At 40.2% G+C, this 43,704-nt stretch carries 31 protein-coding genes; 14 read left to right on the top strand and 17 right to left on the bottom strand.

What is annotated here, in order from left to right; all coding sequences use genetic code 11:
- Positions 1-356: 356 nt before the first annotated feature.
- A complete protein-coding gene (locus GNE10_RS03720; RefSeq protein ID WP_185563706.1) occupies positions 357-1,409 on the top strand; it encodes a TIGR02281 family clan AA aspartic protease in 1,053 nt (350 codons plus the stop codon).
- Here the strand turns inward: GNE10_RS03720 and trpD are convergent.
- Both trpD and GNE10_RS03710 read right to left on the bottom strand, forming a co-directional pair.
- On the bottom strand, positions 1,339-2,541 hold the full coding sequence (gene trpD / locus GNE10_RS03715) for an anthranilate phosphoribosyltransferase (protein ID WP_185563705.1): 1,203 nt from the start codon (positions 2,539-2,541) through the stop codon (positions 1,339-1,341). The genes GNE10_RS03720 and trpD overlap by 71 nt on opposite strands.
- Before the next feature lie 220 nt (positions 2,542-2,761).
- Entirely contained in the window at positions 2,762-3,601 is an 840-nt protein-coding gene (locus tag GNE10_RS03710; RefSeq protein ID WP_185563704.1) for a DNA adenine methylase, read from the bottom strand.
- A gap of 167 nt (positions 3,602-3,768) precedes the next feature.
- On the opposite strand from GNE10_RS03710, the gene GNE10_RS03705 reads away from it, so the two are divergent.
- Positions 3,769-4,494 (top strand): cytochrome b/b6 domain-containing protein, encoded by a 726-nt coding sequence (locus GNE10_RS03705; RefSeq protein ID WP_185563703.1) that lies wholly within the window; start codon positions 3,769-3,771, stop codon positions 4,492-4,494.
- Positions 4,495-4,659: 165 nt separating this feature from the next.
- Positions 4,660-4,839, top strand: coding sequence for a high light inducible protein (locus GNE10_RS03700; protein ID WP_099066159.1), 180 nt, complete (start codon positions 4,660-4,662; stop codon positions 4,837-4,839).
- A gap of 103 nt (positions 4,840-4,942) precedes the next feature.
- Here the strand turns inward: GNE10_RS03700 and GNE10_RS03695 are convergent, their stop codons facing one another.
- A complete protein-coding gene (locus GNE10_RS03695) occupies positions 4,943-6,193 on the bottom strand; it encodes an RNA-guided endonuclease TnpB family protein (protein ID WP_185563702.1) in 1,251 nt (416 codons plus the stop codon).
- A gap of 873 nt (positions 6,194-7,066) precedes the next feature.
- Here GNE10_RS03695 and ltrA point away from each other — a divergent pair.
- Positions 7,067-8,965 (top strand): group II intron reverse transcriptase/maturase, encoded by a 1,899-nt coding sequence (ltrA, locus tag GNE10_RS03690; RefSeq protein WP_185563701.1) that lies wholly within the window; start codon positions 7,067-7,069, stop codon positions 8,963-8,965.
- 93 nt (positions 8,966-9,058) lie between these two features.
- Here the strand turns inward: ltrA and GNE10_RS03685 are convergent, their stop codons facing one another.
- The 4 genes from GNE10_RS03685 to GNE10_RS03670 form a co-directional block, all read right to left on the bottom strand.
- Positions 9,059-10,147: a hypothetical protein gene (locus GNE10_RS03685; RefSeq protein ID WP_185563700.1), complete on the bottom strand. Its 1,089-nt coding sequence runs from the start codon at positions 10,145-10,147 to the stop codon at positions 9,059-9,061.
- Positions 10,148-10,302: 155 nt separating this feature from the next.
- Positions 10,303-13,275, bottom strand: a complete 2,973-nt coding sequence (locus GNE10_RS03680; RefSeq protein ID WP_185563699.1) for a virulence factor SrfB — start codon at positions 13,273-13,275, stop codon at positions 10,303-10,305.
- A 120-nt stretch (positions 13,276-13,395) separates the two neighbouring features.
- On the bottom strand, positions 13,396-14,253 hold the full coding sequence (locus GNE10_RS03675; RefSeq protein ID WP_185563698.1) for an Rpn family recombination-promoting nuclease/putative transposase: 858 nt from the start codon (positions 14,251-14,253) through the stop codon (positions 13,396-13,398).
- A gap of 137 nt (positions 14,254-14,390) precedes the next feature.
- The gene (locus GNE10_RS03670) at positions 14,391-16,916 is read right to left on the bottom strand and encodes a proteasome protein (protein ID WP_185563697.1); all 2,526 of its coding nucleotides are present in this window, start codon (positions 16,914-16,916) and stop codon (positions 14,391-14,393) included.
- Positions 16,917-17,864: 948 nt separating this feature from the next.
- On the opposite strand from GNE10_RS03670, the gene GNE10_RS03665 reads away from it, so the two are divergent.
- Positions 17,865-20,954 (top strand): GAF domain-containing protein, encoded by a 3,090-nt coding sequence (locus GNE10_RS03665; RefSeq protein WP_221642718.1) that lies wholly within the window; start codon positions 17,865-17,867, stop codon positions 20,952-20,954.
- A gap of 166 nt (positions 20,955-21,120) precedes the next feature.
- Here GNE10_RS03665 and GNE10_RS03660 read toward each other — a convergent pair whose 3' ends face one another.
- The 4 genes from GNE10_RS03660 to GNE10_RS03645 all read right to left on the bottom strand — a co-directional run bounded on the left by GNE10_RS03660 (position 21,121) and on the right by GNE10_RS03645 (position 25,893).
- Entirely contained in the window at positions 21,121-22,905 is a 1,785-nt protein-coding gene (locus GNE10_RS03660; protein ID WP_185563696.1) for a diguanylate cyclase domain-containing protein, read from the bottom strand.
- A 9-nt stretch (positions 22,906-22,914) separates the two neighbouring features.
- Complete coding sequence (locus GNE10_RS03655; RefSeq protein WP_185563695.1) at positions 22,915-23,895, bottom strand: ABC transporter substrate-binding protein; 981 nt, start codon at positions 23,893-23,895, stop codon at positions 22,915-22,917.
- A gap of 324 nt (positions 23,896-24,219) precedes the next feature.
- Complete coding sequence (locus GNE10_RS03650) at positions 24,220-25,002, bottom strand: RDD family protein (RefSeq protein WP_185563694.1); 783 nt, start codon at positions 25,000-25,002, stop codon at positions 24,220-24,222.
- 57 nt (positions 25,003-25,059) lie between these two features.
- Positions 25,060-25,893, bottom strand: a complete 834-nt coding sequence (locus GNE10_RS03645) for a hypothetical protein (protein ID WP_185563693.1) — start codon at positions 25,891-25,893, stop codon at positions 25,060-25,062.
- An 80-nt stretch (positions 25,894-25,973) separates the two neighbouring features.
- On the opposite strand from GNE10_RS03645, the gene GNE10_RS03640 reads away from it, so the two are divergent.
- Genes GNE10_RS03640 through GNE10_RS03630 form a run of 3 tightly spaced genes read left to right on the top strand, consistent with a single transcriptional unit; the run spans position 25,974 to position 27,798 of the window.
- Complete coding sequence (locus GNE10_RS03640) at positions 25,974-26,954, top strand: stage II sporulation protein M (protein WP_185563692.1); 981 nt, start codon at positions 25,974-25,976, stop codon at positions 26,952-26,954.
- A 48-nt stretch (positions 26,955-27,002) separates the two neighbouring features.
- Positions 27,003-27,383 carry a hypothetical protein gene (locus GNE10_RS03635; protein ID WP_185563691.1) on the top strand — a complete coding sequence of 127 codons (381 nt, stop codon included), beginning with the start codon at positions 27,003-27,005 and terminating at the stop codon, positions 27,381-27,383.
- A gap of 1 nt (position 27,384) precedes the next feature.
- Entirely contained in the window at positions 27,385-27,798 is a 414-nt protein-coding gene (locus GNE10_RS03630) for an HNH endonuclease (RefSeq protein ID WP_185563690.1), read from the top strand.
- Between the two features lie 56 nt (positions 27,799-27,854).
- On the opposite strand, the gene GNE10_RS03625 is transcribed toward GNE10_RS03630, so the two are convergent.
- Positions 27,855-28,466: a hypothetical protein gene (locus tag GNE10_RS03625; RefSeq protein WP_185563689.1), complete on the bottom strand. Its 612-nt coding sequence runs from the start codon at positions 28,464-28,466 to the stop codon at positions 27,855-27,857.
- Between the two features lie 403 nt (positions 28,467-28,869).
- Here GNE10_RS03625 and GNE10_RS03620 point away from each other — a divergent pair, with 403 nt between their 5' ends.
- The gene (locus GNE10_RS03620; protein WP_185563688.1) at positions 28,870-31,365 is read left to right on the top strand and encodes a response regulator; all 2,496 of its coding nucleotides are present in this window, start codon (positions 28,870-28,872) and stop codon (positions 31,363-31,365) included.
- 9 nt (positions 31,366-31,374) lie between these two features.
- On the opposite strand, the gene GNE10_RS03615 is transcribed toward GNE10_RS03620, so the two are convergent.
- Complete coding sequence (locus GNE10_RS03615) at positions 31,375-31,572, bottom strand: hypothetical protein (RefSeq protein WP_185563687.1); 198 nt, start codon at positions 31,570-31,572, stop codon at positions 31,375-31,377.
- Between the two features lie 440 nt (positions 31,573-32,012).
- On the opposite strand from GNE10_RS03615, the gene GNE10_RS03610 reads away from it, so the two are divergent.
- From GNE10_RS03610 to GNE10_RS03595, 4 genes are all read left to right on the top strand, one after another.
- On the top strand, positions 32,013-33,293 hold the full coding sequence (locus tag GNE10_RS03610) for an ATP-binding protein (RefSeq protein WP_185563686.1): 1,281 nt from the start codon (positions 32,013-32,015) through the stop codon (positions 33,291-33,293).
- Positions 33,290-33,742: a response regulator gene (locus GNE10_RS03605; protein WP_185563685.1), complete on the top strand. Its 453-nt coding sequence runs from the start codon at positions 33,290-33,292 to the stop codon at positions 33,740-33,742. Before GNE10_RS03610 ends, GNE10_RS03605 begins: the two co-directional genes overlap by 4 nt.
- 577 nt (positions 33,743-34,319) lie before the next feature.
- Positions 34,320-36,305 (top strand): ATP-binding protein, encoded by a 1,986-nt coding sequence (locus GNE10_RS03600; protein ID WP_185563684.1) that lies wholly within the window; start codon positions 34,320-34,322, stop codon positions 36,303-36,305.
- Between the two features lie 2 nt (positions 36,306-36,307).
- The gene (locus tag GNE10_RS03595; RefSeq protein ID WP_185563683.1) at positions 36,308-36,445 is read left to right on the top strand and encodes a hypothetical protein; all 138 of its coding nucleotides are present in this window, start codon (positions 36,308-36,310) and stop codon (positions 36,443-36,445) included.
- On the opposite strand, the gene GNE10_RS03590 is transcribed toward GNE10_RS03595, so the two are convergent.
- Positions 36,438-37,355 carry a DUF1338 domain-containing protein gene (locus GNE10_RS03590; protein ID WP_185563682.1) on the bottom strand — a complete coding sequence of 306 codons (918 nt, stop codon included), beginning with the start codon at positions 37,353-37,355 and terminating at the stop codon, positions 36,438-36,440. The two genes, GNE10_RS03595 and GNE10_RS03590, sit on opposite strands and share 8 nt — an antisense overlap.
- Positions 37,356-37,734: 379 nt before the next feature.
- Here GNE10_RS03590 and GNE10_RS03585 point away from each other — a divergent pair, with 379 nt between their 5' ends.
- Positions 37,735-38,190: a pentapeptide repeat-containing protein gene (locus tag GNE10_RS03585; protein ID WP_099066145.1), complete on the top strand. Its 456-nt coding sequence runs from the start codon at positions 37,735-37,737 to the stop codon at positions 38,188-38,190.
- A gap of 489 nt (positions 38,191-38,679) precedes the next feature.
- Here the strand turns inward: GNE10_RS03585 and GNE10_RS03580 are convergent, their stop codons facing one another.
- The 3 genes from GNE10_RS03580 to GNE10_RS03570 all read right to left on the bottom strand — a co-directional run bounded on the left by GNE10_RS03580 (position 38,680) and on the right by GNE10_RS03570 (position 42,952).
- Positions 38,680-40,773, bottom strand: coding sequence for a TonB-dependent siderophore receptor (locus tag GNE10_RS03580; RefSeq protein ID WP_185563681.1), 2,094 nt, complete (start codon positions 40,771-40,773; stop codon positions 38,680-38,682).
- Between the two features lie 760 nt (positions 40,774-41,533).
- Positions 41,534-42,067, bottom strand: coding sequence for a hypothetical protein (locus GNE10_RS03575; protein WP_185563680.1), 534 nt, complete (start codon positions 42,065-42,067; stop codon positions 41,534-41,536).
- Between the two features lie 12 nt (positions 42,068-42,079).
- A complete protein-coding gene (locus GNE10_RS03570; protein WP_185563679.1) occupies positions 42,080-42,952 on the bottom strand; it encodes a hypothetical protein in 873 nt (290 codons plus the stop codon).
- Positions 42,953-43,704: the final 752 nt, after the last annotated feature.

Raw genomic sequence — 43,704 nt, 5'->3', positions numbered from 1 at the left:
GGATTAGAAAAACTTTTCTCCAGTCCTTAGTTTTTAACTTTTATGTCCCTTACTCTTGAAGACTGCAACCTCTGATTGTCTCATAACTTGAGTAATTAAAAGCTTTAGAATTATTAATGAAAAATTAAATTTTCTATTGTCCACTAGACCTTTTGCAATCAATTGCTTTTTGGACTCTTGTGGTCAAAGGGAACATGTTAAAGGGGAAAGGGAAAATACCAAACATGCACCCCCTTTCCCCTTTCCCTTTTCCCGACTTCTGCAAGAAGTCTACTCTCTATTTCCCCAACCCTGTTGCCTTTGACAAAAATCTTTAAAGAGTGGTTTTGCAAGAGCTTGGGCAGTTAATATTAATTATGCTTCCCACTTTTTTATCCCGCACAACCCTAATTTTTGCATTCAGCGCTCTGGCGGTTTTGAATGTTGCCTGTAGTGAAGACAAACGAAACACTACGGTTGGTGGCAACGAACAACCCGTGGCAATTGGTGATGTGGCATCAGTACAGCCTACCACCACCGAACCAGCAACACCAGAAGCTACTCCTCAACCACAGTCACCACAGCCATCTGAAACTGAACCTAGCGTTTTTGAATTGGCTTTAGATAAAGCTGTCAGTGCTTGGAGTATCAGTCAATCTGCTCAATCTCCAGATGATTGGAATTTAGTGGCGAGTCAATACCAAGATGCTATCGCTCTGATGCGAAAAGTAGAACGACAAACTCCAGAGTTTGGGTTCGCTCAATCCAAAATCACAGAATATCAGCGCCAAATCAAATATGCCAAGCAAAAAGCGACTCCCCGCCCTGCACCAATTAGGGAACCTCAAAAAGTAGTTGTTGTGGTTCCCCAAGCACCAACTACACCAAAGCTTACTTCATCTGTGTCAATTCCGGTACAACAACAATCATTACCACCGGAAATACAAAGAGCTTCATCGGCAGTGGTGATTCCAGAGCAACCGGTATTTACAGCTCCAATTAAAAGGCGAGCTGGTGGTACGCCAATTGTGGAAGTTACTTTTAATGGGCAGCACAAGTTTGAAATGATTGTAGATACAGGAGCCAGTGGCACTGTAATCACCCAAGAAATGGCAAATTCTCTGGGAATAGTGCCAGTGGGAAAAGCGAAGGCAAACACCGCCAGTTCTAGAGCTGTGGAATTTCCTGTGGGTTACGTTGATTCAATGGCACTTGGTGGGGTGAAAGTGAATCGAGTACCTGTGGCGATCGCTGGTACGGAACTGGAAACCGGACTTTTAGGACATGACTTTTTTGGCAATTACGATGTCACAATTAAACGTAATGTGGTAGAGTTCCGCCCGCAATTGCGATCGCAAATCAATTTCCCAGAAATTGAACTAACTCCTCCAACTTCGTCCAAGCCGTCCCGCTTTGCAGAATATCCTTAGCGATTTTAATTCCTTGGGCATGATCGAGGAATGGTATTGTCCCCGCTACTTGCAGTGCCAAGGAAGCATTTAAAGCCACTGCATCCTGTTGCGCCAAAGTTCCCTTGCCTTGGAGGACAGCTTTGAGAATCACCGCATTCTCTTGCACATCCCCACCCCGAAGCATACCTATGGGAGCAGGTGTAACATCCAAATCCAAAGGATTAACAGTAGTTAACTGCACTTCTCCTTCAGATAACACCGCCAAGTCAGTTATATCTCCTAACCCAGCCTCATCGAGTTTTTCTCGCCCGTGCAACACAATGGCCTTTTCCTTGCCCAAATTCTGTAAAGCCTGGGCAACCGTCGCTAAAAGTTTGGGAGTGAATAACCCCACCACTTGCCCGGTTGGACGCAAGGGATTTACTAAAGGCCCCAGTAAATTAAACACTGTGCGTACCCTCAGAGTCCGGCGTAATGAGGCCACTGCTTTCAGTGCTGGATGCCAACCAGGGGCAAACAAGAAAGTAATTCCCACTTCCTGTAAAGCTGCTTGCACTTTTTCACTAGGGGCACTCAAATTTACACCCAAAGCTTCCAATACATCAGCACTGCCAGTGAGACTTGAAGCTGAACGATTGCCGTGTTTGGCAACGGGTACGCCATAAGCAGCGACAACAAAAGCAACGGCTGTGGAAATATTAAAAGTTGACGAACCATCTCCACCAGTGCCGCAGGTGTCTATTACGGAAAAAGACGCGGAGAGTGGGAGACCTGGGGACGCGGGGAAATTATTCTCCCTGTCTCCCTGTCCTCCGAAGTTTGGATCGGAGGAAGCCTCCGCTCCAACTTCTCTCCGTGTCCCCCCGTCCTCCGAAGTTTGGATCGGAGGAAGCCTCCGCTCCAACTTCTCTCCGTGTCCTCCTATAGATTGGGCTTGTAATACTTCAGCCATGCCGGTCAACTCGTCGGCCGAAACGCCTTTAAAGTTCAGTGCTGTTAAAATTGCTCCTGATAACTCTGGAGGAACGGCTTCACTGAGCCAACCTTGCATTAATTCAGCAGCTTGAGTACGCGACAATGATTCGCCATCTATTAGTTGTTGCAGCAGAACATAATAGGATTCTTGTGCAGGAATTGGTGAAGTAGTCATTGCTAGGTTTTTGTGTTGTGGGGTGTAGCTATGTTGCAGGGCATGGGAGCTATCCTACCGGAAAATTAGCTTTCATCAAAGTTACAGCAGAATTCAGAAGTCAGAATTCAAATAGCCTTTTCAGCTAGCTTTGAAGTGTAAATTGTGTACTTCATGCTTCTTGAAATGTGCTGTAAGTTTAAAATTCTATGTTTAACTGTAAAGCCGTATTCATAAGATTCTAATTTTGTAATTTTTTATGCAAATCAAGTTTAAGTTTGTAATTAGTAATAAATAACTCTTTTCCTTTGGCAGCACTACTTTGCTTGTAGTTATTCATGCCATATTGCAATTGCCACTCTGAAATGTTAGCCCATTGAAAATTTTCTCGAATTTGTGGAGAATCGTCGTAAGTGATTAGCCAACGATGATGACATTGTTGCAACAGTTCGGCAAATCTTTGATGTTGAAATGAAGTATGCAAGTTACCGTCTTTTCCATATAGCTTTGATTTGGTAGCACTAAAATATGGTGGATCTAAAAACAAAAATACTTTTTTACCTTCTTTGTTTAATAGGTGATTATAATCTAAATTAGTAATTTCTACATTTTTTGCTAAAATAGGTTCTAATTTTTCCAGCCTTTCTATTGAAGAATTAGTAAAGCGTTTATGAAAAGCTTCTTGGGAAAAACCACCTGATTCAACAGTGCCAGAAAATGTAATTCTATTGAGGACAAAAAAGCGAACTGCTCTGTCAAAATCAGATAAATGATTGACATTTATGGTAGCCAATTCTGTAAAAAGTAATTTACCGTCTGTGTATTTGGCTTTAATATGTCGAATTTCTTTAACTAACTGAGGTAAATGAGATTGGGCAAACTTCCAAAATAAGAAGAGTTCGCGGTTTAAATCGTTAATCCAAATTTTGAGTTTGGGAAATTTTTGTTTTAAATAAATAAATACAGAACCACCACCCACAAAAGGCTCTCGAAATTCATCAAAATCTTCTGGTAAGTATTCAATTATTTGATTTATTGCTTTTGATTTACCACCAGGATAGCGCAGAGGGCTTTTGAGCATAACGGAAAATTATACATAAATTTATTTTACATTTTTCAAATATGTATACAAATAACTACTAGAGAATTATTATTTAAAATTTGTAAGTAGTTTATTTACAAAAGTAACTATAAATCCGAATAATGTCTAAAATTTTTAATACTAACTTCTAACTGAGCCTGACTTTTATGACTCGTTCTGCACCTTATCAACCTTTATGGTTACGAATTCTTCATGGTGTGAGTGCAATTTTAGCGATCGCCGCAATTATTACTGGATTTCTAGTTTACAACACTTACGATGGCCGTTTTGGTAGCATAGCATTTCTTCAACTTCCGGAGAGTCAAGACATTCACGGAACTATTGCATTGTGTTTCTTGCTTGTTCTACCTGCTTTTGCCCTTTATAGCTTTCACGCCGGACAAAAGCGGCTTGTTCAATCTGATTCTTTACAGCAATTAAGTCAAGTTGGCAAGCCCATTTGGTGGGTTAGCTTGCAACGTTTAGCAAACACTCTCATGCTCATCGCTGCTATTTTAGCTGTGAACTCCGGCAGAATGATGAAGGAAGAGTGGCTCCCCAGAAGAGAGTTCGATCGTATTTGGTATTCTCTTCACCTTAGTGCTTGGGTTGTCATGGTTTGCTGTGTAGCAATTCATCTTTTAATGTCTGCTAAGGTGGGTGGCGCGCCGTTGTTATTGTCGATATTTTCCTGGAAGTTGCGACCAGAAGATAGCCCTGGACAATGGTCTAACCGTTTTCGTGGTTGGTTGAGTAGGTCAGCTCATCTCAGTAGATTAGTAAATAATTTTACGCAAAACAATTTTTATCTCAGAATCATTGAGGTCATTGTATTGGCTGGAATTGTTACAGCCTTTGTCTTACCTATATTTTTCTCTGGTGGTGAGTCTTAAGTAATTATTGCTTGCTTGATATTAATTATACCAAAAATTTACGTGACCAAATATCTACTGAATAATTTATTGGCTTTTAGTTTATGTTGCAATTTCGTAAAAATCTGATACATTACTTTACATAACGTTAAAACCGTTACAACATAGAACCTTGGAGTGTTAATTATGTCAAACGCTAACAAGACTACGCCTTCAGTTTCAGAAGATCCTAATGCTTTACGCTGGGGCTTTACTCCTCAGAGTGAAAACTGGAATGGTCGTTTGGCAATGATTGGTTTTTTAGCCGCCATTCTCATTGAAGCGTTCTCCGGTCAAGGGATTTTACATTTCTGGGGCATTTTATAATTAGTCATTAGTCATTAGTCATTAGTCATTAGTCATTAGTCATTAGTCATTAGTCATTAGTCATTAGTCATTTGTTCTTTGTGAATACGGATGAGTGAACTACCTACAGTGACACTTCGTGTACACTGTAGGCTTCCTGTCCAGCAGAAAGCGCAGTAGTAGATTTCTTGCGTCCTCTATTGCTGCGGCTTACATCTGGGCAACAGGCTTTATCCCCCGTTCCAGAGGAGCCAGCGCCGTGGGCGGGTTTCCCGACTTGAGGCGACTGGCATGTCAAAATCCGTAGTCCTTCATCTCGAAGGTTAATGCTTGCATTCACATCCCGATCATGTTTTGTATGGCAGTTTTCACAAGTCCAAAATCTTACATCTAGCGGTAAACTACCAACTTGATTTAGGCATACATGACAGGTTTTTGAACTGGGGAAGAATCTATCAACTTCCTGATATATTTTCCCGTCTATCTCTGCCTTGTATTTCAGCATGGTGCAAAACATTCCCCACCCAACTTGATGGATGGATTTAGCCAAACAATGATTCTGCATCATGCCCTTAACATTAAGATTTTCTACCACAATAACTTGGTTTTCGTTAACTATCCTACGAGATAGCTTGTGCAGAAAATCCTCACGACAGTTGGTGATTTTTCTGTGGACTCTAGCAACTTTTTTCCTAGACTTAATTCGATTCTGAGAGCCTTTCTGTTTTCTAGATAGCTGTTGCTGTTTGAGTTTTAAATTCTTCTCGTGCTTGTTGAGTATTCTAGGATTATCAAACTTTGACCCATCACTTGTAACAGCAAAGTGGGTCAACCCCAAATCAATACCTATTGCTTTGCCATCCGTGTTTGATTCCGGTTTGTCTTTACCATCGTCAAACAGAATTGCTGCAAAGTATTGATTGGAGCAGTTTTTAGATATAGTTACAGTCTTGACTTTACCCTCAATAGGTCTATGAATTATTGCTGATACATCACCTATTTTGGGCAGACTTAAATAATTATCAGCAACTTTGACGTTTTGGGGATATTGTATTGACTGCTTACCATGCTTGGATTTGAATCTAGGGTATTTAGCTCTTTTTTCAAAAAAATTATTGAAGGCTACACCCAAATTTAAACAGACTTGCTGCAAACATTGTGAATATGTCGAAGTTAACCATTCATACTCTTTTTTCAACTGTGGGATTATCTTTTTTACTGCGTAGCCAGATAAGCCCTTGCCAGTTTCCTTGTATGTTTGGTTCATCAAGTTCAAGCAATAATTCCATAGCCAACGACAACAGCCAAAAGCTTGCGCTAGAGACTGCTGTTGATGAGCATCTGGATATAACCTGACTTTGACGACCTTGAGCATTTTAGATTGAAATCAATTCACTATAAAACAGCATAACATAAGATTTGCTCGTTTCCTCCATGTCTTTCTCCCTGTTTCCCCTGCGGGGAAATTTGGTCAAAAGACTGTCGTCAACTCACGCGCAATTCATCCCACGCTGCACGAAGTGAGAGGCGTGGGGCTTCTTGCTGTTAAAGGTGTGCGATTCGTTCAGTCGAAATCCGTCTAAGGAGGGATGACTGGCTTTAGTAGAGTAATCGTCAAAGATTGAGTTCGCACTTTTCTCCTCTACTAATGACAACTCAATATCCATGTAAGTGAGAGCGAGTACCCTAGAAAACTCAAGTCTTACCACCCTGGTGCGGGGTTGAAAGCACAGAAAATACCCGAACGACCGGGTATCCCCCACTGAGGAGACTGACTATCAAATCGGTGAAGCGGGGCTGAAAGCCGATTAATAGGCGGTAATTGCCGAAAGCGCCTTCCGCAAGCAAGAGTCCCAAGGGTAGAGCAAGCGAAGTGTCGCCTGAATCACCGTAAAGCAAGAGCAGGGAATAAGCTAAGTGTTTAAAAGCACATCCCTGCGTTGGAAATATCCAGCAAGGGTAAGGTCTGTCAGGTTTTGCTTAACCGAGACAGCGCACTACCTAGAACCCCGGTGAAAAGACACGCCCTAAAGGCTCAAAACAATGGATGTTGGGAACGAAGTAACCCCCTGGTATGCTCCTGTGAAGTACAGGTAGGTGTCAAGCCATAAACAACGAGAGGGAGGGATGGTTTAAAAAGCAAATGCCCAACCCGAATACACGGGTAATGCCTAAAAAGGGATGGTGTAATTACCGGGATATGCTGACGTAAACCGCAGTGTGGGAAAAGCTAGAGGTAACAGTAGCTATGAATAAGCCTAAATCGGATTCAGAAATGAATATCGAGGGATGGAAAACAATCGATTGGCGAAAAGCCGAAAGGTATGTTTTTAAGTTGCAAAAACGCATCTACGCTGCTTCTTGCCGTGGTGATATCAAGCAATGTCGCAAACTCCAAAAGACGTTAATGAGGTCTTGGTCTAATAGGGTGCTGGCGGTACGACGGGTTACAGTTGAAAACCAAGGGAAAAAGACAGCAGGAGTGGACGGAGTTAAATCACTGTCCCCAAAAGCGCGTCTGGAACTGACAGGACAATTAAAGCTCACTGGTAAATCCAACCCCACTAGAAGGGTTTGGATACCCAAGCCAGGACGAGACGAAAAACGTCCATTAGGAATACCCACTATGTATGACCGCGCACTACAAGCCGTAGTAAAAGCGGTAGTTGAACCAGAATGGGAGGCACACTTTGAGCCTTCAAGCTACGGATTTAGACCAGGAAGGTCATGCCACGATGCGATTTCACACATTAAACTTTCCATTAAAAGCAAGGCTAAATACGTGCTAGACGCGGATATAAGCCGATGTTTTGACCGCATCAACCATGAAGCACTGCTGCAAAAACTTAATATCAGAGGCAAAGTCAGGAAACAAATTAAATCTTGGCTAAAATCTGGAGTCATAGATAAAGGTGCTTTTACTGCCACATCTGAGGGCACACCACAGGGCGGGATAATCTCGCCGCTACTAGCCAATATAGCCCTCCACGGTTTAGAACACTGCTTGAAAAACTTTGCCGAAACCCTTGACATCAAAGACCCTTCCCACGGAAGGCAAATGTCAAGAAGCAACAAAAAGCAAAGTTTAACAATAATTCGATATGCAGACGACTTCGTTGTACTGCATGAGAATAAAGCCGTTGTCCAAAGATGTCGAGAGATAATCTCGGAATGGTTAGCTGGCATTGGCTTAGAATTGAAACCGGAAAAAACGAGACTCGCTCACACTCTGAACCCAGAGTTAAGCGAAGATGGAAAAGCTGGATTTGACTTTTTGGGTCATCACATAAAGCAATTCCCGTCAGGCAAATATAACAGCGCCTACAATGGTCACGGAAAAATCCTCGGTTTCAATACACTCATTACCCCATCTAAGAAAGCGTGTAAGGTTCACCAAGACGAAATAGGACGCATCATCAAAAAATACAGGTTCTTACCGCAATCGGCACTAATCAAGAACCTCAACCCTATAATCAGGGGATGGTCTTCCTATTATTCAAACTCCGATGCTAAAAGCGTCGGAGAATTATCAAGACAAGACCACCTTACATACTTAAAACTCCGAAGATGGGCAGAACGCCGCAGTGGAAAACATTCATACGGTAATAACAAATACTGGACTTCCATTGACGGCGACAATTGGGTATTCGCAACCAGTGAAGGAGGAGCGAACCCCCTTCGGTTGCTCGACCATAGTGAGATTAGTTGCAGTAGCACTGACTATGTGAAAGTTAAAAGCGATAAAAGCCCCTACGATGGCGACCTAATTTACTGGAGTTCAAGACTAGGGACACACCCCGAACTGCCTTATCGTCAGGCTAAGTTGTTAAAACAACAAAAGGGTAAATGTCCGTGGTGCGGCTTAAACTTCCAACAATGGGATGTAATAGAAGAAGACCACATCATCCCCAGAGCGTTAGGCGGCAAGGATGAATATAAAAATCTACAACTATTGCATCGACATTGCCACGACGAAAAAACCCGAATTGATTTACGGGAAATTAGGAATAAAGACCATTCCAAATTCCTTGAGAAACTATCTCATTTTTGGGACAAATTAGACTGGGAATGGGTTGACGATATTCCTAATTTTGTAAGTCATAAGGTTAGGAAGTCTGAAATGACAAAGAGATATCACACTGAGTAGCCGTGTGCGGTGAAAGTCGCAAGTACGGTTTCGGATGGGAGGGGTGGAACAGCAATGTTCCCCTCGACCCTAGCTAATGACTATTGCCAACACCTAGCGTGATGAACGGAATATTACACGGCCTGGTGATTCTTCATGGTTAATTCGGGCATATACCCGCAGACAAGTTAAGACTTCCCCAGGAGTACCGCCAAAATCTAGTTGTAAGTCATCTTTGGATGAAGTACAAATATCTGCGTAAAGTCCGGATAACTGGCGAATCCGGACTTCATTACCAGCGTTAATGGCTTTATCGGCGATTTTCTTGAGAATACGGCGGGATTCGTTTTGTAGCTTTCCCCACCAGGAATAACGTTGTGCGGGTGGTACAAAAACCAAGGAGTGTATTGCTTCATCCATATCAATCCAAGCACGCAAAATAGACAGGGGATCGTTACTTTCTTCGGCTTTTTGGGTGCGTTGACAGCGATCGCTCAAAGCATTAATATATTGACTCTGTTGTTCGGCTTTGGAATTGAGCGAAACTATATCAAAGCTACAAACACTTTTTAAGGCATGATAAAAGTTTGGTTCTATTTCTAGAAATTTCATATATAAAAGTAAGAATCCTGTGGAAAAATCGGATTCATTCTTTTGGAGATTTTGAGATAAACTTAATCCCTGAGTTTGAACAGTACCGCTAAGTCCAGGGTAGATAATTTCATCGCGGATAAAAGGAAGTTGCAAAAGATTAGCATTGTCGGCCATCGCGCCAATTGATTGCGCCATATCTAAAGTACGCTTTTGCCAAGATACAGCTAAATCTTCTGGTATTCGTAATAACTTGCGTTGAATTTCATGCCATAAATCTGAGTCAGTTTGACTTTGTAATGGAGAATTACCCAGATAATAATTAAGTTCTGCATCAGAATTGAAAGCTTCCCTTAAATCATTGAGTTTTAATGGATTTTGGGAAGTTATGATCGCATCTTCCCAACCAATATCTGGGTGTAAAGGTGTAGGTGCAGGTTGCAATAAGTTATGAAGTTCTTGTAGCAACTCATCGCATACCTCAACTCCTGAATCTTGGGGAAATTCTGCACGAGCCTGATTTAAAGTAGTTTCTAGACCGTAGAGAGTAAACCGTAATAATTGGGCTAATTGTGAGTTTTGTATTTCTAATAATTTCCGGAAATGGTGCATTAATATTACCTTTTTTTATCTCACGCAGAGGCGCAAAGAAAAAGAGCTTTTTTCTATCTCATACTAAGACGCAACACGCCAATAAAATTTTTGCGCGGCAGTCGCTTCTCCTGTGGGAGACGCTACGCGCTGCCTTGTCTTTGCGCGAACAAATTCTAATGTATACCGCAAAACGGATCGCGTTCCTTATCAACTTCATTAGGCTGTAATTCTAATTCAGCCAGATAAACGCATCCTTCTTGTTGAAGACATTCTTGATTTGTTGAAGTCCAATAGGGTACTTCACCTGCGTGCATTCGTAAAATCCCTTGGTTATCCAGAGTTACACGATATTGGCAAGGATAATCTGTTGTGGTGTCTGGTTTACTGAGTGCGCCAATTCTAATCCATTTTTTTGTTTGGGTTTCGGCGTCTGTTTGATAAACATAGAAAGTATGCTGGCCAGTTTTAGGAAAAGGAGGTAAGGGATTACTAATTAATCCGATTCCTGGTTGTGTTACACCATCACGCAAATAATGAAATGTTTGGAAGGAACTATTATTATTTCCCACTTCAAATACTAAATGATAGGCATCTGTGCGATCCACAGTTGCAGATTCGATGACATTGACAGCAATATCACCGTCATTTAAGTCTTTATTGGGGCGTTCTACGGCGATATTCCACATCAATTTACCATCAGCAAATAACTCGGAACTTTCTGAAAGTACTGCTGCTAAATCAATGCCAGAAACATCTATTAAGTAATGCGGATTTCCTTGACATAGCAATACATTAAATTCTAGAGTTTGGTCGATTTCAAACTGGACTTTGATTTTTTTCAAAAATTCTGCTTCTTCCATTCCTAATTTATTCATCAGGTTTTTACCGTCGAAGCTACCCCAAAGTCGTAAATCTCCTTCTTCGTAATCTTGGCGGTAGATAATGTTAGTTAATTGTATCCCTTGCCAAGGAGTGCGAACTTTGGCTACAGTTTCCCAAGGTGCTAATTGATAAAGTTCTTGACCAGCTTTAAATATAGTTAATAAATCATTACTTTGAGTTTTGCGTTTGAAGTTGCAAGGCAAATAATAAAACAGGTTTTTGACATCAATTTCTAGCTGATTAGCTCCCTTTCGTAGCAAAGTTTTCGATTCTTCTGGGTCGAATCTCAACCTACGTAATTTTTCCGCGTAGCAAGCACCGGCGGAGGTGGCTAATTTTGTAAATTCCAAAACAAAAGTAATGCGTTCTGGATTCCAAACAAAATAAGGCGATTTACTAAATTCTTGATAAATTTGCCGCTGTACTAAGTCGAGATTGCAGGTTTTTCCAGAGAGAATTAACCAATCAACTTTTTGAGAATTCCAAGAATCTTTGGTGAGATCTTCGGGACGCAAACGGCTTTCCATCAATCCTTTAGCAATCCCGATGGCTTCTTTAATTCCTGAAACTGCGGCTCGTTCAAATTGACGATTGTCCAAGGTGACGCAGATGTTATTTGGGTCTTGGACTGGTAATTTAATGACACTTTGAGCTAAGAGTTCAGAAATTTCTTGTTCAGAAAGGGTGAAGGTTAATAAAGAATCGTCAGTTGGTGGTTTTTGACCGAGTTTCAGTTTTGCTACTTCTGCATAATCCCACAAAAGATAAAATGTTTGTAGGCGTTGTGGTGCTTGTTGCCAACGAGTAGGTAAGACTTTTTCGGCAGTATCAAGAGCATCTTTATAAGCAACGTCCCCCTCTGGATTTTCTTTATCTAAACATTTTAAAAGGCTGCCAGTTTTAAACTTACCTTGTTCTAAGAATCGGTCGTTTAATTCAGAATTAATTAAATCTTCTAGCTTTTCGCTTTCGATGTCGCCAGTGGTGACTGCTGTTAATAAAAAGTCAGCGATCGCCACTTTTAAAAGTCGAAAAATTCGCAGTGTAATTAACTCACCGCCTAACTGTAAATGTCCAGAGGAACCTAATAGTTTGGGAGTCAATTTATAATAACGTCCTCCTAAACCCCTATCTTCATAATCACCAAAAGCCGGGGTTTTATCTTCCAAAGTTAACTCAATTAAAGCCAAGTCTGTGGTTCCGCCGCCGATATCCAAAACGAGAACATTTTGCGACCATTTATTTCCAGTTTGGCGACAACGAGTTTTAAATGATTCAATACCAATATTTAAATTCCCGCCAAATTCTCGCCATAAAAAGAATATCGCCACAGAAACAGCTTCATCATAAGCAGTTTGGACATCATCTATGGCCAATTGTTCAACTAATTCTTTAACTTCCTTGCGAACAACCGGCGGGGCGACTGTTGGATAGGTGACAACTGCTGTTAACAAATCCCCTTCTGAAAATCTACGTCGTGCCCGTTGGCGATAGTCTTCAGTTAACTTTATTAAATGCGCCCAAGCAGATTGAATTAATTCTTTAGCAGTAATTGTTTCTTCCTGACCATCCAAAATTACTGAAAACGATCGCTCTTGGCCAAAATAGCGTTTTGGTGAATGATAAAACCTGCTAATAATTTCCTTTAAAGTACTGCTTGTACCTTGGGCGATGGCTTTTTTTCTATTATCTCTAGCTTCTCTACCCATCCGCAGTTGTAATTCCCCTAAATGGCAGATTTCTGATTCGCTAGGAATCTCTGTTTCCCGCCTATCTATATCCAGCACAACAGGAATCAGATTTTGCGATTCTAAAGTAGGAACGCGGAAGACTTCGTGATAAATTTGATAGAGTTTTTTGCTGACAGCGCGACGGAATCTTTCGCTATTTCCTAAACACAGTTCAATTTGGCGAATCGCTTCTAAAAATCTCTCTTTGTTATCAGATTCAAAAACTTCGCTTAATTTTCGTGGTTCTATTTCTAGGTTTTTACTAATTTCTAAAATAAACTTTTCCCAATCTTCATCACTGACATCTGGTAAAGCTATAGCAGCAGGAGAACTCAGCCATTGCGATAAGCGATCGCGCAATCGCATTTCTTGTTCTTTGGGTAAAATTTCGGTGATGGGTACTTCAATGGGATCGAAAAGTGTAACTGTAGAATTCGACGTACCAAAATCTAATGCAAACCATCCGGGAAATCTTTTTTGTTGTTTCTCGTTTGGCTGTTTATCAGTATAGTTGTGCAATTGAAAAGAGTTCATTATAACAAGTATTTCTGTTTAACTGTGGCTTTTTTATAGAGCGTAGGCGTAGCCCGCCTTAGACATCGCTCTTTCATCCAAAAGCGTAGGCGTAGCCCGCCGTAGGCATCGCTATACTTACTAAGTTGATGTTGAAGATTCTTGCTCGTTTATAAGTCTTACTTGTTCGACGGTTAAACTAAGTAATTTGGCAACTTCTTCCATCGATATACCACGAGCTAAGAGCTGAGGTACAAGTTCAAGTTTTGCTTGTTCTCGTCCTATCTCCACTCCTTGTTCTCGTCCTATTTCTACTCCTTGCTGTAGTCCTTGCTGTAGTCCCTCTTGTTTAGCTTCTTGATAAACTCTAGTTTCTTCTAACTTAACTCCTAACATGGCCTCTACCTCTTCACGACTTAAGTTGGCAAATTTATAAACAGCAATTGTTGTGATTACATCTATTATCTCCTCCTTAGCCAAGACAGTTATCTGTTCTTGTTCCACCCGTTCAATTAAACGTTTCGCTTGTTCCACCATTTGAGTTTCTGAAGCGATAGTTAACTGCATCAAACTGATACCAACTTTTTGCTCATCAGGATTACCTAACTCATCTAAATAAATACGTTGTACTTGAGAACTGTTTATTAATGACCTATGAATAGCGGTTTTTTCCGGTTCCAAGCTGCGAGATTGTAAAATAATTACTCCGTACCAGTCATCATAAAGCGTTGCGTTGCGATACATATACAGCATCGATTCTGAGAAAAAGCGATGGTACAGTAACTCATCTTTTTGAAATTGCACCTCAGCAAAAAAGACAATTTGAGATGTTGCATCAGGTGGAGGTAAAAATACCCCATCAATCCGAAATGTTGGTTCTTTAACTTCAACTGATTCAAAGCGATAGTTAGCAGCTTCGGCTGGTGGCTGTTCTACTAACTCAAAAAGCAACCCTGGAACACGCTTAAAAAGCGTATAAAAAATCGCATCTCGTCTCACAAATACATCCTCATCACCCTACGCGATCGCTTAAGAAGAATTCAGGAGTCAGAATGGGCTACGCCCCGCTGCGCTAACAGAATTCAGAAGGCTTTGCTTCTAAATTGTGGGTTTTTATTGAGTCATCTAAAAACATCCTAATAAGAAACAGCCGCAATGTCTGAAAGAATCTGCAACCAAGTAGGAACTGTAACTTCAGATGGTAAGTCACCAGCTGTTAAGTATCTCAGTAATGCTTCTTTTTTCGAGAGGTTTTGCAAACTGGGAATAATTTGATCCAAAATACCTTCTAATTCGGAATTAATTTGCTGATTGACTTCACTAACATACTGCACAAGATGAAGGCTGACGCTAGCAGTAATTTCATCTCGCAATCGCAGTACTAAAAGTTGGTGATTGCTGGATCTGGCTAAGCCTTGGCTTTTTTCTGGTGCCCAGTCAAAGATTTGACCAACATTGTGTTTTTCGTCTTGACGCGCTAACGGAAAAATGATTTCGGGTGCAACGGTTTTGTCTTTGCTAGTAATTTCAGAAATGATTGCTTCTTTCCATTCGTTGGGGTCGCATCCTAGTAATAGTTTATAAAAAAGTTCGGCTTCTTCCACACCAAATTTTGCTTCAATTTCTTGTTCCATTTCTGGGCGGAGAATTGCTTTCAATTGGTCGCGTTCTGGGGCTACTTGATTTGACAATTGATTTAACAAATCTACCACAGCTTGACGAATGCGATCGCTAGCAAATTCTTCTACTTCTTTAACGGTTTTTTCAAATATTGGATAAAAATCATCGCTCTTGGTCGGTAGAGAAGTATTAAGACGATTTCCTCTATCAAATAATTTTCCTGCTGCACCTTTAGATTCAGCGAGGGCGATACTACCATTGTTTACTTTATTAAACAATAAAGTCCACTGACTCCAATTAAGTATTTTAAAGGTAAGTTCGTCTTTTACAACATCGCTAACAACAAAGCCACGCCGGTCTTTGAGTGGTTCTTTTCCTAAATTTTTTTGAAAATTTCTGTAGATTTTATCTAAAGTTTCCACCACAAACCGCAACTCAATAAAAGCGGGACTGTCTCCTGTGGGGATGCCTTGCTCGTGAATTTCATCTATGATGTCTTTCAAATGATCTTGTTGCTGACTCACAACATCAGCAGCTCTTTTGGTATCTTCATGCAATTGTTTGAGACCATGAGTAGCAACATGATTTTGAATCAATTCCCGTAGTTTTGCTAGGCTACCATCTTGAGCAAAGTAACCTAATTGTCTGCCTAAATAGCTGCGAGTATCAGAGTCTAAAAGCCGTTGGCTTAAGCGTCCCCATTTTTCTTGTAGCCGTTTAGATCTGTCTAAATAATCAGGATAATCCAAGTTAGCTAAAAACTCTGGCGAACCTGCTTTGACTTTACTCGAACGTTTTGCTAAATCAGCTAGTCCTAACAGTGGTGAGAGTAAAACAATGCGGTCTTTTTGAGTTGTAAAAGCCTGTGCGCCATCAATAGTAGTTTGCAGAACTTTAAGTTTTTGGAAAACAATTTCCTCATGCAAATCCCTATCTTCAGTTAGTTGGTCGAGTTCTCGTTCGCCACCTTCACTTTCTAAAGGTAATTGATCGAACCGACCCACACCAACGAGAATTAAATCTTTCAAATCTTGTCCAGGTCGCTGCTGCTGCATCATAGTAAAGATTTTATTAGCGCGATCGCTTCCCGGAGATTTACCATTTAGCAATACTAAAATTGTCTGTACTTCTGCCAATTCTCGCAGTGATAAAAAGGTATCCCTAGCACCAGAATTAGCAGCCCCCAATCCCGGAAAATCAATGAGAATAAATTTAGCAGCACCCGTCACATCCCAAATCTCCCGCGAGATTTTGACATCAATATCTACACGGCGAATTAGGGGAAAGCTGTTTTGTAATAATTTCGTTGGTAGTCTTTGGGGTTGACTCGGTAATCGAATATGTGCCGGTGGTAAATCCTCAAAGCTGAGAGTTTGGATAGCCATTGGCTGTTCTACTAGCTGTAGTCCTTCGCGAGCGGTGGTAGCATCAATTTGGTAGCGACCACTACACAACACTTCGCCATAGGCTTGATAAGCCCGCAAAAATAATACTAATTCCCTCAGTAAATACCGCAATTCTAAATTATTAGAACTGTTCCATGCTTCCTCACACCAGCCAATAATATCTTTGCCAGAATTGAGTCTCGACACTGGTATGGGAGGAAGTCCTGCTGCCGTTGTCCGTTTATTAGCTTCCCCCAGCATAAAGCGCAGACATTCGTGTACCCCTTCATGGGAAAGATATTCTACAGTAAAATTGCTTAATTGCGTAGTTGCAAAGTTATCTTGGGGAATGATGTGCAAAGCTGTGACATTACCTGTAGTCGGGTTTTCACTGACAGGCAAAGCATCTGCATATCCAATCAAACTGCCTAAAAGTAAAGTTTTGCCGCTACTGAATTCCCCCATCACACCAATTTTCACAGGCGAAGTGGCAAGATCCACAGTTTTTTCAGCAGCTTCCCGCAGACGACGGAGACAATCATCAAGGCTAGCCGGAACCCAATCTTCTTGTTTTGAAGGGTATTCGGGTACAGAATCTATCTTCCGGAGGATGAATTCACCGTACTCTTTAAAACTAGCCAGCTTGTCTGGTTCCATAGAGTAGTTTCCGCCTAACATAAATTTCTCTGAGCTTTATAACATATAAAATGCGATCGCCAAGGAGCCATACAACAGACTGTTGACTGTTGACTGTTGACTGGTGACTGGTGACTGGTGACTGGTGACTGGTGACTGGTGAGACAAATTGCAATAATTCTTTCCCCTTTCCCCCTTCCCCTTTCCCCTTTCCCCAAATCGTATTACCCCTGCACTTCTGCTCCATCTCCCTTATCCCCCCATCTCCGTACAAACGCGATTAATCACGTCTCTACCCACCGTCTACTCTTTAGTTTGATATAGAAAATCTTCAAATTGATGAATTTCTGATGAAGACATAATTGCCTCGCGTAGTAGTTGTAAATAATTCGTGAAAAGTCATATCCCCGGCTTCTTTGAGAAGTCGGGGATTTCAACACAGGCAAGTAAAGCTAATTCAGATTTTCAGTGATTAAATTAAATAATCAGTATGAATTTATAGATGATTTTAAATAAAAAGTTTATCAGACAGCAATATTGGCGTCAGTGCCCAGAATTCTCCAATTGAATTGTGTGCGACTGGCGGATAGAGTAGCGATGTGCCGTGTCTGCCTGTGTCTGGATAAACAGCGTTTTTGCACCCACACCTAATTTTTAATTTGGTGGTGCTTCTAGATGGCGGGTGCTACTTTGAACTGATTACCTTCTGACTTCTGAATTCTTTAATTCAGTAATTTTACTGAAGCGGGGAAATTTTGAGTTTGCATAAAAATGATGAAGTCTATCTTAATCAAAACTTCAGCATTTCCCCAATTTATTTACACAAAAAGAGGAATTAACGCACATATAAAAAGAAATAAAGTATTAAGATAATTACCAGGCTATGGCTGAACATATTATACACATTTTTTAACAAATCTAGTTTCAGAGATTTTAATTCAATAATTTAGGCAGAGCAGGCAGGCAAAAGTGTTTCCTAAAAGGGTGCAAAACTACATTAACCAAATCAAGGTTAAAAAAGAAAACATAGAACAAGACGAGAAACTATTTAAGAAACAAAGTCCATTGACAGAAAAGAAGCAGGGAAGAGAATTAACAAAAGCATTAAGACGGCTGGCAACGGAAACTGCAAAACGCCAAACTGTTGAAGCACAGTTGTGTCAAAAAACATCAGAATGGGCAGCGATTTTGCAAGTACTTCCTGATTTTTATTTTCGTGTAGATGCTGATGGAACTATCCTGGATTACCGACCGGGAAAAATGCCAAATCTGGATATTGCACAAAAAGTTGAACGGGGCAAGAGTTTGCGGGAATGCCTACCGATTGCTGTAGGCGATCGCTTTCACCAAGCCATGACTCAAGTACTTGTAACTCAATGTGAAGTGAATTTTGAATACAGCTTACCGCTACCACTGGGAAATTGTAACTTTCAAGCTAGATTATTACCCTTACCAAAACAACAAATTATAGTTCTTGTCCGTGAAAATGAGGACAAAGTACAAGCAGCATTACTCGAAAGAGATAATAAGCTTCGTATTATCGTGGAGAATGCCAATAACATTCTTTTTTCCCTGACACTTGAGGGGATATTTTCCTACGTTTCTCCCAACTGGACTGATATTTTAGGGCATGAAGTTGCTGAAGTAGAAGGTAAATCCTTTAGTCTGTTTGTGCATCCACAAGATGTACCCAAGTGTGCAAATTATTTGCGAAAGGTTGTAACAACAGGCGAAAAACAAGATCCAATGGAATATCGAGTAAAACACAAAAATGGTAGTTGGCGATGGCATACAAGTAGCTCATCTCCTATTAGAGACGCCAATGGTAATGTTTTAAACTTCGTTGGCATTTGCTATGACACCACCGACCGCAGACAAGCAGAAGAAGCACTGGCAGAACGCGCCCGTTTAGCAAATTTCCGTGCCGATGTAGATGCAGCCCTCACCCAAAGTGACACTTTAAATAACATGATGCGCCGCTGCACAGAAGCTTTAGTTCAACATATCGATGCGGCTTTTGCTCGGATTTGGACGCTTAATAAACAGGAAAATGTACTAGAGTTGCAAGTCAGTTCTGGGATGTACACCCATATTCATGGGCCTCATAAACGCGTGCCAGTTGGTGAATTCAAAATTGGTTTGATTGCCCAAGAAGGCAAACCCCACCTCACTAACTCTGTACAGACAGATCCCCACGTGAGTCACAAAGAGTGGGCAAAACGAGAAGGTATGGTGGCTTTTGCGGGCTATCCCCTGATTGTTGAAGGTGAAACTGTAGGGGTAATAGCGATGTTTTGCCGCCAAGCAGTAACAGAATCAACTTTTAAAGCCTTGGAATTTGCCGCCCAAGAGATTGCCATTGGCATCAAACGCAAGCAAACAGAAATTGCCCTCAGAGAAAGCGTCCAGCGAGAAACATTACTCAATCGTCTTTCTAGTCAAATTCGAGCTTCTTTGGATCTAAATTACATTGTAGAAACCGCAGTGCGGGAGATTCGCAATTTATTTCAAATAGACCGTTGCGCCTTCTTTTGGTATCGACAAAACGCTGAAGTCCCCTATTGGGAGAGAGTGTATGAGGCCAAAAGTTCATTTTTACCGTGTCTGCTAAACGACCAAGAAAACAACGTAGAAATCGAACTCATCGCCAGCAAAACTTTGAACAAAGAAATTATCCGCATTGATGATGCTAAAACTGTAGGCTATGGCATTACACGGGAGTTTTTGACCGATTTCGGTTTCACTGCTTTTATGTCGTTGCCCGTACATACCCAATCTGGGGAAATTGGCGCTTTTAGCTGTGGTTATTGTAACGGTTTGCGGCCTTGGCTAGACAACGAAATCGAATTACTCCAAGCAGTAACAGACCAAATAGCGATCGCCATTGACCAAGCTAAACTTTATACTCAAAGCCGCATCGCTGCCCAAACTGCCCAAGATAAAGCCCAGCAACTAGAAGTTGCAATGCGAGAACTGCAACAAACCCAAGCCCAACTCATTCAAACTGAAAAAATGTCTAGTTTGGGACAACTAGTGGCGGGAATTGCCCACGAAAACAATAAACCCGTCAATTTTATCTATGGCAATATTAGCCACGCCAGTGGATATATCCAAGATTTGCTGGATTTAATAGAACTTTATCAACAACACTACTGCCCACCAGCACCAGAAATTCACCAACAAATCCACGCCATTGATTTAGACTTTCTCAAACAAGACTTGCCCAAAGTCCTCAACTCTATCAACATGGGTTCTGAACGCATTCGGCAGATTGTCTTATCTTTACGCAATTTCTCTCGCCTTGATGAAGACGGCATGAAAGCAGTGGATATCCATGAAGGTTTAGATAACACCTTGCTACTTTTGCAAAATCGCTTGAAAGCCAAACCAGGACATCCAGAAATCCAAGTAATTAAAGAATACGGCAACCTGCCACCAGTAGTATGTCACGCTGGACAAATGAATCAGGTGTTTATGAATTTGCTCACAAATGCCATCGATGCCTTAGAAGAGGGAGTGGGGAGTGCAGAGTGGGGAAATGACAAAGATGTAGCTTTAGCTTCTCTTTGGGAGACGCTAGCACGAACCCGCAACGTGGGAGATGAGGAAGTAGAACAAGCAGGGGAGATGAGTTTTTCCCCTCTGCCTCTTGTGCCCAATGACGGCAGTTGCTCCACTTGGGGAGACCCCAAGACCGCACTGCCTCCCCCATGCCCCATGACGCCACTTGCTCCACTTGGGGAGACCCCAAGACCGCACTGCCTCCCCCATGCCCAATGCCCAATACCCCAAATTCACATTCGTACTTCCATCGATCAAAACTCTGTAACTATTCGCATTGCAGACAATGGACTAGGAATGAGTGAAAAAGTACGCAAGCATTTGTTTGATCCGTTTTTTACTACAAAACCTGTAGGTAAAGGCACTGGTATGGGTTTATCAATTAGTTACCAAATCGTCGTCAAAAAACACTCTGGAAAACTTGAGTGTATTTCCGCACCTGGAAAAGGTGCTGAGTTTGCCATCGTGATTCCGCTAAACCAGCAACCATCATCCTAGAGATAATATAAAGTTAATATTTTGTTAACCAAAAGTTAATCTATTAGTTGTTAACTGATATTAATTCACTTTTTGCTGCAACATTTGAACATCCCTCTAATAACCTGAAATTTAAGAGATTAAGTTCAGGAGTTAGGGGGATTATTTACATCAAAGTCCTGTATATCTAAGAAGTACAATAGCGATCGCGCCCATTTTGTTTGGCGTTGTACAGTGCTTTATCGGCTAAAGCGATGAGTGTATCTGGCTTAATGTCGCAAGTGGGTATGATACAACTAATACCCAAACTGATTGTGACGATATTTTTGATATCAGACTGTGCATGGGGAATAGCTTGATGGTGAATTGCTTGTTGAATATTTTCAGCTATTGTGATTGCTGCGGCTAAGTCAGTATTAGGAAGCAGTACCGCAAATTCTTCTCCACCGTAACGCGCTACCAAATCGGCGGGGCGATTGACTGTCTTTTGTACTATTTGCGCTATTCTCAATAAACAATCATCCCCTCCAAGATGACCATAGTAGTCGTTGTAAGATTTAAATTTATCAACATCAAATAAAATGAGTGACAAGGGTTGTTGTTCTTGTGAAAGGCGTTTCCATTCTGCTTGTAGTCGTGTATCAAAGCAGCGACGGTTAGCTACCTGAGTTAAACCATCTACATTTACTAATTGTTCTAATTTGTGATTGGCTTCTTCTGTTTTTTCTCTAGCAATTACTAATTCTGCTGTTCTTTCCAGTACCCGTTGTTCCAAAGTTTCCAAAGATATTTGTAATTGAAGTGCCATATCATTAAAGGATTTTGCCAGGTGACCGATTTCGTCTTTTGAGGTAATTTTGGCACGGATGTCTAAGTTACCTGTGGTAAATTGGGAAACTATATTTGTCAGATAAATTATTGGCATTGTTAGCAGCTGCCCAATAGCAAAAGCGATGATTGTTACTACTGAAGCGATAATTGCAAATAGAAACATTGCATCGCAAATTTGCTTTTCTACAGGTGCTAGGGCAACAGCAAGTATCTGTGTAAATAACACAGACCAAGGTTTATATTTTAAACGAGCAATGGCAATTAAATTAACCTCGTTACCTGTGGCTGACAATGATGCAATTAAATACGACTGTTTATTCTCCAATGCTTCTTTGAGTTTTAATTCATTAGTTGCCAATTCATTCACAGGAGAATTAAGCAAACGTCCTTGGCTTTGTAATTCAGTTACAACATTTAAAGGCAGAGGTACAATAGATTTAAAAATCAGTTCTGGTGCAGTGCTATGTGCCAAATAAATATAATTTTCATCTAAAAGAATCCCAAAGGATTTTGCTCCAGCCCGTTCAGTTTCTTGAGTTACTAGCTGCTGGACAACAGTAGCATTGTATGAAACACGCAATACACCTAATATATTTCCCTTAGCATTGCGAACCGGACTGCTAAAAAACAGGGTTACAAGGTCAGGAATTGTTGGCGATCGCTTCATACTAGAAACAAAAGATAAACCAGTTTCCAGTGGTTTTTGAAAATAATTCTCAACTGATTCATCTTTGCCAATGTTCGATATCTGTGTATCCAATACATTTTTTCCGTTTAAGTCCAGCAAAGCATAGGAGAGAATATTGACCATATCTTTGCGACTGAGACGGATTAATGTTTCTATTGCCAATTGCATTTCGGGGCTGTCATTTCGCTGTTTTGGAGTCAGGCTGAGATAGCGTGCCAAACCTGGTAAAATCGCCTCTACACGCACGGCATTCAGATTTGCATCAATAAAGGCATCTATTCTATTAGCAGTTTCGTGAGCCGCCGCAGATAAGGCTTGTCTGGCGTTGTCAGTTAGTGCTTTTTCAGTTGTCTGTTTGTTGATAAACGCCAATAATAACAACGGAATCAAAGAAACAATGAGAAACGAGGCAATCAACTTTCTACGAATGCTCCCCAAAAAAGTCTGCTGCATAGCTTTAAACTAAGAGGGAGGATTTAAGAAGGAAGAATTGAACAAACTTTTTAACTCAGGAATGCGCGTCACGTTTCCAGAGCGAATAAAAAACTCTACATATATCTTGGCGGTTTTGTAGATGGAGTTAGGATTGCTAAATTCAAACAATTTTTGATTCTCAGCTAAATCAGTTAAGTTTACTCCCTCTAGGGAAATTGTATTGCTAGGAATTTTTAAGACTTTGCTGACGATGGCGTTTCCTTCTTGAACATTTGCTTTCCAATAATCTGCGGCTTGTAACCATCCTTGGACAAATGCACGAATGTCTTCGGGGCGATGGCGGATTGTATCACCGCTAAAGACAATCATATCTAAAATCAAGCCAGGGGTTTGTTTGCTGGTAAATAGGATATGTCCCCCTAATTTCATCACTTCAGAAAGATAGGGTTGCCAAGTATGTCCTGCTTGAATAAGATTATTTTTTAGGCGTTGAGGAATTTCTAAAGCTTCTAACTTAACTAAGTTGACATCTTCGCTCGTTAAGTTAGCATTTTTCAACATCTCAGTCACAAAAACTTCGCTAAAACCGCCTAGATTTGCACCTAGCTTTTTCCCTTTCAAGTCAGCAACGGTTTTAATTTGTGATTGGGCGACTACCACATCTGCTCCTGTTGATTCATCTATAACTATCACGCTTTGGATATCAGGATTTGTGGCACTCAAGACTATTAAACTTCCCAAAGATAACGAAATAGCATCATATTTACCCGCAGTGAAATTTGCTTGTTCCAATTGAGTGTAGGGTTTATAAATTAGTTCTACATCTATTCCTTGGGCTTTGAAAAATCCTTTTTGTTGAGCAATGATGCCTGGATATTCCCCAACAAAAGATGCAAATTGTACTTTCAAAGGAGGGCGTTTTAATTTAGTTGGTGCTAAAGTATGGCAAGCAAATAACAAACAGGCAGTAATGAGAAAAATACTAACGTATCTCAGTATTTTAAACATATGATATTTGGTATCTTAGTAGTGGAATGCATGTATTTTTTAGCTTTGTAACCGGTTATAAAAAAGTATTTGCATATCCATTAAAATAATGAGTGTTATTTTCTTTCACTACCACCTTCCTAATAAATATATGTGTTGATTAAGAAAATCAAAATTCGATTTATTTCATAGCGTATTATACCATGCTACTATTAGATATGGAATGAAATTGATACAAAATTAGGATAATAAGTATTTTGGAGAAATCTGCTAACAGCCTTTACGAAAAGCCTATTCATCCAAAATCCCAACTTTTGATGACCTATATTACTGAGCTTTTAACTTTTAAAATTCCTGCTGTTGATAGACAATATAAATAGCTTCTAAAAATACATCAGGTGTATAATTTTCTGGCAGTTTTTCTAAATTAATAATAGATTTAACTTGCTGGGCTAAGTTTAAAGATAGTGATGCTCTAGCTTTTAATGACATTGCACTACGTCGCTGTAAATATTCACGAATAACTGCAAAATCATCAGGTAATAATTGGGATAAGTTGGCAGTTTGTAGTAATTCGTCGTGGAGTATCTTCGCCTGTTCTGAAATGATTAAGTTCGATGCATTAGCTGGCTGGGCTTGAATCACAATGGTACCAGCAGCCAAATCACCCAAGCGCTTTTCGCGGTTGCCCAACATAATTAAAAAAGCGCCAATAAACAAAGTTTCATCAAAGGGTCGCAACAAGGCACGTAATGTTGCTTGTTGTAGCCCGATGAGTCTACCATCATCTCTAACCACGCGAATTTTAGCGATGCGTTTACCAGGGGTTTGTCCAAACCATAAGGTTTCAAAAAATACGAAATACCCAATGTAAATTGCAAAGCCAATAAAAAAGAAAATTGCTAATAGCCAAAGTCCTATATTCCGAGGATTTGTAACTAAATTTTCCAAAAATTTCAACAGTTGCGTTGAAAAAACAGTCCAAATCAACACAAACAACAGCAAACTTATACCCAAAACTGTATAGTCAATCAGCAATGCTAAAGCTCGATTGCCAATTCCTGCTAAAGTAAATTCCAGTTCTACACTTTCTGGAGTCTGGAATGAGATGCGATTAAAAAAGCGCATATTTGAACTAATGAAAAATTAATAAACTTGAATTCAGGTATTGAGTTAACAAAAAATCTACAAAGGAGGTTTTCGTAATTGCAAACCCAAGCCTTCACGGCGACTACGCAAGTCAAAATATAAAACAGCCTTTAGTGCTTGCCAGAATGGCATGACAAAAACTCCACCTATTAAGCTACCAACCCAAGAAATAACATACACAAGTGAATAGATACCAGTACCAGGCTCAAGTTTTAAAAGGAATAAGCTGGGTATATAGTTGAATACAAATACTATTGGTAGCGTCACCAAAAAAGCAACTAATACTACACCTTGAATGCGAAATACTGAAGCTTTAGTTAACTCCCAACTTCTAGCAACACTTTCGCCACCATTAATATTTTCCTCAACTGCTAGGGGCACTTCAGCAACAATCCAACGGGAATAAAACCATGTTAGTCCTAAAAGCACAATCCCGACTGTGACAATGATTGCCAATGTAGTGACGACTATAACGGCTGAATTACCTAATATCCCTCCTAATACTACTCCTATCAAGCCAGCAAAGATACCACCAACGATCGCCAATCCAAAATAAACGACCAGTAAAGATATCCCTACTTGCAAAGCAACTCGAAAAAATGACCACAGACGTGGATTAACGTGATTGTTGGCGCTTTGGACACTTTCTGGTTGGTAAACCAATTCACCAAAAGCCAAACGTGAAATTAACCCCGAAATGGCAGCATACTTCGCCCAACCATAAATTGGGACTATAATCCACAAGTGAGCAATGGCAGCTAAATTGAGATAAGTCTTGAGATGAGAACGATACAGTCGCACCGCAGCGCTGACAACGTTACCAACACTCAGTGGTTGTATGTGACCGGGAGATCCAAAATTTTCAGACATAATACCAAATTTCCCTTGAAACTACGGATCTGAATTTGAGGCTATCTTAAGCTAAGTTAAAGTCAGTGTTCCCAAAATTCATGAATATTCAACGTTGGATTGCACGACGAGAACCGAATTGGCAGCGTTTAGATGCCCTATTAAAGCAGGTAGAAAAAAAAGGGCTAAAGTCTCTACGGGCAGCCGAAATTAGAGAATTAGCTTCTTTATATCGTTCAGTCGCCGCAGATTTAGCCCGCGCCCGCACCCAAGAAATCAGTAATACTTTGATACAAAGTTTACAATCTTTAACAACTCGTGGTTATACGCAAATTTATCAAGGTTCGCGACGACAGGAGTGGCAGGCGGTTTTAGAATTTTACCGTTGGGGATTACCATCTGTAGTTCAAAAAACATTTGCGTATATCGCAGCAGCAACAGCGCTGTTTTTATTGGGTGGAATAGTAGCTTGGTGGTATTCCTGGCAAAATCCCAGCTTCATGTCCTTAATCGTACCTGAAAACTTGATATCCAAAGTACGAGATGAGCATAAATTGTGGATGGGGTCAATTGTTGGCATTGAACCTCTAGCATCCAGTGGCATTACGATTAATAACTTGGCAGTATCCTTTGGGGCTGTTGCTGGTGGAATTACTGCTGGGATATACACAGCCTATTTGATGGTATTTAATGGTTTATTAATTGGTGCCGTTGGGACTTTAGTTGGTCAAAATAACTTAGCATATCCTTTTTGGGCCTTTGTATTTCCGCATGGTTCCTTAGAACTACCGGCGATATTTTTTGCTGGAGGTGCGGGATTTTTATTAGCAAAAGCAATTTTATTTCCTGGCAAATATCGCCGACCGGACGCACTGAAGTTTTATGGTAATCAGGCAGTGCAGTTAGTATTTGGGATTGTACCAATGTTGATGCTTGCAGGTGCGATCGAAGGCTTTTTTTCACCTAATCCCAACGTACCCGATCCGATTAAATATCTAGCAGGAATGGGATTGTTTGTACTTTTAGTGATGTATTGTAGCCGGAAGAAAAATATAAATGAAAACAAATATTTCACAAAATAATTTTCAATATTGATAAAATGAAATGAGAGTAAGTAAATTACTGAAAAAATGGCAGAACTAACTATTCAAATACCTGATGATTTGGCTCAACGCTTAGAACCATTGCAAAATCGTTTACCCGAATTACTTCGGCGAGTATTGGATATTGAGAATATGCAAATAACTGCTCAGCCAAAAATTAAAACAGAAACTATAGATATTCCAGCAGTTTATCAAGAAGTTTTGGAATTTTTAATTAAGCGTCCAACTCCAGAAGAAATTCTTGCTTTTAAAGTGTCACTCCAAGCCCAAAATCAGCTACAAGCATTATTAGAAAAAAATCGCTCTACAACACTCTCAGTAATTGAATTGGCAGAATTAGATGTGTACGAGCAATTAGAGCATTTGATGATTTTACTTAAGGCGCAAGCTTTAAAAGCGATCGCTTGACATGAGTTCTTATTCAATTTCTAAGGAACTTCGTCAGCTTGTAGTCAAAAAAGCTTCGGGACGTTGTGAATATTGCCTAATTCATCAGGATTTTTCAATTTATACCCATGAAGTAGACCATATTATTGCTCTCAAGCATGGGGGCGAAACTATTATCGAAAACTTGGCACTTTCATGTTTATCATGTAATCGCCATAAAGGTTCTGATTTTGCTACCATAGATTGGATTACACAAGAAATTGTGCCGTTGTTTAACCCTCGTCGTCAGGTTTGGGACGAACATTTCTATCTTGAAGGCGCGAGAATAGAGGGTAAAACTCATATTGGTGAAGGGACTGCAAGGTTACTTCAGTTTAACGTTGCTAATCGTGTGCTTGAACGGCAAGTGTTAATGAGTCAAGAACAGTATCCGTAAGTAAAAGTGTGCAGTCATTAAATCGGTTAATCATCAATTGTTCGTTCACAAAATTCTTAAGCATTAATAATTCCTACAAAAATTTTTACAAGCAGCGATAAATCTTCTGGAACTTGATAGCGTTTTTGGTCTTGAATTACCTGGCGATTTGCGCGATGATAAACTCCAAAACGCCAGTCTTCACCAGTGGTCACTGCTCCGTATAGAAGCTCAGATGTAGATTTAGTCCATTCATCAAGTGCAATTAATTCAATGGCAAGCTGAGTAAATCCTCTAACTAAATCTGATTGTTTCGCTTCAATGACCAATAAATTTTGAGGCGCTGCAATATAATAGTCGAGAGTTCCTTTGAGGTAGTCGTTAACAGCGATGGAATATTCTATATTTAGTCGCTGATTCGTTAAATCGCAAACTTCAAACAAAATTGGGCCAATTAAAGCTTCACGTCTAGCAGTTTCATTAACTAAATCTATATGAGATAAATTACGCTGAAGCTGCTGCTGTAAAAAGCGTAAATCAAACACTTCTGAAGATTCAGGTAGAGCTAAACTTCTCCTTTCCAGAGTACAGTTTAATTCCGTTAAAATATCATCAATAGTAAAGGGTAATTCAAAATATCGGCTAAATGTATAAGATTCACCAGCTTTGAGAATGCGGCGGGAATTCATAAAATAGCTAAGCTAGGTTGATTTTATTTAATTCTATACAAATTAGCTCAGGTGTTCGGGGCAACCCAGTCATATTAGCGGTTAAGGGTTGAGAGTTAACCGTCAACAGTCAATGGACGTGATTAGTGGCTGTGCAATTTATAAGCGTAATAGCTGAGAAATCATCACAATTAAATATCACACATGGAGGTAGGATTGAATTGCGTGAAAAAATCGCCATCAACTGAAAAAGCACGATCCCCTACTTGCTACTCCCCAGTTCCTACCTGAATAGATAATTGCAAAAATCAAATATGATTGCTATATTTTGCTTGATTTTCTAAAATCCCTCCTAAATGTGGAGTACGTTTAGGCTACTTTTAGGCTTATGATTTGAAGGCAATCGGACTTGCAGCCAGAGCAAATGTTACGACTTCTCTTGATTGATGACAATCCGAACGATCGCCTCTTAGCAATTCGGCAATTGGAACGCGAGTTTTCTGACCTCGAAGTAAAACAAGTGGTCACAGCTCAAGACTTGACTCAGGCATTGCAAACTGGTCAATTTAACTTGGTTGTCACCGATTATCAATTGCGTTGGAGTAACGGTATAGAAGTATTACACGCAATTAAAGCTAGTTATCCGAATTGCCCGGTGATTATGTTCACCAACAGCGGTACTCAGGAAATTGCTGTGGAGGCAATGAAATCTGGATTAGATGATTATGTGATCAAATCTCCTCAGCACCAAGTACGCCTAACAGTAGCAGTGCGATCGGCGCTAGAACGAGCTGAAACTCGCCAAAAAGCTGCAAATTTAGAAATTCGCTTTCAAACTCTCCTCAATCGCCTAAACGTTGGCATCTATCGGACAACTTTTGATGGTTCTTTACTCGAATGTAACCCAGCGTTCCTACGTTTGATTGGGTTAGGAAGCTTACCCCAAGAACAAGCAAATCGGTTTATAGAGCTTTATTTCCAGCCAGAAGATTATACTCAGTTAATTAATCAGCTGCGAGAAAATGGCGAAGTGCGCGACAAAGAAATTCAATTGCGACGAGCTAATGGTAGTTTGATTTGGGTGCGTGTGAGTAAAACCTTCACCAAATTTGATGGCAACGGTATCATTGATGGCTTGGTAGAAGATATCAGCGATCGCAAACGAGTAGAATTAGAGCGAGAGCAATTACTCATCAGCGAACAAGCTGCCCGCATGGAAGCTGAAGCTGAAAAGCAAAATTACAGTTTATTATCTGAAGCTAGCCGATTGCTGGTATCTTCCCTCGATTACCGCACAACTCTAGCAAAATTAGCCAACTTAGTGGTTCCTACATTAGCTGATTGCTGTTTAATTGATATTGTTGACGCTAACTTAACAGTCTTTGAAGAACCAATTGTTGCAGCAACCACTCCTCAAATCGAAGCCCTAGCTTTGTTACTCAGACGATTTTATTCCACCTTTGCCAATGCTGATTTTGGTATTAGAAAAGTTTTGCAAACAGGGGAACCAGAATTAGTAACTGATGCAACGGCGAATTCTTTGTCATTCACAATGAAACAGGACGCACAAACCCAACGGTTGATGCGCCAAATGAACATTCAATCCTACATAATTGTGCCACTAGAGGCTCGCGATGCCTACAGTGGTATGGCTTTACGCAAGCTAGGTACAATTACTTTGATTGCTACCCAAGGGAACCATCGCTACACAACAGCTAATTTAAATATGGCTCAAGCCTTGGCTTTGCGAGCAGCTACAGCAATTGAAAATGCTCGACTTTACCACCAAGCAATAGACGCAAATCGTATTAAAGATGAATTTTTAGCTGTTCTATCTCACGAAATCAGAACTCCCCTAAATCCGATTTTGGGCTGGGCAAAACTTTTGCGTACCAGCAAGTTAGATCCACAAAAAACTGCTTTAGCTTTGGAAACCATCGAACGCAACGCTAAATTACAAACTAAACTCATTGAAGACTTGTTAGATATCTCCCGCATCTTGCGAGGTAAACTCAGTCTCAATGTCTGCCCAGTTGATTTGGCAACCATTATTCGAGCCGCAATGGAAACAGTACGGCTATCAGCGGAAGCGAAATTGATTCAAATTCACTCTGCTCTCGATCCGGCCGTTGGTCAAGTATTTGGCGACCCAGGACGCTTGCAACAAATAGTCTGGAATCTCCTCTCCAACGCCATTAAATTTACTCCTGAAGGCGGACAAGTTGAGATTTATTTAGAGCAAATCGATTCTCAAGTGCAAATTAGAGTTAAAGACACAGGCAAAGGAATTAACCCAGATTTTCTGCCCTATGTATTTGAAACCTTCCGTCAAGCTGATAGTGCAACCACCAGAAAATTTGGCGGCTTGGGTTTGGGATTGGCAATTGTCCGTTATCTAGTAGAAATGCACGGTGGTACTGTCTTAGCAAAAAGTTTGGGAGAAGGTCATGGAGCAACCTTTATTGTCAAGTTGCCGATGATACTTACCGATACAGTTGACAGCACTCAAGACAGTGATGTGATTGCCGCCGATATTCCAACTTTTGATGGTTTAAAAATTTTAGTTGTGGATGACGAACCTGATTCTTTAGAGTTAATTAGCTTCGTACTCCAACAGTCTGGAGCCACTGTCACTGCTGTATCATCAGCAATACAAGTATTAGAAATATTACCAAAATGGCAGCCAGATTTACTGGTGAGCGATATCGGAATGCCAGAAATGGATGGCTATATGTTATTAAGACAAATTCGGTTAATGAGTCCAGAACAAGGAGGAAAAATTTTAGCCATCGCCCTCACAGCCTATGCCGGAGAAGGTAACGAACAAAGAGCGATGGCAACTGGTTTTCAAGCCCACATCAGCAAGCCAATAGATCCAGCCCTGTTAATTGAAACTATTGGCAATTTAGTGCAAGGTTGACTGTTGACGTTAACGGTATGTAGTAGCAAGATGCAACAAAGATGCCAGTTGATGCAACAAAGATGCCAGTTGATGCAACAAAGGTGTCAGTTCATGCAACAAAGGTGTCAGTTCATGCAACAAAGGTGTCAGTTCATGCAACAAAGATGCCAGTTGATGCAACAAAGGTGTCAGTTGATGCAACAAAGGTGTCAGTTGATGCAACAAAGGTGCATTTTTTAAAAAACCGTAAAGGACGCATAGACACCTTCAAAGGAGCGTCTCGTAGAGAAGTGGCTTCCCGTAGGGTAGGACGCAAAGAGAAGGAAGAAATGCTTAACCCAAGCGTATTGCTTTCTAAGGTAAGTAAGTCGGTACAATAAAACCAAACTATGTGAAGAAAAATTATAAAGCTAAGGCGTTGCATAAATGCGGTATGAATTAAGATTTTGACGAAGGCTAAAGGTAGATTCTTGGCGCGGCAGTCGCTCATGGGGGAAACTCCCAAGACCCCGCTGCCTTTGCGTGAGGTAAAAATCATCCCTAGATTCAGCAATGCCAAAGCTAAAACCCTCTTCATTCCTGCCCCCTGCTCCCTGCCTTATCCTGAGAATAAATATTCACCACGACCTACTTAGAAGTCCTAAGACCACACCAGCAGGTGTCTAATGCACAATACAAATCGCTCCTGGCAAAAAAGCTATGGCATTGCTGTACTCGCCAGCGGTTTAGCACTGTTATTTTCTCTACTGATATCGCCACTGTTAGAGAACATTACTTTTTCTGTATTTTTTGCAGCTGTGGTGTTGAGTTCCTGGTATGGGACTCGCGGCTCAAGTTTATTGGCAACCTTACTGTGTAGCTTAGCGATCGCTTTGTTTTTCTTAGAACCAATTTATTCACTGAATATTTTAGCCCTCGATGGTTCGATTCGTTTGGGGTTATTTGCGATCGTATCGCTGCTAACTACGGAATTGAATGCAGCTTGGAGACGCACAGAGTTAAAGCTGCGAGAAAGTGAAACTCGCTATCGTGAAATGGCAGAGGCGGTGCAGAACTACGCCAATGAATTAGAGGAACGAGTGGCCGACCGCACAGCCGCCCTATTGGAAGCCAACAAAGAACTGGAAACCTTTGGTTATTCAGTTTCCCATGACTTACGCGCTCCTTTGCGATCGATGCAGGGTTTCGCTCAAGCACTACAGGAAGATTATAGTCATTGCTTGGACAGCGATGCACAAGATTATATTCAAAGGATTGTCGCCTCTGCCGAACGCATGGATGGACTAATTCAAGACTTGCTCGACTACTCGCGCCTGAGTCAGGTAGAAATTAATCTTGGCGTACTTAACTTAACAGACATTCTTACAGAAGCCCTTAACCAACTAGAAGTAGAATTGCGATCGCGACAAGCTCAAGTCAACATAGAGCAACCACTTCCAGAAGTTACAGGCAATTGGACAATTTTAATCCAAGTACTCGTAAACCTGCTGAGTAATGCAATTAAATTCGTCCCCGCTAACAGACAGCCAACAATTCGTATCTGGGCGGAAATCGTCGGGGGAGATGGGAAGGACACGGGGACGCGGGGACACGACGGGGACACGGGGACACGACGGGGACGCGGGGACACGGAGACGCAAAGACACGGGGACACACAGAGAGTATTTGATAATTTCTTTGCGTCGCCGCGTCTCCCACTCCCCGCGTCCTTTGTTCGCCTCTGGATAGAAGATAACGGTATAGGCATTGCACCAGAACATCAGCAGCGAATTTTCAATGTATTTGAAAGATTACATACTCAAGAAAGTTATCCTGGTTCTGGCATTGGTTTAGCCATTGTCCGCAAAGGTGTTGAACGTATGGGGGGACAAGTGGGTGTAGAGTCAATAGAAGGTCAAGGCAGCCGCTTTTGGATTCAACTACAAAAATTTTCCATGAAAACATGAACACAGACCAGCAGACAATCTTACTGGCAGAAGACGACTCCAATCAAGTCCTGTTAATTCGTCGGGCTTTATGCAAAGCCAATCTCATGCAACCCCTACAAGTTGTAAGCAATGGAGAAGCTGCTATTTCTTACCTGTGTGGTGAAGGGGAATATGCTGACCGAGAACGCTACCCTCTGCCGATACTGGTTTTATTAGACCTGAAAATGCCCCGTAAATCTGGGTTTGAGGTTTTAGAGTGGCTCAAGCAACAACCAAAACTCAAACGCCTACCAGTTGTTGTATTGACAACTTCTAAAGAAACAACCGACGTTCATAAAGCTTATGACCTGGGTGTGAATTCGTATTTAGTTAAACCCGTGGCATTCAGTGATTTAACGGCAATGGTAAAGTTACTTGATGCCTATTGGCTAAACTTAAATCAACAGCCGTTGGTTTACCTCAGTTAAACAACTTGATTTTCTTAAACCTGGCAATCCTAGCCTTTCAAAGCATGGGAGTGTCAATAATGGTTGAGCCTCAAAAAGCTATCTTTAAGTAATTCAGAATTCATGAAAAAATTTACCGAGTTGAACTATTGTGTGGTAACAATCAAGGGCAATGCTCATCAGTCATGTCCGGCAAGAAAGCAAAGTTTTTTGCCAACAGCGCAAATCATCTTCAGATGATTAAATACCCTAAAAATCTTTTTTCTAATTCACTAGACTTTTGCTATTAGCCTTGAACTCAAGTTTAAGGCGGGTGATGAAATCAATAATTAAAATATTTCTACCTTATAGTTAACACTAGTTAACACCAACGAGCATTGCGCTTATTTCTCAGGCATGGTCTATTTATTTGAGGATAGCTTTAAGTTGAGATTCCTTAGTAGGGTGTATTCTCGCTGAGAAGACTACACCGAAAGATTTAAAACTTACGCATTACATTCTTAACAGATGCTACAAAAATTGCAAGTTATTAAATCGACTTTCTTTAGTAAGGATTCACCACTTAGAGCTTCTCAAGCATCAATTTTTTTGGCTTCTCATGCACATTCTGATTATTGACGACAATCCAAATGACCGTTTCATGATTATTCGGGAGATGCGGCGGCAATTTCCCGATGTAGAAATAGAGGAAGTGGGTGAACCAGAAAACTTTGAGCAAGCATTGGCAGCAGGTCGCTTCGATTTGACAATCACTGATTATCAACTTCGTTGGAACAATGGTTTGGAAATATTACATCTTTTAAAGAACCGCTACCCCGATCGCCCGGTAATTATGTTTACTAATACAGGCAATCAGGAAATCGCCGTTGAAGCGATGAAAAGCGGACTCGATGATTATATTCTCAAGTCACCCAAGCATTTAGTTCGTTTATCTGCAACGGTAAGATCTGTTTTAGAACGCAATGAAACTCGCCAAAGAGCTAGTTTTTTAGAAAATCGCTTGCAATCTTTACTCAATCAATTAAATGTCGGAGTATTTCGAGCAATACCAGACGGACGCATATTAGAAGTTAATAGTGCATTTCTCAGTCTTTTGAGACTTGATTCTCTAGAAGAAATTCAGTCTAATACTAACTTTAATGAGATTTTTTCTAGATCTGGAGATATTACACCAAACAAAAGACGAGAACGGGAATTAAGGATACGGAGAAAAGATGGTAGCCATATATGGCTATCAGTGAATGAAACTCTTAATATTACTCATGGAGAGGAGGTGATTGATGGGCTGGTGGAAGACATTACCGGGCGGAAACGCTCAGAAGAAGCACTTAAGCGCTATGCAACAAGATTGCAAACTCTCCAAGAGTTAGATCGGTCGATTTTGGGGGCAATTTCTCCTCAAGAAATTGCTGAAGCGGCTCTAGCTGCAACTTATCCCTTACTTCCCTGTCAATTAATAGATATGACGTTGTTTGATTTGGAACAGCAACAAGCTACTGTCTTAGCTGTCCAGTCTAGCGATCGCATTGGCTTTGCTATAGGCGAAACTTTCTCATTGCATGATTTTGGCAACATTGAAAACTTGCAACAAAACCAAGTAATGATGATCGAAAACCTGGCTGAGCATCCAAGACTCTACCGCGTTCAACAACGGCTGTTCGACCAAGGCATTCGCTTAATTATGAATGTACCTGTAATTGCTCAACAACAGCTAATCGGTTCTTTGAACGTGGGAGTAATTCAACCGTGGTCATTAAGCGAGGAAGACGTGGAAATTGCCAGCGAAGTCGCAAATCAGCTGGCGATCGCCATTCAACAATCTCGCCTGCGCGAACAATTGCAGCGCTACACCGAACAACTCGAACAAATAGTTCACAACCGCACACAGCAGCTAGAAGAAGCCAACAGTGCCCTAGAAGCCTTTGCCTATTCCATCTCCCACGACTTACAAGAACCTCTACGTGCTATTCGGGGATTTGCCACTATTCTTTTAGAAGACTACGACACCGTATTAAATTCAGGCGGGCAAGATTTACTCCATCGCATTGCCAGTAACGTCGAGCGTATGGACAACCTGTTGGTAGACCTCTTAGAATACAGCCGTTTGAGTCGCATTGATTTGCCACTGCAACCAATAAACCTCAATTCACTAGTCAAACAAGTGCTGATTCAATTAGAAGTATCCCTACAACAAAACCAAGCACAAGTGACAATTGCTGAACCTCTACTAGAAGTTGTAGGAAACTACCGCACCGTCGAGCAAATTATTACAAACCTACTAACCAACGCCATTAAATTTGTACCTTCTGGAGTTCAACCCCAAGTCAGAATTTGGACAGAACGCCGCGGAGGCTGCGTGCGTTTGTGGGTAGAAGACAACGGCATAGGTATCTCGCCCCAGCATTGGGAGCGGATTTTTGGTGTCTTCGAGCGTCTACACAGCATAGAAGCCTACCCTGGTACAGGAATTGGACTAGCGATCGTCCGTAAAGGCATCGAACGCATGGGAGGACAGGTAGGTATGGAGTCAGAAATCTCCCACGGTAGTAGTTTTTGGATAGAACTGCCGGAGTTTGTGAAATAAAAATGGGGCATTGGGCACTTGTACTGAGCGAAGTCGTTGGCGCAGCCTCTCGCAGAGAAGTATTGGGCGTTGGGCATTGGGCATTGTGCAGTCAACAGTCAACACTCAACAGTCAACACTCAACACTCACTCCTACTTAGATAAACGCGTCATTTCAAACAATTCCTGAGCATTACTTCCTAAAAAAGCATCAAAAAGTACCTGCTTTCCGGGTTCGATTTCCACTAGATAGCGCTGGGCAATCTCATAATAAGCGTAAGTCCAAGGAATCTGAATTTCTAGACCACTGTTATCATCAAACACGGTCACCATTTCGGTTACTGCTTGAGTCGCTGTTTGACGCAAACCACAAGCAATATTTCCCTCTATCTCTGCTTTCATTGGTACGCCCAAGTTAGCCAAACTACTGGCAGTGGTGTCTATGTCTGGATATTTTGCGGTGTTTTGGCCGTTAACGTAGCCTGTGAAATGGTTGACAGCATAACCGTGCAGCAATACCCAAGCCCCATACTGAGTAACCTGATTAACCTCTTCAACCAGAGAACGCCGGGGAGATAGCCAAGGACGGGTAAATATTTGTTGCAGTTGTTTGGCGATGATTTCAACGTTTTCTTCTGTTTCTAGAAGAAAATTAACATCTGAGGTAAGTTGATATTCAAATGAAGATACTGTTTGGTAGATGATTTGAGCAATATTGCTAGGTAATTCGTCAACAATTAACTCGCTGATAAATAGTTTAGGTAAGTTAAATTCCTCTTGCTGTGGATGATGATAATGACGGGCATAGAGATGAGTTTTCGCAAACGTATACTCGCCAGATGCAACATAACCTAAAGCTTGTACAATTTTTTCCAAGTAGCCAATGCCCAGGTTAACTTGACCTTGTGGACTATCTAGTAATAGACGCAAAGACCGAAAGGCAATGTGGTCGTTGGCGACGTTCCCACCCGCAGCGGTAATCATTTGTTGGTAGGTACGGGCGTAATTTACTCTGGCGCTGTATTGTCGCCAAAGTAATTTCCACAGATGAATGACTATTTCAGGTTTCATAAGTTGATGATATAAAACTCATATTTGATTTATGAAAAAATTCAGTATACCTTAGAGAGCCTTCTTTCCTGTTCCCTATTCCCTATTCCCTTCTCCGATGAATTTTGAAAGTATAAATACTTATTTTTTTAGTGCAACTCTGCCGATGTGTGTCAGCTTTGCTAAAGATTTAACACTAATTTAACGGCAGCGGATTTTAACGTTTATTCCAGTAAAATAAGCAAAAATTAAAATAAATCGTATTTTTTGTTTTTCCCTCATCTTTGCTTCTTTAACACAAGAATCTTGCCAGGTCAATCTGTAACGGGAAGAAGTTTGGTGAGATAATAGAACTGTGAGGTAAAGAACGGACGCAACTTGATAATCAAGGGGGAAAATTATGAAACTCCAGCTATTAGCGGCCACAGCCTTAGCAACTCCCCTATTTTTCATTAGCTCGGTCAGAGCTGAGAATCCGCAGGACTTACAAAAGCTCCTTTCTACTGGGGAATGTATCCAATGCGATTTATCGGGAGCCAATCTCAGTGGCGCTCATTTAATTGGTGCTGACTTAAGAGGAGCTAAACTCCAAGGAGCCAACCTTGTAGAAGCCAACCTTGAAGGTGCAGATCTGACTGGTGCTAACTTGGCAGGTGCTAACTTAACATCAGCCTATGTCACCAATGTGAATATGAAGCAAGCCAATCTCAACGGGGTAAATTTCACTCGCGCTACGATTCATGATTCTAATGTGTATAAAGCATCAATGAAAGATCTCAATCTGACTGATGCTGAAATATTTAACACTGGAATCGGTATTGGTGGAGAAGATGCCGAGATTCCCGATTGGGACTAGGGTTAGGGGCAACTCAAGCAGGCAGGTTCAAACAAACACAACATAGGTTTTAGTGGATTTTTCATCAAAGAAACTAGTTGTTTGCAAGTAATTTCACTAAACCAGCACCTAGAAAAAAATTAAGATAAACTTAACCCTCTACCTTGTAGTTAGTTCAGTGCCATCGGGGTAGAGGGATTTTTTTATGATTATTCAAATATTTACAGTTAGTAATTATTGTTTGATATTTGTTTGAATCCCAGGATATTTGGGATGTCACCGCTTATAGAAATCTGTACAAAGCTACCCAACGATATACAATGCTAGACAACTACGTTTGTAATCTTAGTCCAAAGTTCTATAATTAATTGATGAGCCTTAAGCGGGAGGCGATCGCCCCCTCGGAAAGTGATAAAAGAGGGGGTTAGCAGGGATCTTATGTTTCAGGCTTCAATGTGTAAGTTTTAGCCTATTACCTGAGTCGAGTATTAATTTTGCCCAATTAATTATCTACAAACTTGAGCTTAAACCAATACGAAAAGTAAAACCAGGACTATATATGCGATTAACTCGCTCGTATTGTTCCCCTAGTAAATTTTCTAGGTAAACTGTCAGTCCCAAATTGCTAGTTAAAGGTATACGACCGGTGAAATCTAAATTCACAAAAGATGGTGCAAAATCTGTAGTCCTGTCAGTAGGGTTAGTAAAGATAGATCTGCGAGCGCCACTGTTGTAAGTAACATATAAGTTAGCTTGCCAACCTGCGTTTTGATAACCTACACCAGTTTGGAGTACAGAATAAGGAATTAAACCTAACTGCAAACCTCTTTCTGCTCCTGTTTTGATTTGGGCATCTGTATAAGTATAGTTGAGAAAAGTTGACCAGCCAGAAGCAATTTTTAATTGCAATGCAGCTTCTATACCATTGGTATCTACTAATCCAATGTTTTCCCATCTGCCTGCTATTATTCCCAGGCGATCGCTTATACTACTACCAAAATAAGTAAACTGTCCTATCAAATTATCAGAAAATTTGACATCGACTCCCGCAGTCCAAGTGGAACCGGTTTCTGGCTCTAAATTTGGGTTAGGTTCCCAACCATGAACCGTATCATAAACATATAACTGATCCAACCCAGGATTGCGTTGTCCCCCGGCCCAACTGCCACGGAATGCTACTATCGGTGTAACGGCATAACGTAAACCAACGCTAGGATTTAAATAACTTCCAAATTCGCTGTCAAAACTTTGTCTGAGTCCTAAGTCTACTAAAAAGTTTTCGCCAAAATTCCAAGTATTCACAGCAAATAAAGCTGTATTGAACAAACTCCTATTTTCGGTTTCGTTATTAGCAATCCTACTAGGACTTGTACTCAAAACATCACCATTTAAGTCGGTATTTTTTAAATCCAAACCCCAGCGCAATTTATTATTGGCAGTAATTCTCCATTCATGATCTACTCTAGCTGAGAGTTGTTGCGTATCTAAAACTCCTGTACGGTAAAATGCTCCTGTAGGGCCATAGGTGCTGAAATAATCTTGGTTATAGCCGATTGATGTTGTCAAATTAGAGTTTTCTCCGTTACCAAGTCGAGTTTTCCAAGATAAGCCAACATTTAAACCATCGTGGTCTAATCTATCTTGCTGGAGAGGAAAACCGAAATATATTAAGCCGCGACGACTGCTGAGTTTAGTAATATCTAAATTCAAAGAATTTCTTCGATTTAAATCTAAACCAATGCTACCAAAATAAGTACTTGTAGCTGTGTCTGCATTCGATAAATACCCTTGACTATCGCGATTTGCTGCACCTACAGGCACACGATAACGGTTATCTGAAAATAATCTTTCAAAGCTAAAATTGTATTTTACAGAACCAACCGAACCACCATAGCTTACTTGTTGATTATTTAAACTCAGCGAACCAAATTCTGTACTACCAGAGAATTTAGGTTGTCCATAACCTTCTTTGGTAATGATATTAACAACTCCGCCAAAGGCTGAGGAACCATACAAAGCTGATGCCGTCCCGCTATATAATTCTACTCGTTCAATAGATTCTACAGGAATGCTATTTAAATCAGTTGCACCATGATAAGTGTTGACATTATTATTAATTGGTCTGCCATTAATCAGGAATACAGACTGATTAATTGATGCTCCCCGATAATATGTTCCTGTGTGAATATCTGCACCGGGGCCGACATCATTAATGGCAAAACCAGGCATTCTTTTTAAAACATCAGCTAAGCTAGTTGCACCTTGTTTTTGAATTTCTTCTTTCTCAATTACATAAGTTGGTGTAGATTGAGGTAGGCTGTCTGGTTCTGCGATCGCTTCTATATTAATGTCTCCATCGTCGCTAGAATCTGACTCCATTTCCGGCTGAGTTTCTGACTCACTTGCAGTTGATGGAGATTCTTGAGTTAATAATTGAGCGTTTGTTGCGGGTAACTCAATTTCACTCAAACTAGGAATATCTGCAATGATTTCGGTTGATTTATCACTATTTTTCTGTTGAATTTCAGTCTCAGTAGCTAAACCAGGAAATGCTATCAGTAAACTCGGTAAACTTACTGTTAACAACGAAAAATGCTTTTTCACGTTCTCTTACACACCAAGTTAAAACAATCACTACGGAGTATTTTTGCTATAGTCTAGAGATTGTGTCAAAAGACAGGCTGTCATATTTCTGCGGCTCAAAATTACCAACCGCTTACAGGATGTTTTAAAAGCTCAGCGTAAATAATTAAATGTATATGGATAATGTATAATATTTTTCAATGTTAAATTCAGTAATCAGTAGTCGTAAATCAGAATTCAGTATGAATTCTGTAAGCTAATACACATTTAATATCAAGTTTGTTGAATACTTACAATTAGGACTGACGCAAAAAAAAGTCGGAGCGCCGGCTTTTGGCGATAGCGCAGCGTGTTGCAGACAAGCTTTTCGTACAGAAGTGGCTCACTGTAAAGTAGAACACAAAGAAATATTGAAGAAGAATTCAGAATTCAGAATTCAGAATCAAGACGCTCTCTACGAGACGCTACGCGTAGCTTGCTTAAGAGCAGGGGTACGCGGACACGGCTTAGCTGCGCTATCAGTGGGGGATTCCGACCCGCCATTGATTGTTCGCGTAGCGTCTCCCCTTGGGAGAAGACCACCAAATTGAAAATTTAGTGGGGGTCTTAAACCCACTTATTCAGACGCTCCTACGTCGCTCTAAGCGAAGCCATGCCGCAGGCTTTACGCTGCGCTATCCGCCAGTCGTACAAAATACCCGACTGAATTCTGACGACTGACGCCTTTATTCTGTTTTGATAATTTCAGAGAGTTATTGCTTAAGTCCTGTTACTTGATAAATTAATTTTCAACATGATTTTTACTTGTAACTCGAATTAAAAAACGTAGTGCTTCATTTACTGCTTCTGAGGTGGGAAACATTTCGGCAACATCAGGTTCTAAAACAACTGTAGTTTTGGGAATATGGGTATCTATAAAATTCTGATTGGATTGAGGTTTTTCATGTATTATGCTTGTTTTGGATAATCCAGCATTTAAGGTATCAATTAGTGATTGCCAACTACTAACTTTCAGATTAAAGTGAGCCTTTGCATCTCGTAATGTTTTAAACTGTTGCTTCAAAATATCAATAGTATAAATATGGTTTTGAGATACCTGTTTTTCTAATTCGAGGTCTGACTCAACCATATCAACTACTTCACTAATCAGTTGGTCATGATTTTCGGCAATTTGAGCAGCGGCTCCTAAAATACGAGAAGTCGCTTTTATCTGTATATCAGTTTCTTGTTTAAGGCGATCGGCAATACTACGAATTTGATCTCCTAGCCTTCCTTTACCTTGTTTTTCGGTGCTTGGTAGCGATTTTTTGCTCATGAGTATGTTTCTTTATTCAGAAATTATCTCTTTAATTGCAAGCCAGATGCGTTTAAATTTTTCTACCAAACCCATAGGATTGTTAGTTGTTTCTTCTTCTACTGAATCAACTAAAGATTGAATTCGATCCATACGCTCTGCTACGATATAAAGATTATTTACTGCTTCATCCTTACTTGCTAAAGATTCACGCACTAGCACAACCATCTGAGCAATTTCTCGTTTTAATCGTTCATTTTCAGCTTTACGACGAGTTTCCCATCCCTTAATACTAGCTTTGGAACGTCGTTCGTGCTTAAGTTCAGTTTTAGCTTCATTGTATAAATTCAAATACATTTCTCGTTCTGAGCTTACTGTCTCATATTTAGTAAATAATTCAGTTGTTCTTGCTTTTTCTTCGTTGTAGAGACAGAGGGTTTGTTGATGATTTTCTTGTTCATCAAGATAGAATTGATAATTTTGATTAGCTTGCTCTTTTAGTTCATTTGCTTGAAGTTGATAATTTTGAATCTCTTGTTGGTGAACATGAACTATCTGGGATAGTTTCGCTTTTTCTTCGTTGTAAAGATACAGTGTTTTTTGATGATTTTCTTTTTCATCAATATAGAATCTATAATTTTGAGTGACTTGTTCTTTTAGCTGATGAGTCTCAGTTTGGTAAATTGCAATTTTTTGCTGAACATGAACTAGTTGGAATGCTGCTTCTTGGTGTTCTTTTGCAGTTTGTTCCCATTTATCGCGTTCAGATGTAGCTTCTTCAAGGTTGGCACGAACAGTCATCAATGAAAGTTTCAGTTCATGATAAGAAACTGGTTCTTTCTGTTTTGAGCGAGGATTATTAATAGCATTGTCAATATTAGAATCTCTACGATCGCTTCTCCTCATTACCCTTAATTTCCTATGTACTATTTATTATATTTCAATATAAAAACTCAGTTTAGCTGAGATTAACTCATTGAAGTGTGATCTAAGTTCTACTAGTAATATGATCTAAATCTGGGTTGAGATAGGTTTTACAGTTGCTTTATTACTCTCATTAGAGAATATTGAAAACTTAATTTTTCTATCCTTCGTTTCAAAAAAGAATTTTTTAACTTTATCTGCTTTTTTCTTTTTAAAAAGATAAAATACTATTACTAAAACGAAAAAATACATTTTGTATTGTGTATTTTTTGTCAATCTATAGATAGAAATAAAATTTATACCAAGTTGATTTTATACCTGAAAATTATGTATAGATTAATATCTGTCTTTTGATAGAAGATTATATGTATTGTTAGGTTTTTACTTTTTTAATCAAGCAGAACATATCTTTTTATCATGTTCTGCTATGTCTTCAAATCTTAATTTTTATGTATTAATACTTAAATATTTTATTTTAAACAGTAATATTTATTGCTTATAAAACAATCTCTTCAAAAAAGAATATTTACTTATGTAAACTGCCATTTTTACTTTGGAGAAAGTCAAAAGCTAAGCCTTTGAGCATAGAAAAATTCGCAACAAAAATTTTAAATTCAGAAATCATATTTATGTAATGTATATGACAATGTGTTTCTATTTACTTAAGTAATTAAAAATATTTTTGTATCACAAAAGTTACAAAGTAACAAATATATCTGTAAATTAATTAAGAT

Origin of the sequence: Nostoc sp. 2RC, from assembly GCF_014222165.1 — a bacterium.
Lineage (GTDB): Bacteria > Cyanobacteriota > Cyanobacteriia > Cyanobacteriales > Nostocaceae > Nostoc > Nostoc linckia.
This window is presented reverse-complemented; position numbering and strand designations above follow the sequence as displayed.

What these genes read in the sequence shown, in the direction of transcription:
- GNE10_RS03720 (WP_185563706.1), top strand. Translation starts at nt 357, where the DNA reads ATGCTTCCCACTTTTTTATCCCGCACAACCCTAATTTTTGCATTCAGC.
- trpD (WP_185563705.1), bottom strand. Translation starts at nt 2,541, where the DNA reads ATGACTACTTCACCAATTCCTGCACAAGAATCCTATTATGTTCTGCTG.
- GNE10_RS03710 (WP_185563704.1), bottom strand. Translation starts at nt 3,601, where the DNA reads ATGCTCAAAAGCCCTCTGCGCTATCCTGGTGGTAAATCAAAAGCAATA.
- GNE10_RS03705 (WP_185563703.1), top strand. Translation starts at nt 3,769, where the DNA reads ATGACTCGTTCTGCACCTTATCAACCTTTATGGTTACGAATTCTTCAT.
- GNE10_RS03700 (WP_099066159.1), top strand. Translation starts at nt 4,660, where the DNA reads ATGTCAAACGCTAACAAGACTACGCCTTCAGTTTCAGAAGATCCTAAT.
- GNE10_RS03695 (WP_185563702.1), bottom strand. Translation starts at nt 6,193, where the DNA reads ATGCTCAAGGTCGTCAAAGTCAGGTTATATCCAGATGCTCATCAACAG.
- ltrA (WP_185563701.1), top strand. Translation starts at nt 7,067, where the DNA reads ATGAATAAGCCTAAATCGGATTCAGAAATGAATATCGAGGGATGGAAA.
- GNE10_RS03685 (WP_185563700.1), bottom strand. Translation starts at nt 10,147, where the DNA reads ATGCACCATTTCCGGAAATTATTAGAAATACAAAACTCACAATTAGCC.
- GNE10_RS03680 (WP_185563699.1), bottom strand. Translation starts at nt 13,275, where the DNA reads ATGAACTCTTTTCAATTGCACAACTATACTGATAAACAGCCAAACGAG.
- GNE10_RS03670 (WP_185563697.1), bottom strand. Translation starts at nt 16,916, where the DNA reads ATGGAACCAGACAAGCTGGCTAGTTTTAAAGAGTACGGTGAATTCATC.
- GNE10_RS03660 (WP_185563696.1), bottom strand. Translation starts at nt 22,905, where the DNA reads ATGCAGCAGACTTTTTTGGGGAGCATTCGTAGAAAGTTGATTGCCTCG.
- GNE10_RS03655 (WP_185563695.1), bottom strand. Translation starts at nt 23,895, where the DNA reads ATGTTTAAAATACTGAGATACGTTAGTATTTTTCTCATTACTGCCTGT.
- GNE10_RS03650 (WP_185563694.1), bottom strand. Translation starts at nt 25,002, where the DNA reads ATGCGCTTTTTTAATCGCATCTCATTCCAGACTCCAGAAAGTGTAGAA.
- GNE10_RS03645 (WP_185563693.1), bottom strand. Translation starts at nt 25,893, where the DNA reads ATGTCTGAAAATTTTGGATCTCCCGGTCACATACAACCACTGAGTGTT.
- GNE10_RS03640 (WP_185563692.1), top strand. Translation starts at nt 25,974, where the DNA reads ATGAATATTCAACGTTGGATTGCACGACGAGAACCGAATTGGCAGCGT.
- GNE10_RS03635 (WP_185563691.1), top strand. Translation starts at nt 27,003, where the DNA reads ATGGCAGAACTAACTATTCAAATACCTGATGATTTGGCTCAACGCTTA.
- GNE10_RS03630 (WP_185563690.1), top strand. Translation starts at nt 27,385, where the DNA reads ATGAGTTCTTATTCAATTTCTAAGGAACTTCGTCAGCTTGTAGTCAAA.
- GNE10_RS03625 (WP_185563689.1), bottom strand. Translation starts at nt 28,466, where the DNA reads ATGAATTCCCGCCGCATTCTCAAAGCTGGTGAATCTTATACATTTAGC.
- GNE10_RS03620 (WP_185563688.1), top strand. Translation starts at nt 28,870, where the DNA reads ATGTTACGACTTCTCTTGATTGATGACAATCCGAACGATCGCCTCTTA.
- GNE10_RS03610 (WP_185563686.1), top strand. Translation starts at nt 32,013, where the DNA reads ATGCACAATACAAATCGCTCCTGGCAAAAAAGCTATGGCATTGCTGTA.
- GNE10_RS03605 (WP_185563685.1), top strand. Translation starts at nt 33,290, where the DNA reads ATGAACACAGACCAGCAGACAATCTTACTGGCAGAAGACGACTCCAAT.
- GNE10_RS03600 (WP_185563684.1), top strand. Translation starts at nt 34,320, where the DNA reads ATGCACATTCTGATTATTGACGACAATCCAAATGACCGTTTCATGATT.
- GNE10_RS03595 (WP_185563683.1), top strand. Translation starts at nt 36,308, where the DNA reads ATGGGGCATTGGGCACTTGTACTGAGCGAAGTCGTTGGCGCAGCCTCT.
- GNE10_RS03590 (WP_185563682.1), bottom strand. Translation starts at nt 37,355, where the DNA reads ATGAAACCTGAAATAGTCATTCATCTGTGGAAATTACTTTGGCGACAA.
- GNE10_RS03585 (WP_099066145.1), top strand. Translation starts at nt 37,735, where the DNA reads ATGAAACTCCAGCTATTAGCGGCCACAGCCTTAGCAACTCCCCTATTT.
- GNE10_RS03575 (WP_185563680.1), bottom strand. Translation starts at nt 42,067, where the DNA reads ATGAGCAAAAAATCGCTACCAAGCACCGAAAAACAAGGTAAAGGAAGG.
- GNE10_RS03570 (WP_185563679.1), bottom strand. Translation starts at nt 42,952, where the DNA reads ATGAGGAGAAGCGATCGTAGAGATTCTAATATTGACAATGCTATTAAT.